The sequence below is a fragment of the Nonomuraea sp. PA05 genome (genome assembly GCF_008086045.1).
Classification (GTDB): domain Bacteria; phylum Actinomycetota; class Actinomycetes; order Streptosporangiales; family Streptosporangiaceae; genus Nonomuraea; species Nonomuraea monospora.
The window spans coordinates 55,581-111,260 of the sequence record NZ_VSEY01000044.1; the positions used below are offsets into that span (position 1 = coordinate 55,581).

The window sequence follows — 55,680 nt, forward strand, 5'->3', positions numbered from 1 at the left end:
CGTCGTCGGCCGGACCAAGAACGGCCAGCCGCCGCCAGCCTGGCTCGACCGGATCAGCGCCAGGGACAGCGCGGGCGTCCTGCTCGTACGCACCTCGCCGACCGCCACCCAGCGGGCCTGGCTGGCCGACCACGGCATCCCCGCCGTGGTCGTCGACCCGCGGCGCAAGCCGCCGCCAGGGCTCTCGGTCGTGGCGGCGTCCAACCGGGACGGCGCCCGCGAGGCCACCGCGCACCTCATCGCCCTCGGCCACACACGCATCGCCATCATGACCGGGCGGCCGGGCGTGCCGTGCGCGATCGACCGGCTGGCCGGCTACCGGGAGGCGATGGCCGCGGCGGGGCTGGCGATCGACCCGCGCTGGGAGGTGTGCGGCTACTTCCAGCGCGACGCCGCGCTCTCCGCCACCCGCGAGCTGCTCGCCGCCGATCGGCCCACTGCCGTCTTCGCCTGCTCGGACGCGATGGCGGTCGGGGTCTACCAGGCGTTGAGCGAGCACGGGCTGCGGGTGCCGGACGACGTGAGCGTGGTCGGGTTCGACGACTCGTGGGCCGCGGCGCACGTCACGCCCGCGCTCACCACCGTCCGCCAGCCGTGGCCGGACCTGGGCTCCGTCGCGCTGACCGCGCTGCTGACGGGCGAGGCGCCGCAGCGCGTGGAGCTGCCGACCACGCTGGTGATGCGCTCCAGCACCGCGGCGGCGTGAGCACGCGTTGTGACACCAGGCGCGCCGGGCGCGTGAGCTTCACGGGCTCACGTAGTGGTGCAGCAGGGCCGGCTCGCCGGCGGCGTTGAGCCAGCCGGCGCGGCTGCTGCCGACCCTGCGCCAGCCGGAACGTTCGTAGAGCCTGATGGCGGCCGGCCCCTCCGACGAGACCTCCAGTTTGAGAGGCAGCGGCGTGGCGGCCCGGACCGTGCCGAGGAGCCGCTCGGCCACGCCTCGCCCCCGGGCGGCGGGCGTGACGAACAGGCGGCTGACCTCCAGGTCCCGGGTGAGTGCCACATGCCCGAGCACCACGCCCGCCTCGACCGCCAGCCAGGCGCCGGTCATGCCGTCCGGGGTCAGCCAGGCACCCGGATCGTCCGGCCAGTGCACGGGGTAGCGGTCGGCGGCCTGGACCTCGGCGAGGGCCTCGACGCAGGCGGCCAGGTCGTCCGTGGTTCTGGTACGGATGTTCACGACCAGCAAGCGTAGAAGGCGGGCCGGACGGTCCCGCCCGCTACCGGACTACTTGCGGCGGTCGTCGCGACGGTCGTCACGGCGATCGTCGCGCACCTGCTTCTTGGGGGCGACGACGGTGAAGGAGGCGGTGGCGGTCTTGTTCGCGACCTTGACGCTGACGGTCTTGCTGCCGGCGCGCGCCTTCGACGGGACGGTCAGCTCCTTGGTGGCGCGACCGCCCGAGAGGGAGACCTTGTAGGTCTTGCCCTCGGGGCTGGTGACGAGGGCGGTGCCGGAGGAGATGCCCTTGGCGTAGATCGTCACCTCGTAGGAAGAACCGGCGCGGACACGGCTCGGGTCGACGGCCACCTTGAGCGAGATCGCCTTGCGCTGCGCGTCCTTGTGCTTGTCGTCCTTGCGCACCTGCTTGGCCGGGGCCGAGTGCGGCGCCTTGGCGGTGGGGGCGGGCTGCGGCCGGGCGCCGTCCGCGAGGGCGGAGCCGGCGAAGGGCAGGGCGATGAGGGCCGCGCTGGCGATGGTCACGGTGAAAGGCTTGGCGAAGCGCACTGGTAATGAATCCAATCCTGGAAGGACCTGGCCGGACCTCTGAATCCAGCCCCGAAGGTCATCCACGTCCAGCACTCTGCCGAGCGAACCTGAGAAAGGCCTGTCACGAGCCTATGAGTTGGATAAGCGCAGGTAGGAAACCCAGTGATGTGCAACACATAGATTCTCTTATGCGATTCTCAGGCTTTTACCGGATTCGCGTTCAGGATCAGCGCCCGCCTTGCGGAATGCGTTCACAGGAATGATCTTCTCAAGATCACGGGAAGATCACGGCGGCCTGTGCGCGAGCTAAACCCGGACAAAAGGGACATGAAGACACGGTCAAGAGGGATACGTTCCTGCCTCATAGACGCACCGAACGCTCAGCGCGTTCCCGCGACGAACAAGGAGAAATCCCTTGAAGATCAAGCACACCCTTGCTCCCATCGGCGGCGGGCTCGCCGCCGCCGCCCTGCTCGGCGCTTCCCTGGCCGGGTCCGCGCAGGCGACGGCCGACCCGCATTGGAAGTCGTCCGAGAGCGTGAGCGCGGCCAACGCCAAGGCGATCGCCCAGTTCTGGTTCGAGAACAACGGCGCCGCGCTGGAGGCCGCCACCTACGTCGAGGAGGACACGACCAAGGTCGACAAGCTCACCTCGACCGGCACCGCCACCACCGACACGAAGGCGGGCTCGGTGGCGCCGACCGGCACCACCACCTCGACCTCCAAGTCGAAGAACGTCAACCTGCCGAAGACCATCGGCAAGGTCTTCTTCGTCGACCAGGACGGCGAGAAGCACTGGTGCTCCGCCACGTCCATCCAGGGCAAGTACGCCAACCTGGTGGCCACGGCCGGCCACTGCGTGTACGACACCGCCAACGACGAGCAGCTCATGGACAACTGGGTCTTCGTGCCCGGCTACTACCAGGGCAAGGCCCCGTGGGGCATCTACGTCGGCAAGCAGGCGTTCGTGCACTACGACTACAGCGTCTACGAGGACTACGACCGTGACTACGGCTTCGTCTCCGTCTACAACGGCGTGACGATCTCGAAGTCCACCGACACCGACTCCAGGAAGCACCACGGCTCGATCGAGGTCGAGGACGCGGGCCGCCTGGGCGACAACGTGGGCGGCCAGGGCATCTCCTGGAACCAGCCGCTCAAGAAGGCGCACTACGTCTTCGGCTACCCGCAGGCCGCGCACCCCGACGGCAACAAGCCGTTCACGGGTGTCACGCCGAAGTGGTGCTACGGCACGACCACGGCCAAGACCGTGGGCTCGGCCGCCAAGAAGATCGAGGAGCACGTCGGCCTGAAGTGCTCCATGACCGCCGGCGCGGACGGCGGCCCGTGGCTGCTCAAGTACAGCAGCGCCAAGCGGACCGGCTACCTCAACGGCGTGACCAGCAGCTTCTACGACCAGGACGAGAACGACCGGGTGGACTACATCAGCTCGCCGTACTTCGACGGCGAGACCTACAGCGTCTACACCGCCGCCTCGGCCGTCTGGTCCGGGAAGCTCGTGTAACAACGAAGGGAAGGGGGATGGGCTCTGGGTAGCTCTGACTGCGTCTTAAAGGGATAGGAAGGGCCCGGCCACGTGCCGGGTCCTTCCGCGCTACCGGCGCGGGCGCGGCTCACAGAGTTTTCACAGGCAACCCTTCATCAAACACTCATGCAGGGACGCCATCGTCACGACCATGCACACGACCAGCGCGAACTTCCAGTCCGAGCCCGTGCGCCGAGCCGACGGCAGCTCGATCAACATCCTCGTCGTCGATGACGAGCCGTCCTTGACGGAGCTCCTGTCCATGGTCATGCGCCAGGAGTCCTGGGACGTCCGCTGCGCGCACAACGGCAGCGAGGCCATCAGGTCGGCGCGCGGCTTCCGGCCCGACGCGATCGTCCTGGACATCATGCTGCCCGACATGGACGGGATCGAGTTGCTGCCCCGGCTGCGCGCCGTGCTGCCCGGCGTGCCGGTCCTGTTCCTGACCGCGAAGGACTCCGTGCAGGACCGGCTGATCGGCCTGCGCGCGGGTGCCGACGACTACGTCACCAAGCCGTTCAGCCTGGAGGAGGTCGTCATCAGGCTGCGCGGCCTGCTGCGCCGCTCGGGGGCCGCGCAGACGCCGCCCGACGCCGGGCTCGTGGTCGGCGACCTCACGCTGGACCAGGAGACGCACGAGGTGCAGCGGGCCGGCAAGCTGATCCGGCTCACGCCGACCGAGTTCGAGCTGCTGCGCTTCCTCATGCACAACCCCGGCCGGGTGCTCAGCAAGGCGCAGATACTCGACCGGGTGTGGGCCTACGACTTCGGCGGCCAGAGCAACGTGGTCGAACTGTACATCTCCTACCTGCGTCGCAAGATCGACGCCCAGCGCAAGCCGATGATCCACACCGTGCGCGGGGTGGGGTACACGCTTCGACCGGCCGGATGACGATGTCGCTCGAGACCAAGCTGGTGGTCTCCTCGATCGCGCTGCTGGCCGTCGTCTCGACCGTCATCGCCACCGTGACGACCCTGTTCTTCAACGCCTTCCTCACCGACCGGCTCGACCTCCAGGTGTACTCCGCCGCCCACCGCTCCACGCGGACCGCGGGGCCGAGCAACCCGCCGCCCGAGGCCAGGGAGGTCACCTTCCTGCTGACGCCGGGGCAGGCCATGGAGACGTTCGGCGCGCGCGTGCGGCAGGGCGTCATCCAGCGGGCCGCCGTGCTCACCGACCCAGGAACCGTGCAGGACGTGCCCGCGCCACCCGCCGTGGCCGCCGTGACCGGCGAGCCCGTGACCGTCAGCCTGGGGCCGCTGGGCGACTACCGGATGGTCGGCGCGCAGACCAGGACCGGGGACACCCTGGTCGTCGGGCTGCCCCTCACCGGCATGCGCACCACGCTGACCAGGCTCATCGTCGTCGAGGCCGCGGTGACGCTGGCGGGCGTGGCGCTGATGGCCATCGCGTGCACGCTGCTCGTCCGCCACGCCGTACGGCCGCTCGGCCGGCTCGCCGCCACCGCCGCCCGCGTGTCCGAGCTGCCCCTGGCCACCGGCGACGCCGTCCGGCTGTCGCGCGTGCCCGAGGTGGACACCGACCCGCGCACCGAGATCGGACAGGTCGGCGGCGCGCTCAACCGGATGCTCGGGCACGTCGAGACGGCCTTCGCGGTGCGGCACGAGAGCGAGACGCGGCTGCGGCAGTTCATCGCGGACGCCAGCCACGAACTGCGCACCCCGCTCGCCTCGATCGTCGGCTACGCGCAACTGACCCAGCGCAGCGGCGAGCCGCACGGCCCGCAGACCGCCCACGCGCTGGGCCGCATCGGCTCCGAGGCGGGCCGGATGACCACGCTGGTGGAGGACCTGCTGCTGCTCGCCAGGCTGGACGCGGGCCGGCCGCTGGACCGGCTGGAGCTGGACCTGTCGCCGATCGTGGTCAACGCCATCAGCGACGCGTACGCCGCCGCGCCCCGGCACCGCTGGCTCGTCAGCCTGCCCGACCAGCCCGCCCTGGTCGTCGGCGACGCCGACCGCTTGCACCAGGTCGTGACGAACCTGCTGGCCAACGCCCGCACCCACACGCCTCCCGGCACCACCGTGACGACGACCGTGCTGATGACGCCCGACCAGGTGAGCGTGCGGGTGGCCGACGACGGGCCCGGCATCCCCGCGCACGTGCTGCCGCACGTCTTCGGCAGGTTCGCGCGGGGCGACGGGTCACGGTCCCGGCTGGCCGGGGGCAGCGGGCTCGGCCTGGCCATCGTGTCGGCGGTCGCGGCGGCGCACGACGGGCGGGTCGAGGTGACCAGCGCGCCGGGCGACACCGTGTTCACACTGCACCTGCCCGCCTCACGCGAGCATGGCTCGTCCGGCGAGAACGGCACCTCACGCGAGCAGGTCCCGTCTGGCGAAGGCGGCGCTGCCGGTGGCCACGAGCCCGGCGGCGACCAGGACGAAACCGGCGGGAGCCACGAAACCCGGCGATAGCGAGGGGTGGCCGTAGCCGAACGGGGTGAGCAGGAACGCCGTCGTGCCGATCGTGCCCGCCTCCCACATCGCCACACACACGGCCGACCCCACCAGGACGGCCCAGGCCAGGGGGACGGCGGCGCGGGGGCGCAGACCGTACGCGGCGATCGCGACCCCCGCGACGGCCCAGGCGGCGGGCACGAAGACCAGCGCCACACCGACCTGGGCGAGCACCACGCCGGAAAGACCCGTGCCGAGCGCGTGGCCCGCGCCCCCGGTCAGGCCGGTCGCGAACGCTTGGCCCGCGCCCGCGCCCCCGGACAGGCCGGTCGCGAACGCTTGGCCCGCGCCCCCGGACAGGCCGGTCGCGAGCACTTGGCCCGCGCCCGTGCCCACGCCGACGGTCAGCAGCATGGCGGCGGGCGCGGCCAGCCCGAGCACCAGGTGCCCGCACAACCACCGCGTCCTGCCGGTGGCGGTGGCCAGCACGGCCGACGCCCTCCCCCGGCTCTCCTCGCCCAGCGGCCGCAGCGCCCCCGTCACGGCCAGACACGCGACGACCATGCAGAACCCGTACGTGAAGATCTCCAGCAGCGTCTCACCCGTGAGCGTCCCGACCTCGAACGAGGCCGACACCCACCCCACCCCCACCGACGCCACCCCGAGCGCGACCGTCCACGACACCGTCTGCCCCCCGTACAGCCGCCACGCCAGCCCGGCCGCGCTGCGCGGAGCGGGCCTCGCGGGCGCCGGTCGCTCGGGCAGCAGCCCCGCCCCGAGATCACGACGACCGCAGACGACGTACGCCACCAGGGTGAGCACGACCGCGACCACCAGCGGCACCAGCAGCACCCACCACCGCTCGTCCCCGTAGGCCCGCGCCACCCGAGGCCACCCCGCGGGCAGGTAGGCCACCACCTCCTCCGGCAGGATCACCCCCGGCACGAGCCCCGCCACCAGGACGCCCACGCCACCGGCCCGCGCGAGCGGCGCACTCTGGCAGAGCTGCGCGGCCAGCAGCCCGCACGCGGCGAACGCCGTCGAGCCCGCCCCGCTCACGAGCCCGAACAGCAGAGACCCGCCGATCGGGTGGCCGAAGGCGAGGCCCAGCACGGCGGCCTGCAGCCCGGCGACGGCGAGGTTCACGGCGGCGATCACGGCCACGACGGCGGTGATGGCGGCGTACCTGCCGACCGCGCCGGCGGCGACCAGTTCCCTGCGCCCCGCGTCCTCCTCGGCGCGGGTGTGCCTGATGGCGAACAGCAGCCCGGCGAGCCCGCCGATGAGCAGGCTCTGCACGCTCGACCGCCAGGCGACCACGGCCTCGATCGAGGTTCCGTGCACGGGGCCGAGCAGCGCGAGCGTGATCGGGTTGGCGTCGGCGGCGGCGATGAAGGCGACCCGCGCCGCCTGCGTGGGCAGCAGGGCGGCCAGGGAGTAGGCGTTGAACGCGGGCACCCCCACGGCCACCGCGATCCACGCCGCGATCAGCAGCCGGTCGCGGCGCAGGATGAGGTGGGTGATCGTCTTCATGAGGTGACGGTCTCGCGGTAGTGCCGCAGGAACAGCTCCTCCAGGGTGGCCGGCCGCGCGGTGAGGTCGAGCAGCCCGTACGCGGTCAGCCGGGTCAGCGCCTCACCGGCCCGCCCGCTGTCCACCCGGAAGCTCACCTCGGTCCCGTGGATCTCCAGCCCGTGCACGCCCTCCAGCCGCTCCGGCGGCCGTTCCAGGCGGGCGGTGATCGAGGTCCAGGTGAGGTGCCGCAGCTCGGCCAGGGTGCCCGACTCGACGACGCGGCCCTGACGGACGATGCTCACCCGGTCGCACAGCGCCTCCACCTCGGCCAGCACGTGGCTGGACAGCAGGATCGCGGTCCCCTCGGCGCGCCGCTCGGCCAGGCAGCGGCGGAACTCGTCCTCCATGAGCGGGTCGAGGCCGGAGGTGGGCTCGTCCAGCAGGAGCAGCTCGGCGCGGGCCGCCAGCGCGGCGATGAGCGCGACCTTCTGCCGGTTGCCCTTGGAGTAGGTGCGGGCCCGCTTGCCCGGGTCCAGGGCGAACCGCTCGATCAGCTCGTCGCGGCGCCGCGTGTCCAGGTGTCCCTGTAGCCGTCCGAGCAGGTCGATGGTCTCGCCGCCGGTCAGCTCGTCCCACAGGGTGACGTCGCCGGGGACGTAGGCCAGGCGGCGGTGCAGGCGTACGGCGTCGTGCCAGGGATGCCCGCCCAGCAGCCGCACCTCGCCGGCGTCGGCGCGCAGCATGCCCAGCAGGACGCGGAGGGTGGTGGTCTTCCCGGCGCCGTTGGGGCCGAGGAAGCCGTGGATCTCTCCGGCGGCGACCGTCAGGTCGAGGCCGTCCAGGGCCCGGGTCCGGCCGTACGACTTCACCAGGCCGGTCACCGAGATGACAGCATCCATGGTTCGCAGGCTACGGAAAACTTGCAGTCCTGTAAATATGCAGTGGATGCAATATTGTGGGACTCATGTCGCTGCGCGAGCGGAAGAAGCAACAGACCCGGCAGGCGCTCATGGACGCCGCGGGGCGGCTGTTCGACGAGCAGGGATACGACGCCACGACCGTCGACCAGATCGCGGCGGCGGCCGGAGTGTCCCCGCGCACGTTCTTCACCTACTTCCGGCACAAGGCGGACGTGCTCCACACCCACAGCGAAGAGCGCGTGGACGCCGGCGTCGCGGCCATCCTCGCCGGGCGGCCGGGCGAGAACCCGGCCGAGCTGCTGGCCAGGGCCTTCGACGAGATGCTGGCGGAGAGCTGGACGCTGGGGCTCACGCCGGGGCTGGTCGGGGAGGCGTACGAGCTGCCGATCTTCTCGCCCCGGGCGTCGCTCGACCGCTCGAACCGGCGGCTGGAACGGCTGGCCGGCGCGCTCGTCAGTGCCTGCGGGATCGAGCGGATGACCGCGTTCGCGATGGTGGGGGCCGTGATCGGCGCGGTGAGCGGGACGGCGGCCGTCTCGATGAGCGAGGGCAGGCCCGACGAGGAGACGCTCGCGCTCACCTCCCGCGCCTGCCGCCAGGCCCTGGCCGGGTTCACCCCCTGACGGCTTCCGGCCGCCGATCGACCCCCATGAGCACGACCCACCTGGTCGCCGTGACCGGTCAGAAGCTGGGCTCGGTGGGCCGCCACCTGCGCGTGCTGCTGGACGCGGGGCTGGTGGAGCGGCGGCGGGCCGGCCGGTCCGTCCTGTACGTGCGGACGGCGGCGGGCGAGGTGCTCGTCGAGGCGTCGCAGACCCGCTAGATCCGATCTAGCGGGCCGTCTAGCGCCTCCTCCATGAGAGGGGGTGACACCATGACGGCCGACGAACCGCTCAACGTCACGGTGATCATCGGCAGCACCCGGGAGGGCCGCGTCTGCGACACGGTCGGCACCTGGATCGCCGAGCGGGCGCGGCTGCGCGACGACCTCGCCGTCGAGGTGCTCGACCTGGCCGCGTACGCCTTCCCGTCCTGCTACCCGGAGCGGGCCACGCCGGCCATGCGGCACTTCACCGCCACGGTCTCCGGCGCGGACGCGTTCGTCGTGGTGACCCCCGAGTACAACCGCAGCTTCCCCGCCTCGCTCAAGCAGGCGATCGACTTCGCCTACGACGAGTGGCAGGCCAAGCCGGTCGGCGTCGTCGCCTACGGCTCAGGCTCGTGCGGCCACCACACCGTCGAGCAGCTCCGCACCGTCTTCACCGCCCTGCACGCCGTGACCATGCGCGACTGGGTGGGGCTCGACCTGCTGAGCGCCGGCATCGGCGAACGCTGCCGCCCCCTCGACACCGACGACCGCCTGCGCGCCGTCGCCGCCATGCTCGACCAGCTCGCCTGGTGGGGCCGCGCGCTGCGCGAGGGGCGGCGCGCCCAGCCTTACGTCTCGTGAAGTGAAGGGATCACTCATGCCAGAACTGGCCATCCAGACCGCAGGCCTGATCAAGGTCTTCGGCGACACGCGCGCCGTGGACGGCCTCGACCTGTCCGTGCCGGCCGGCGCCGTCTACGGCGTGCTCGGGCCCAACGGCGCGGGCAAGACGACCGCCGTCCGCATGCTCGCCACGCTGCTGCGGCCCGACGGCGGCGAGGCGACCGTGTTCGGGCACGACGTGGTGCGCGAGGCCGACGCCGTGCGCTCCCGCGTCAGCCTGACCGGCCAGTACGCCTCCGTGGACGAGGAGATGACCGGCTCCGAGAACCTGATCCTGCTGGCCCGCCTCCTCGGCCACCGCAAACCCGCCGCCCGGCAGCGGGCGGCGGAGCTGCTGGAGGCGTTCGGGCTGACGGAGGCGGCGGGGCGGCAGGTCAAGACGTACTCGGGGGGCATGCGGCGGCGCATCGACATCGCGGCCAGCATCCTTAACACCCCTGACCTGCTCTTCCTCGACGAGCCCACCACCGGCCTGGACCCGCGCAGCCGCAACCAGGTCTGGGACATCGTCCGCATCGTCGTCGCCCACGGCACCACCGTCCTGCTGACCACCCAGTACCTGGAGGAGGCCGACCGGCTCGCGCAGCGCATCGCCGTCATCGACCACGGCAGGGTCATCGCCGAGGGCACGCCCGGCGAGCTGAAGTCGTCGGTCGGCTCCGGCTCGATCCACGTCCGGCTCCGCGACGCCGCCGACCGTCCGGAGGCCTCGCGGTTGCTCACCGAGGAGCTGGACACGCTCGTCTACCTGGAGGCGGATCCGGTGGCGCTGACCGCTCGCGTCAACGGGTCCGGCGACGAGGCCGCGCAGGCGGCCCGCGCGCTGGGCCGGCTCGCCGCCGCAGGCGTCGTCGTCGACGACTTCTCCCTCGGCCAGCCCAGCCTGGACGAGGTCTTCCTCGCCCTCACCGACCACCCCGCCACCACTGAGGAGGCAGCGTGACCACCACCACCGACTACGTTCCCGCCACCGAGACCCTGGCCACGGTCCTGGCGCCCGCCACCCGGCCGCCCCGGCCCAGCGCCTGGTCGGCGTCGATGACGTTCGGCTGGCGGGCCATGCTGAAGATCAAGCACGTGCCCGAGCAGCTCTTCGACGTCACCGCGTTCCCGATCATGATGACGCTGATGTTCACGTACCTCTTCGGCGGCGCACTCGCCGGCTCGCCCACCGAGTACCTGCAGTTCCTGCTGCCGGGCATCATGGTGACGAGCGTCGTGATGATCACCATGTACACCGGCGTGGAGGTCAACAAGGACATCGAGAAGGGCGTCTTCGACCGTTTCCGCACCCTGCCCATCTGGCGCCCGTCCACCATGGTCGGCTACCTGCTCGGCGACGTCCTGCGCTACTTCATGGCCTCCACCGTCATCCTGCTGATCGGGCTGCTGCTCGGCTTCCGCCCCCAGGGCGGCTTCGCCGGGGTGACGCTCGGGATCGCGCTGCTGCTGGTGTTCTCGTTCGCGTTCTCGTGGGTGTGGACGATGTTCGGGCTGCTGATGCGCAACGAGAAGTCCGTGATGGGCGTCAGCATGCTCGTGATGATGCCGCTGACCTTCCTGAGCAACGTGTACGTGGACCCGTCCACCATGCCGGGCTGGCTCCAGGTCTTCGTGAACGCCAGCCCGATCTCGCATCTGGTCAGCTCGGTGCGGTCGTTGATGGGCGGGGCGCCGGACATGGGGGAGATCACCTGGGTGCTGGGGTCGTCCGTGGTGCTGGTGGTGGTGTTCGGGACGTTGACGATGCGGCTGTACAACCGGAAGTGACGAGGTGACTCAGTACTGGGGCTCGGACAGTTCTCCTGCCGCCAGGCGGTCGAGCTGATCGATGGCCCTCTTCAGGGAGGAGTCACCGAAGCTGTAGCTGAGGCCAACGGCGGCGACGACCCACCGCCTGCAATGGGGGCGCCCGTCGTCCATAACACCGATTTTGCCTGCTCTTCCCCGAATTCGCGGACGACTTCACCCCTTCCTTATCGGCCACGCATCGTTATCATTGGGCCACTCAGAGTGGAGGCCGGATGCGGGCGCACGTACGCGAACTGACCCTGGAGATCGGCGTGATCGGAGGGCTGAGCGCGCTCCTGTCCGTCGCCGCCGGCATCTCCGTCAACTTCGCCACCGACGGCCAGCCCGAGCTCAACCCCGCCCACATCCCGCCGGCCGTGCTCTTCTCCTGCCTGGCCTCCGCGGTGCCCCTGATCCGGGCGCGCTGGGCCGCCCGTACGGAGCGCACGACCGACCCGTACACCGCCCAGGACCTCGCCGGATACAAACGGCTGCTCAAGAAGCTGCGCCAGGAGAAGGGCACGCCGTCCTTCGCCGAGCTGGAGCGGCGCGCCGCCGAGCGCGGGCTCGACATCGGGCGGGCCGGCCTGGAGAAGGTCACCAAGCAGGCGCTGCGCTGGCTCGACGACGCCGAGCACGCCGAGCCGATCATCCGCGCCTTCCTCGCCGTCCACCAGGTGCCGGACGACACCGCCGGCACCTGGCTGGCGGCCTACCGGCGGCTGGTCGATCCCGCGCCGCCGCCGGAGCGCAGGCGTCGCGTCAGGCCGGCCGTCCTGGTGGCGGTGCCGGTCGTGTGCGCGACCGTCGCCTCACTGGGATACGTGTCGTACGCGGAAGCCCGCATCCGAGGCTCGCTGTACCGTCCTCACATGGCCGTCCTCTCCCGGCACGCCCCCGGCAGGTACCTGGCCGTGACCAGCTCGGAGAGCTCTCCGCCGCGCGCCAGGCTCGGCCCGTCGACCATCAGCAAGAGCCCCGTCGCGCCCTACCGGTGGGATTTCGTGCCCGCCAAGCACGACGGCTCGTACCACTTCCAGATCCGCAACCGCCAGACCCGGCGCTGCCTGACCCCCGAGGCCCGCACCCTCACCGAGGGCGGCTACATCACCGACGCCGCCTGCGACGGCTCCGCCGAGCAGCTCTGGCGGGTGAGCGATCACGGGGTAAGCAGTGACAGGGCCATCGCGCAGGGCGGCATGTGCGTCGAGCCCAACCTGGGCTCCACCGACGCGGGCGCGCCGCTGGTTCTGCGGTCCTGCGTCCCCGGCAAGACCGCGCAGCGCTGGCTGATCACCGACCGCATGCCCGCCGGGCTCGGCAGCTCGATGGCCAGCGCACAGAACGGCGTCTGCCTGGACGCCGCGGCCGGCATGGCGGACCTGGTCACCTGGGGCTGCCACGGCCGGGCCAACCAGTCCTTCACCTACCGGCGCGACGCCCGGGGCGACTACGAGATGAAGATCATGGACACCTGCCTGGGCGTGTCCGCGCCTCGGCGGCGGCCCGTACGCGAGACCTGCACCGGCGGCCCCGGCCAGCTCTGGCGCCTCACCTACCGCTCGCCGCTCAACGACTGGCTCTACTGGGAGGTCAGGCACGTCGCCAGCGACCTCTGCCTCCAGTTGGAGCCCGACCTGGCCACGCTGTCCATGAACGCCTGCGACCGGTCGAACGTCCAGCAGTGGCGCACCCCCGAGTGGCTGCGGCCGCCGGACACACCTGTCCACCCGGCCGCCGGCCTGCGCAACCCGCACTGAGTGGCGTCAGTTCACGTACGCCCACAGGTCGTAGGTGTAGTAGCCCGGGTAGGTCTGCGGGTAGTGAGTGCTGCACCACCACGTCTGCCAGCGCCCGGTCTGGACGCCCGACTGGCCGAAGGAAATGCAGACGTCATAGGGCAGAGTGCTGTAGACCATCTGCAGCTCGGACGCGGCTTGCGCCGGGGGGCTCGTGGCCAGGACGGGTGCCAGGGCGGTGACCGTGAGCAAGGCTAGGGCGGTGAGTTTGCGTCGCACCAGTTCTCCCCTCGTGAAGGGCCGGATGGCGGTGGGATGCGATCACCGTGCATTGGACGATGGGGGTCAAGGCCGCTGCAATATCGACCTTGTCGTGACTGCGGTGACCAGCGCGGATGCCGCCGAGGGCGTGAAAGGTTCATTTCGGAGCCGGGCTGTCCGTCGGACGTCGGTTCGCGAGTGCCCCCGCTGGTGAGGGCCAGGCACACACTCTCGCGTATGACTGGCCCTCATTTGTGGTAACGACTAGCCTGCTGTTGTCTTGTAGACCGCGAGCACCAGCGAGCTCGCCAGTGCGAGTGTGATCAACAGGACACAGAGGTGGGCGGTGCGGCTCCTACTTCCCAGTGCGGTCCGCACCGTCCGCCCGACTTCTTTCGCGACCAGCTTCCGCCAGTCAGCCTCCTCTTCCGGCATCGAATTGCCCTTTCGATCGGGAACTGCGTGCCACGGTAGAGGTAGATCACCATGCATGCCAGCGTCGACTTTCGGCTGCGAAGTAGAGCCTGCATACTCTTGGATGGCGATTTTTCGCCTTCAGGTGTATAAAGCAGTGCCTCTCCGCACGCCTGGTGTTCAAATTCGACATGTGCAAGGGTGAACCCTTTTTGGTTGATGCGTATGCTGACCACCGGACATGACCGGCGAGAGGATCAGTCGTGATCAAAACAGACGACATCGAGCAGTGCCGTGAACGCGTCTTCGCCGCCCGAAACGCCTCCGACCTGCCCCTGGAGTGCAGGGATGCCCTTGCTGCGGCAAGTGACATGCGGGTGCACTGCCTCGAGATCTATCGGGACGCTTTCCCGATTGCTCTGCGATTTTATAGGTTTGTCGCATTTCAGGAAGTAAAGAAACGCCTCAAAGTTCCATACCTGGATCGAAACGGCAACGACTGCGTGCGGACGGTGAACACGCACGAGACGGTCGAGGTCGTCCTGGCCGACCTGTGGGAAGTTCAGGGGTTTTGCGCAGATATTGCAGAGATGTCCGGAACGTGGGTCTATACAGACGCCGGCGCGGCATCTTCGGCCCTGACCTATTTTCTCATGCTGCACCTGGGGATGAAGCCCGAGAAGACCGCGGACGGCACAAAGGCGAGCGTTCTTGAGTTGTTGGCGGAACTCATCTCCTCAATGGGGGTGACATCGGCCGAAGTAGTTCCAGAAGCCCCGTTGGATGATCTGGAAACGAACGCCGTGAATCGCAAGGCGTTGATCGTACGGACACTCGAGGCGAAAGAGTCCGGCGCCGGCATTGAGACGAGAAAGCAACTCGCGGTGGACCTCTACTTCTCGGGCGAGGAGAACATCCGCCACATCAGCCGGCTCACAGGGCTGGCCCGAGGCACCGTCTACAAGGCATTACAGAGCGCGGGCCTCATCTCCAGACGAGCCGCCCCGGACGCGGAGAACTCCCGCACCAAGCCCTGAGAGCAAGCTGGACCACCGCGTCACAGGCGCCAGGCGATCGGGTCCCGGGGCCGGTAGCGGCAGGTGGAGCCGGTCGAGACGGCGGCGCGCAGGTGGGCGGCCAGCTCGGGGTGGGCGTGGTCGAGCTTGCGTAGCGTGTCGCGGATGCGGGCCGTCACGGTCTTGCGGGCGCGTTCCGCCTCGTCGCCCAGCCGCCGCGTACGCCCGCCCAGCCCGGCCGCGGCACGCAGCTCGGCCAGCAGCGCGGCCCGCTCCCTGTCGAGCTCCGCCGCCCGGTCGTCGTCACCCAGCCCGGCGGCGCGGTCGATCTCCTCGTCCAGCAGGACCAGGCGGCGGCGGTACCGGGACCTGGCCTCCTCGTCGAGCACCTCGTCGCCGCCCATGCGCCGGGCCGCCACGACGATCTCGCCGCCCTCGGGGGCCAGCAGCGTCACGGCGGGCACGTCGTCGCCTGGGCGGCTCAGCAGGATGTGCAGGTCGCGCAGGCCTTTGGCGTCGGGCATGTGCGCCGAACGGCCGGCGAACGCCAGTGCCCAGACCGCGCCGTCACGCCGGAACTCACCAGACGTCTCCGGCGCGGGCGAGGCTTCTTCGTGATCGCCGGACGGTGCCGCCTGCTCGTCTCCGGGCGCCCCCGTCCGTGCCTGCCCGAAAGCCCCCTCGCCCGGCGGCGTGAGGCGTACGTGCTCCAGCGCCTGCCGCATCCCCAGCTCCTCCGCCTCCCGCCACGCTCCCTCCAGCAACGCGTCGGCGGCCCGCGCGTCACCGGGCGCGGCGCGGCCGAGCAGCGCCTCGGCCAGGTGGGCGCGGGCGAGCACGGACCACGGCCGCGCCCGCATGGCATCAGCCGCCTGGTACGCGGCGGTGAGCTCCTCGACGGCCTCCGCCCAGCGCCCCCGCGCGGCGTCCACGCGGCCGAGCCACAGATCGTAGGGGCCGCTGATCTCCCACCCGAACAGGGACACCACCCACTGCCCCCTGAGCGGCGCCAGCCGGGCCCGCGCACTGGCGCACAGCTCAGGGTCCTGGGTGACGGCGGCGAGCTCGGCCTGCAAGCGCAGCCAGATCGGCTGGATCATGCGATCATCCGGCTCCTCGTCGTCGAGCCGTCGCGACGCGGTGCCGACGTCGCCCGACTGCAGCGCCGTCAGCGCCTCCAGCAGCGGCACGCAGGGATGGCCCGAGCCTCTGAGCTCCCGCAGCAGCCGTTCCTGCCCGTCGGTGCTGCCGCGTAAGGCCATCAGCGCCCACCGGTGGTGCTTCAGCATGAACGCGAAGTGCTCGTGCCTGGCCTCCGTGTGGACGGACTCCAGCAGTGACTCGGCCTCGGCGAAGCGGCCTTCGAGGCCGGCGATGATGCTCGCGTCGACGTTCGTGGACATCACGAGATGCGGACGTTCGCTGCGCCTGCCCCGGGCGGCGTAGGCGTGGAATTCGTCGAGGTAGCGGGGATCACCCTGCTCGATCATGGCCACCCAGCGCAGGGCGCTGGCGAAGTGTTCGAGGTCGGGGTCGGCGGTGCGGACGGCCACGGCGATCAGCTCACCCATCAGCGCCACCCGCTCGGCCGCCGTGCCCGGCCCCCAGATGATGTCGTGGTGCGCCCACAGGCTGAACGCCAGCGCGTCGTCGTCACCGCCCTGCCTGGCCCGCGTCGCCAGATGCAGGACCAGCGCCGTGGCGAGCCCTTCGTCGGGCACCGCCGGGCCGCCGGCCAGCCTGCGGTGGGCGTCCCTGAGCAGGTCGAGCGCCTGGTCGCGGCCGTAGTGGCTGTGGAAGACCAGCGCGACGCGGGCGGGCAGCTCTGGGTCGTCGGTGTCGCGGGCGATGGCCGCCGCCTCCTCGAACAGCCGCCTGGCCTCCTCGCGCTCGCCGTCGTGGTGCAGCTCCCTGCCCAGGTCCAGCGCGATCAGGCCGCGCCGGTGCGGGCTCGCGGCGGCGCTCAGCTCGTACGCCCTGCGCAGGTGAGCGATCTGCTCCTCAGCCGCGAGCCGCCCCCTGGCCTCGCGGGCCGCGTCGAGCAGCAGGCCGATCGCGCGCTCCGGGTCGAGCCGGTCGCCGGCGAGGTAGGCATGCCTGGCAAGGTCGCTCGGCGGCAGCCGGCCCGCCAGCGTCGGAGAGCTCTCCACAGCGGCGACCACGGCGGCGTGGCGGCCCCGCGGGTCGTCGAGCGAGTCGTAGAGCGTCTCCCGCACCAGGTCGTGCGCGAACGCGAACACGCCGCCGCCCTTCGTCACCACGAGCTTGGCCACCACGGCCAGCTCCAGCAGCCGATCGACGTGCGCCACCGGAGCCCCGATGGCGGCGGCCAGCACCTGGCGGTGGAACTCCCGCCCCAGCACCGCCGCGGCCGGCAGCAGCTCCGACACCTGGCGCGGCAGCAGGGACAGCCGCCGCAGCAGCGCGTCGCGGATGCCGGGCGCGACGGCGCTGGCCGACCCGCCGCTGCGCCACAAGCGGGAGGTCTGCTCGACGAAGAACGGGTTGCCGCCCGTCCGCAGATGGACCTCCTCCACCAGCTCGGACGGCGGGTCGTGGCCTGCGGTACGGGCCATGAGCGCGGCGACGCCCGGCCGGTCGAGGCCGGTGAGGGTGATCGTGGTGGCCTTGGCCACGAGCGGCGACAGCAGGTCGCGCAGCGGATGGTCGACCGGCTCCACCTCGGCGTCGCGATAGGTGCCGATCAGCAGCAGCCGCTCGAACCAGGTCTGCCGCGCCGCGAACTCCAGCAGGCGTAGCGAGGCCGGGTCGGCGGCGTGCAGGTCGTCGATGACGACGAGGACCGGGCGGCGTTGGGAGATCGCCACCAGGGCGGAGGTTACGGCGTCGAAGAGCTGGAAGGCGTCGGTGGAGCGTTCGGCGGACGCGTCAAAGAGACGGCGGGCGTCGGTGGAGCGTTCGGCGGACGCGTCAAAGAGACGGCGGGCGTCGGTGGAGCGTTCGGCGGACGCGTCAAAGAGACGGCGGGCGTCGGTGGAGCGTTCGGCGGACGCGTCATGGAGTCGGCGGGTGTCGGCGGACGCGTTGGGGTGCTGGCGGCCGTCGGCGGACGCGTCGAGGTGCTGGCGGCCGTCGGCGGACGTGTTGGGGTGCTGACGGGCGTCGGCTGACGCGTCGAGGTGCTGGCGGGCGTCGGCGGATGCGCGGGTCTCGCCCAGCAGGGTCGCCAGGCCGCCGCCCGCCGCTTCCTCGGCCGCCGCCCACTCCTCCGGCTCGGCCGCGCGCCGCACCGCCCTGATGACTTGCACCCACGGCCAGTAACCCGGGGCGCCGCCGGAATCCCAGCACGCGCCGCCCACCACCAGCACGCCGCACCGCCTGGCCTCGCCTGCCGCGCTGGTGACGAGCGTGGTCTTGCCGATGCCCGCCTCGCCGGTGACCAGCACCAGGCCGCCGTGGCTGTCGATGAGCCGGGTGAGCTCGGCACGCAGCAGCGCGGCGGGATGTTCCCGGCCGATCAGGTCGTGAGCCGCGGCTTCGGTAGACATGACGCTTGCACGCTATCCGCCCGGGCCGACACTTTCCCAGCGCGGCGGGAGAGCATCGGCCGGAGCGCCGCGGGCCCGTGGCGGGAAGGGGGCCGCCCGGGTGGATGCGATCGCGGCGAGAAGGGGCCGCCGCATGGGCGGAGGCAGACGTCAGCGGGGCTTGATGCGCAGCTTCCATTTCGTGATCTGCTCGGCGGCCCGCTGCCGGTCCACCTTGGCCTCCATCCGCCCCTGCGAGGCGAGCCGCCGATCGCTGGCGCTGGCCGTCCGGTCGCGGGCGCTGGCGTTCCGGTCGTTCGCGCTGGAGCGCCGGTCGGCGGCGTCGCCGCGCTGGTCCAGCGCGTTCTGGCGCTCCGCCTTCAGCCGGTCGGAGCGCATCGCGACCAGTTCGACGCGCAGGGCGGCACGGTCCATCCGGTTGCGTTCCCGGTCGGCGGCCGCCAGCGTTCTGGCCTCGGACAGCAGCCGCCACTCCTCGCGGACGGCGGGTGCCGCGTCGCGGAGCGCGGCCTGGCGGAGTGCGGCGGCCTCGTCGCGGTCCTCGGCGGCACGATCGCGGCATTCCGCCGCCCACAGCAGGTCGTGCAGGCGGCGGTCGCGCAGGTCTTCGACTTCCCGCAACTGCTCCAGGTGCCGTTGGCGCAGGTGGGCTGCCTCGTCGCGGGCGTCAGCCAGGTCGTCGCGGTGCCGCGCGGCCTGGTCCCGCTCCTCGGCGGCGCGGTCGCGCGCCCTGCCCGCGGCGTCCCTCCGCTCGGCGCTGGTGTCGAGCGTGCCGATCTCCCGCGTCACGGACGGCTCGGCCTCCGGCGTTCCGGCCCGCTCGTCGTGCGCGTGAGATCGGTCCTCCGGCGTTCCAGCCTGCTCGTCGTGCGCGCGGGATCGGCCGTTCCGGCTGTCGGGCCGCTCTTCGTGCGTGTCGGGCCGCTCGTCCCAGGGCTGCTCGTCCCGGTCGTCGGGCCGCTCGTCCCAGGACTGCTCGTCCCGGTCGTCGGGCCGCTCGTCCCAGGGCTGCTCGTCCCGGTCGTCGGGCCGCTCGTCCCAGGGCTGCTCGCCCCGCGCGTCGGGCTGTTCGCCCTCCCCCGCGTCAGGCTGCTGCTCGCCATCCCACGTCTCAGGCTGCTCGTCCCGCTGAACGTCCTCGCCCGCCATCGCCGTCTCCACTGCTGACCGTCTCTAACCTCCAGTGTGCTCCTAACCTGCGGGCGACGGCTGACACTTCCTGGTTACGGAGCTACCAGGTCACCTCCAGGGAGCTGAGCCCGTACACGACGGAGGACGAGCGGAATCGCGGTTCGGTGTCCGTGACGCGCAGGTTCGGGAAGCGACTGAGCAGGGCGGGGAAGGCGATCCGCAGCTCCATGCGGGCCAGCGGAGCGCCCAGGCAATGGTGGACGCCGTGGCCGAAGGCGAGGTGGCCGGGTGCGCCGCGGTTGAGGTCGAAGGCGTCCGCGTCCGGCAGGAACGACGGGTCGCGGTTGGCGGCGGGCAGGGTGACGAGCACCTGGTCGCCCTGCTGGATCCGCTGGCCGCCCACCTCGGTGTCGACGGTCGCGACCTTGGTGGTGCCCGAGTTGACGATGCTGAGCCAGCGCAGCAGCTCCTCCACGGTGGCGTCGATCCGCTCCGGCTCCTTGCGCAGCAGGTCGAGCTGCTCGGGGTGGCGCAGGAGGGCGAGCGTGCCGAGGGAGAGCATGTTGGAGGTGGTCTCGTGCCCGGCGAACAGCAGCAGGCCGCCGATCCCGACCAGCTCGTCGGTGGACAGGTCGTCGCCGTGCTCGCGCACGAGCATGCCGAGGAGTTCCTCGCCCGGGTCGGCCTGGATGCGGGCGATCAGGCCCTCCATGTACGCGCGCTGCTCGAACTGCAGCATCATGCGCTGCTCGCCCGGCAGGGTCATGTCGAGCATCCTGGCGGTGCGCTGCTGGAAGCCCTCGCGGTCCTCGTACGGGACCCCGAGCAGCTCGCAGATCACCAGCGACGGGATCGGCAGCGCGAACGTCGGCACCAGGTCGGCGGGTGCGCCCGTGGCCTCCAGCGCGTCCAGGTGCTCCTCGACGATGCGGCGGATCCTGGGCTCCAGCCGGTTGATCCGGCGGATCGTGAACTCCGGCGTGAGCATCCTGCGCAGCCGCGTGTGCTCGGGCGGGTCCACGCCCAGCAGGTTGCCCGCGCGTACCTTGGCGAGCTGCTCCTCCGTCATGGGCGGCGCGCCGGGCAGCCGGGCGATGTTCTGCTGGGCGATCCTGAACCGCTCGGCGTCGCCGAGCACTTCGCGGACGTCGGCGTGGCGCGTGACCAGCCAGGCCTCCGTGCCGAACGCCGTCGTGACCCGTTTGACCCGATCCTCGTCCCGCGCGGCCGCCAGCTCCGGTGCCGGATGGAACTCCACCCGCCGCATGTGCAACGGCATCGTCGAGGTCTCGCTCATATGCAGCCCCTGGGTGATCGTCAATTTTCTGTAGCACGGTACTGATGCTTGCGACCGTTCACTAGTTGCGATTTTCAATCGTTGTGAGCTCGTACCACGGCCATGACCGCAGGCGTGTGCGGGCTTCCTTGACGCGGGCGCGACAGGCCGAGGACTATTTCTGCGTTCATCTGGACGAATAGGACTTCCATGGATCTGGTAAGGCAAGTTCCCGACTCCGTGCCCGTGCTGATCGCCGGAGGCGGGCCCGTCGGCCTGGCGACCGCCGTGGAGCTGGCCCACCACGGCGTGCGCTGCCTGGTGGTGGAACCGCGGGAGACGGTGTCGTGGCTGCGGCCACGCGCGAAGACCACCTCGGCCCGCTCGATGGAGCTGCTGCGCAGGTGGGGGCTGGCGGAGACGGTCCGCTCACGGGCGCCGCTGGCGGTGTCGTGGTCGGACGAGGCGGTGTTCGTCACCGGGCTGCTGGGCCGCGAGATCACTCGCATCGGCGGCTGCTTCGGCCTCGACCTGGTCGGCTCCGACCTGGCGGCCGAGCCCGGCCAGCAGGTGCCGCAGCCGCTGGTGGAGGAGGTGCTGCGGGAGGCCGTCGGCGACGCGCTGCTGACCGGCTGGCAGGTGGCCGGCCTGCAGGAGGACTCCGACGGGGTCACCGTGCGCATCACGTCCGGCGACCAGGAGCGCGAGGTACGCGCCCAGTACGTCGTCGGCTGCGACGGCCCGCGCAGCGTGACCAGGGCCGCCATCGGCTCCCGCTACGAGGGCCGCCAGGACGCGCGCCCCAACTTCAACATCGTCTTCCGCGCCCCCGGCCTGGCAGAACGCATGCCGCACGGGCCCGCCGTGCACTACTGGGTGCTGAACCCGGCCCAGCCCGGCATGCTCGGCCGCCTCGACCTGAAGGACACCTGGTGGTGCATCGCCCAGGGCGTACGGGCGGAGGACGCCGACCCCGTGCGCCTGGTGCGCAACCTCGCGGGCGAGGACATCGAGGTGGAGGTCCTCGCCACCGACCCCTGGACGGCGCGGATGCTGCTGGCGGACCGGTACGCGAGCGACCGCGTCTTCCTGGCGGGCGACGCGGCCCACCAGAACCCGCCCTACGGAGGTCACGGTTTCAACACGGGCATAGGCGACGCGGTCAACATCGGCTGGAAGCTGGCCGCCGTGCTGCTCGGGTGGGCTCCGGCGGGGCTGCTGCGCACGTACGAGAGCGAGCGCAGGCCCATCGCCGCCGACACCATCGAGGCCGCCGCGAGCAACATGGCGACGCTCGCGCCCGAGCTGGCGGATCCGGCGCTGATGGGGGCCGAGGAGGAGTTCGAGAAGGTGCGGCCGGCGGTGGCCGAGGCGGTGCTGCGGACCAAGGACAGCGAGTTCCACAGCCTGGACCTGGTGCTGGGGTACACCTACGCCGGGTCCTCGATCGTCTCGTCAGGGGCCGGGGAGCGGCTGCCGCACCGGTGGCTGGCTCCTGGGGAGTCCCTGTACGACCGGCTGGGCCCCGGGTTCAGCCTGGTCGGGGATCAGCGGTCGCCCGGGGCCGCCGTGGTGGTGGCGGAGGCTCGGGAGCTGGGGGTGCCGTTGCGGGTGGTCGATCTGCCCGGGGAGCCGCCGGCGCTGGTCCGGCCCGATCAGCATGTGGCCTGGAGGGGCGGGGATCCGTCGGGGGCTCTGCGGATGGCCCTCGGTCACGGGCGCTGACGTCGGCGGAGCCATGGGGCTGTGCTGCTCACGGGCGCTGACGTCGTAGGGGCCGTAGGGCTGTGCTGGTCACAGCCCTACGGCTGAGCTACGGGGGCAGGCTGAGGGGTGGACGCGGTCCGGCGTGGGAGCAGGAAGCAGGCCAGCAGCGCCACCCCGAACAGCACCGCCCCGATGACCAGACTCGTCCGCGTGGCGGCGGCGAAGTCGCCGTCGGCGGCCAGCCGCCCGAAGAACGCCGTCCCCACGGTCGCGGGCCCGGCGGCCATGCCGAGCTGCACGACGGTGTTCACGGTCCCGGACGCGGCCCCGGCGTCGCCCGCCCCTGCCCCGGCCAGCGTGATCAGCATCAACGACGACGCCCCGAGCCCCAGCCCGGCCCCGTACAGCAGCACAGGGATGACGAGCTGCCAGGGCGTGAGGCCGGCGCCGAAGTGCGTCACGGCGAAGCTCATCGTGACGGCCCCGGCCAGCAGCAGCACCAGCCCGGCCATCGGCAGCCCGCGGCCCAGCCGGGGCGCCAGCGGCATGCCGACACCGTTCCCGGCGACGATCCCGACGGTCGCGGGCAGCATGGTCAGGGCCGTCTTGAGCGGCGAGTAGCCCAGCCCCTCCTGCAGATGCAGCGTCAGGACGAAGAACGCGCCCATCCCGCAGTAGAAGATCAGCATGACGAGCAGCCCGGCCGACATGCCCCGGTCACGGAACATGCCGATCCTGATCAGCGGCTCGCGCCCGTCCCGCTCCCGTCCGCGCTGCATCGCCACGAACCAGCCGAGCAGCGGCACGGCGGCGGCCATCAGCAGGAACGCCCAGACGGGCCAGCCCAGCTCCCGCCCCTGCACCAGCGGGTAGAGAACGGCGAGCAGGGCGGCGGCGAGCACCAGCACGCCCGGCACGTCGGTGCCGCCGCGTCCGGTGCGGACGCGTCCGGTGCGGTGGGGCGCCGGCATGACGAGGGCGGCGCCGACGACGGCGGCCAGCGCGATCGGCACGTTGATGAAGAAGATGGTCCGCCAGTGCCAGCCGAACAGGTCGGCCTGGGTGAGCAGCCCGCCCAGCAGCGGCCCGGCCAGCCCGCCGATGGGGAACGTCATCCCGTACAGCCCCATCGCCTTGCCCTGCTCGGACGCGGGGAACTCCGCGTGGACGAACGCCAGCACCTGCGGCACCATCAGCCCGGCGAACGCGCCCTGCGCGACCCGGGCGAGCAGCAGCACCGTGACGTCCGGCGCGAGCCCGGCGGCCAGCGAGGCGAGGCCGAACCCGGCCGTGCCCAGCACGAACAGTGCCCGGTGGCCGAACCGGTCGCCGAGCCTGCCGCCGGTGATCAGGGTGAGGGCGAAGGCCAGCGTGTAGCCGGTGGCGGTCCACTGCAGCGCGGACGGCGGTGCGTCGAGGTCGCGCTGGATGGCGGGCAGCGCGATGTTGACGATCTGGTTGTCGACCATGTCCATGAACACGGCCGTCAGCAGCAGGCCGAGCGCGGCCCAGCGGAGTCGGTAGGGCTCCGGTTCCGTTGACATGTCATCTCCTCGATTTGCCTTCTAGCGAGCAGTGTCATACGCAACCATGATTTAGTCAACCATCTACATAATTAACTCCAGCGGCCGGATGGCAGAATGCTGTTCATGACGACAGAGGACAAGGCGGCGAAGGCCCGGCGGCGGGCGCCGGCCCCGCACGAGCGGCAGCGCGACCCCGAGCGCACGAAGGCCCGCATCCTCGAGGCCGCCATCGAGGAGTTCTCCGCCAAGGGCGTCGCCGGCGCCCGGGTGTCCGAGATCGCCGCCCGGGCCGGCGTGAACCAGCAGCTCATCGCGTACTACTTCAACGGCAAGGAAGGGCTCTACCACGAGGTCGGCCGGCGCTGGCGGGCCCGCGAGGCCGAGGCGATCTCGGAGGACATGAGCTTCCCCGAGATGATCAAGCATTACGTCCGGATGGGCGCCGACCCCAGGCTCGGCGGGCGCCTGCTCGCCTGGGAGGGCCTCGCCTACACCGGTGAGGACAGCGAGGAGGACCGCGAGCGCGACGAGCGGCTGCGGCAGGAGGTGGAGCAGATCCGCGAGCGGCAGCGCGCGGGCGAGCTGGACGACCGCATCGACGCGGCCGCGCTGATTCTCATCGGGATGAGCGCGGGGAACGCGCTCGCGGTGTACCCGCAGCTCGCCCGGGGGCTGTTCGGGGCCGACGGCGGCTCGGCCGAGGTCGTCGAGCACTACGCGGAGCAGGTCGCCTATCTCGTCGGGCTGCTCGGCCGCCATTCGGGCGAGGCCTCGCCGGGTCTACGCTGAACGCATGCGGATTGTGGTGATTGGCGGCAGCGGGCACATCGGCACTTACCTCATCCCGCGCCTCATCGGCGCCGGGCACGAGGTCGTGAACGTGAGCAGGGGCAAGCGGGAGCCGTACACACCCCACGGGGCCTGGCAGCGGGTCACCACGGTCACCGCCGACCGCAAGGCCGAGGAGGCGGACGGCACGTTCGGGCGGCGGATCGCCGAGCTGGGCGGCGACGTGGTCATCGACCTCATCTGCTTCAAGGAGGACAGCGCCCGGGCGCTCGCCGACGCGCTCGCCGGGCGGGTGCGGCACTTCCTGCACTGCGGCACGATCTGGGTGCACGGCCCGAGCGCGCAGGTGCCGACGACGGAGGCCGCCAGACGCACGCCGTTCGGCGAGTACGGCGTCCAGAAGGCCGCCATCGAGGCGCATCTGCTCGATCGCGCCCACCGCGAGGGCTTCCCCGTCACGATCATCCATCCCGGGCACATCACCGGCCCTGGCTGGGTGCCGGTGAATCCGGCGGGGAACGTCAACCCGGAGGTGTTCCAGCAGCTCGCCGAGGGCAGCGAGGTCACGCTGCCCAACCTCGGCATGGAGACCGTGCAGCACGTGCACGCCGACGACGTCGCGCGGCTGTTCATGGACGCCCTGGCCAGCCCTTCGGCGGCCGTCGGGGAGAGCTTCCACTCCGTGGCCGTCACCGCCCTGACGCTGCGCGGGTTCGCGGAGGCGGTGGCGGGCTGGTTCGGGCGGGAGGCGCGGCTGGCGTTCCTGCCGTGGGAGGAGTGGCGGGGCACGGTCTCGGAGTCCGACGCCGACCTCACCTACGACCACATCCTGCACAGCCCGCACTGCAGCATGGAGAAGGCGGAGCGGCTGCTCGGGCACCGCCCCCGCCACACCTCGCTGGAGGCCGTCGCGGAGGCGGTCGACTGGCTGGTGCGGGCGGGGACCATCAAACCGTAGGCTCGGGCCCCCGCCGCCCTCACGTCAGCCGCCCAGCGGGCCGAACTCCTTGCGGGTGTCGATGACGTCCCCGAACAGCTCCCACCGCTGCCCCTTGAACGTCATGAGCTGCATCGACTCGATGGGGAAGCCGTCTCCCTGCGCGGTGTCCAGCGTCACCCCGGGCAGCAGCATGTCCACCTTGACCCCCTTGAGGTTGCGGACGGAGTCGCGCAGCCCCTCGCGGGTCGGGCAGGCCGCCGCCTCCATGGCCTTGTGGAAGCTGCTCGCCGCCGCCCAGCCGAAGGTGTGGTAGGGCACGTTGGCGTCGGCGCCTGGCGCGTACTGCTGCATCTTCTGCTTGTAGAGCTGCATCTCGGCGTCGTTCGCCCACGTCGGGTCGTTCGGGTCCTTGTAGTACGTGGCCGACACGACGCCCTGCACGTTCTCGAACCCGACGGGCTTGAGCACCGTGATGGAGGCGGCGACATTGTTGACGATGTGCAGCGGGTTCCACTTGGTGTTCTTGGCGTCGGCGGCCAGCGCCTGCGAGCCGAACTTCGGGGTTGTGATGTTGAGGAAGACGTCGGCCTTGGACTCGGCGAGGTTGCGCATCTGCGGGTCGATGCTCGGGTCGGTGACCTCGTAGCTCTGCTCGGCCACGACCTGCACCTTCGCGCCTTCGAGCGCCCGCTTGAACCCGCCGAACAGGTCCTTGCCGAAGTCGTCGTTCTGGTAGAGGACGGCGACCTTGGCGTCGGGCTTCTCCTTCTTCAGGTAGGCCGCGTAGACGCGCGCCTCGGAGATGTAGTTGGGCTGCCAGCCGATCGTCCACGGGTGGGCGGTGTCGGTGCCCCAGATGGACGCGCCGGTGGCGACGAACACCTGCGGGACCTTGCGCTGGTTGGTGTAGTCCCAGGTCGCGGCGGTGGAGGGGGTGCCGAGCGTCTGGAACAGGGCGAAGACCTGCTCCTGCTCGACGAGCCTGCGGGCCTCCTCGACGGCCTTGGGCGGCGAGTAGCCGTCGTCGCGGACGACGAACTCCACCTTGCGCCCGCCGATGCCGCCCTTCTCGGCGTTGACGTAGTCGAAGTAGGCCTTGATGCCCTTGGGGATGTCCCCGTAGGCGGAGGCGGGGCCGGACAGCGGGTAGATGCCGCCCAGCTTGATGGTCTTGTCGGTGATGCCGGTGGTCTGTTGCCCCGCGCACTGGCCGCCGGCCGCCGCGGTGCCTCCCGTGGCTCCACCTGTCGCCGCCTCGCGCCCCCCGCAGGCGGCGGTGGCGAGCAGGAGCAGCGCCGCGCAGCCGATCGCAGAAACTCGCATCCCTCTTACTCCTTCCGGGGAATCTTCTTGATCAAGCGCCCGGCCAGACCGGCCAGCCCCGTCGGGGCCACGTACATCACCGCGATGATCAGCAGGCCGAAGATGACGCCGGGCGCCGCGTCGTTGACGTCCTGCGCGATGCCCGGCACGAACTGCACGAACAGCGCGCCGAGCACGGGTCCTGCCAGCGAGCCGAGCCCGCCGACGACCAGGCCGGCCAGCAGGGTGATCGACAGGTTGACGGTGAACGAGTCAGGAGAGACGAACCCGATCACCCACGTGTAGACACAGCCGGCCGCCCCGGCGAGCATGGCGCTCCAGGCGAACGCGAGCGTCTTGTAGAACGACAGCCGCACCCCCATGACCTCGGCCGCCGTCTCGTTGTCCCTGACGGCGTGCAGGGCACGGCCCACCCGGGACCGCAGCAGCGCGGCGACCAGCAGGAACGAGGCGACGGCGACGGCCAGCGTGAGGAAGTACAGCCACTGGTCCTCGGCCAGGCCGCTCCACGCGGGCGGCGCCGGCTTGGGCAGAGTCAGGCCCATGGAGCCGCCCGTCAGCCCCTCGAACCGCTTCAGCAGCGGCCCCAGGAAGATCGCGATGGCCAGCGTGACGAGCGCCAGGTACAGGCCGCGCAGCCGCATGGCGGGCACGCCCAGCGCGAGGCCGAGCAGGAGCGCCACCGCCGCCGCGACGGGCAGGGTCAGCGGGTACGGCAGCGCCCACCGGTCCATGAGGATGGCGGCCGTGTACGCGCCGACGGCGAAGAAGGCGCCGTGGCCGAGGGAGATCTGGCCCGCGTGCCCGACGAGGAGGCTGAGCCCGAGCAGCGCCACCGCGTACACCAGCACCATCGTGAGCTGGAAGACGTGGAAGGGGACGAGCTGGAAGGGCGCGTAGACGGCGGCGGCGAGCAGCAGGGCGAGCCCCGCCCAGCGCCGGTCGAACCTCCTGCGCCGCTTCACGGGCGCCGGCTTCACCTCGACCTTGCTGTCCAGGCTCATGCGCGTTCCACCGCCGCCCGTCCGAAGAGCCCCTGGGGCCGTACCAGCAGCACACCGAGGATGATCACCAGCGGCACCCCCACCTTGAGGTCGGACCCGATGAAGCCGACGTAGGCGCCGGCGAGCGTCTCGGCGACGCCCACGATCAGCCCGCCGACGACGGCCCCTGCCGGGCTGTCGAAGCCGCCGAGCGTGGCGGCGGCGAAGGCGTAGATGAGGACGCCGCCCATCATGTTCGGCTCCAGGAACAGCAGCGGCGCCACGAGCACCCCTGACACGGCGCCCACGGTGGCGGCCAGCCCCCAGCCGAGCGCGAGCGTGCGGCCGACGCGGATGCCGACAAGCCTGGCGGAGGCGGGGTTGGTGGCCACCGCCCGCATGCCCAGGCCGATCCTGGTGTACTGGAAGAGCACGTACAGCAGCCCCATGACCAGCGCCACCACGCCCAGCACGCCGAGCGTGGAGAAGCCGACGCTGATCCCGGCCGCCTCCAGCGCGCCGCCGGGGAACGGGTTCGGGAAGTCCTTGATGAGGAACGTCCAGATCCAGCCGGCGGCGGCGTTGACGAAGATGAACAGCCCGACGGTGACGATCACGATGGTCAGCTCGGGCGCGCCCTCGACGGGCCGGATGATGACCCGTTCGATGAGCATCCCGCCCGCGAACGACACGACCAGCGTCACCACCAGCGCCAGCCAGAACGGCATGCCGGAGGCCACGCACTGCCAGGCGATGTAGGTGGAGAACATGGCCAGCTCGCCCTGGGCGAAGTTGACGATCCCGGTGAACTGGTAGATCAGCACCAAAGCCAGCGCCAGGCTGGCGTAGATGGCGCCCGCGCCGAGCCCCTCGACGACCTGCTGCAGGAATCCGGCCATCGCGTTACACCCGGTACCCGAGGTAGGACTGCGCGACCTGCTCGTCGGCCCGGATCTCCTCGGCCGTGCCCGACAGCACGATCCGCCCGGTCTCCAGGACGTGCGCCTGCTGGGCGACGCCCAGGGCGAGATGGGCGTTCTGCTCGACGACGACCACGGTGGTCCGCTCCTCTTCGTTGATGGTCTGGACGATGCGGAACAGCTCCCGCGTGACGAGCGGGGCCAGGCCCAGCGACGGCTCGTCGAGCAGCAGCAGGCGGGGCCGCAGCATGAGGGCCCTGCCGAGGGCGAGCATCTGCTGCTCGCCGCCGCTGAGGCTGCCGGCGGCCTGCTTGAGCCGCTTCTTCAGCACAGGGAAGTACTGGTGGACGCGTTCGAGGTCCTCCTCGACGGACGGGCCGCGCCGCACGTACGCGCCGAGCCGGAGGTTCTCCTCGACGGTCAGCGGCATGAACGTGCCGCGTCCCTCGGGCACGTGGGCGACGCCGAGCCGGGCGACGGCGTCGGGCGAGCGGCCGGTCAGCGCGACGCCGCCGAGCGTGATCGTGCCGCGGGTCCTGACCATGCCGGACAGGGCGCGCAGCAGCGTGGTCTTGCCCGCGCCGTTGGGGCCGAGGATCGCGCAGACCTCGCCCTCCTTCACGGTGAAGCGCACGCCGTGCAGCACCTGCGCGTCGCCGTAGCCGGCGACCAGGTCTTCCACCACCAGGTCCGCGCTCATGCCGCCGTCCCCAGGTAGGCCTCGATCACGGCGGGGTCGCGCTGGACCTCCTCGGGCGGGCCTTCGGCGATCTTGCGGCCGAAGTCGAGGCAGACGATGCGCTCGCAGATGCCCATGACGAACCCCATGTGGTGCTCGACCACGATGACCGTCAGCCCGAACTCGGCGCGGATCGACTCCAGCGTGCCCGCGAACTCCTCCACCTCGGCCGCGTTCAGCCCGTTCACCGGCTCGTCGAGGAGCAGCATGCGCGGGCGGGCGACGAGCGCCCGGGCCAGCTCGACCCGCTTCAGCGTGCCGAACGGCAGCCCCGTCGCGGGGTGCTCGGCCACCTGGGTCAGCCCGAGCCGTTCGAGCACGTCGTCGGCGTCGGCGCGCAGCGCGCGCTCCTCGCGGACGACGCCCGGCAGCCGCAGGCCGGCGGAGAAGAAGCCGGCGCGGCCCCTGTGGTGCGCGCCGACCAGCACGTTGTCGCGTACGGACAGGCGGGGGAACAGGCCCAGGTTCTGGAAGGTCCTGGCGATCCCTAGCCCGACGATGGCGTGCGGCGCCACGCCGAGCAGGTCCCTGCCCTCGTACGTGATCGTCCCGGACTGCGGTGTGTAGCGCCGGGTCAGGCAGTTGAACAGGGTGGTCTTGCCGGCGCCGTTCGGCCCGATGAGCCCCACCATCTCGCCGCCCGCCACCCCGAAACCCACGCCGTCCAGCGCGGTGATGCCGCCGAAGCGAACGGTAAGATCGTGTACCTCCAGCATCCGGCCTCCTGGAGAACAATGTTCTGAAGTTGGCCTCAGCGTAGGATCCGCTCGTCAAGGGCCGCATTGGGCACGGTGACCCAAGATGTTTCTGGCGAGTTGTCCTCTGAGCACAGGCTGGGTCTCATCCCGGTTACAACCCGTTGACCGTGCGGCGATGGCCATGGATCATCCCGGCATGTCCACTGGTTCGAGCACCGTGGAATCCGCCGTACGCGCGGAACGCACACGCATCCTGTCCGGGTTGCTCGGCGACCTGCGGGAGCTGGCAGACGTCGCGGTCGCGACGATGCGGGAGGAGATCCCCGCCTACGACGCCCTGGGCCCCGACTTCCACGCCGACGTGCGCGACCAGGTGGTCAAGCACTACCGGGCCAAGCTGGGCGTGCTCCTGGAGGACCGCACGGTGACGTTCGAGGACATCTCCTTCACCCGGCGCGCCGCCATGCGCCGCGCCAGGGCGGGGGTGGCGCTGGCCGACTACATCAACGCCTTCCGCGTCGGGCAGCAGGTGTTCTGGGACGCCGTGGTCGAGCGGGCCGGGCACGGCTACGCCGGGCGCGAGGCCGCCCTGTCGCTGGCCACCCCGCTCATGCGGTACTGCGACTTCGCCAGCACGCACGCCGCCAACGCGTACATGGAGTTCCAGCAGTACGCGGCGGCGGAGGCGGTGCGCGAGACCCGCGACCTGCTGGAGACGCTGCTGGCCGGGTGCGCGCCGACGCGCGGCAGGGAGGTGGCCGCGGCGCAGGCGCACAGCCTCGGCCAGGACGCGCGCACGCCGCTGCTCGTCGTGACGGCGGTGCTCGCCGGGCCGTCCGCCCACCCCGAGGACGCGCTGCACTCCGCGTGCGCCGCCATCGCCAGGGTCGCCGGGAACGGCACCCGCACCCTGTCCGTCGTGCGCCGCTCGGAGATCGTCGCCATCCCCGTGCTCGGCCCTGGCGCAGGCCCCGAGGAGCTGTGCGACCGGCTGCAGGGCGTGGTGGAGAGCCTGGCCGTCGAGGGCGTCAGGCTGGCCATGGGCGTCAGCACCGTCGCGACGGGCGCCGCGCAGATCCCGCAGGCCTACCAGGAGGCCAGGGCCGTGCTGGACTTCGTGCCCGAGGAGGGCGGCGTGGCGGCGCTGCCCAGGATCACGCCCTTCCAGTACCTGGCGCTCAAGGCCGACGAGACCGCCCGCAACCTGGTGGACCCGCGCATCACGTCCCTGCTGTCCGAGGACCGGGCGCGCGGCGGCGTGCTGACGGCCACGATCAGGGCGTTCGCCGCCGCGGACCTCAACCTGCGCACGGCCGCCGAACGCCTCCAGATCCACCCGAACACCGCGCAGTACCGGATGCGCAGGATCCAGGAGCGCACCGGGCGCAGTCTGCGCTCCATCAACGATCTCGTGGAGCTGCTCGTCGCCATCGCGTTGCACGATGCGCTCCCCACCAATGCCGGGCGGGAAAGACTGGCTGCCGCGACCAATGAGGGGCGTGGGAGATCGGACGTACGGTCTTTCCATGAACCTCGCTGACCGGCTCCACACCGCCGCTGCCCGGCTCGGCGGCAGGGCGGTTCTCACGCTGGACGAGGCGCAGCTCACCTACGGCACCCTCGACGAGCTGAGCGCCCGTCTGGCGGGCCTGCTGCGGTGCCGCGGGATCGGCCCCGGCGACCGGGTCGCGATCATGTTGCCGAACGTGCCGGAGTTCGGCGTCGTCTACTACGGGGTGCTGCGGACCGGGGCCGTGGTGGTGCCGCTCGACCCGCTGCTGAAGCGGCGGGAGATCGCCGCGTACCTGGGCGACTGCGGAGCCAGGCTGCTGATCGCCTGGCACGCGTTCGCCGAGACGGCGGAGGCGGGCTCGGCCGGCACCGACTGCTTCTTCGTGGTGCCCGGCGAGTTCAGGCGGCTGCTGCGGGGCGTGGCGGCCGAACGCGAGATCGCCGACATGGAGGCCGACGACACCGCGGTCATCCACTACACCTCCGGCACCACCGGCCGGCCCAAGGGCATCGAGCTCACCCACGCGAACCTGGGCGGCAACGCCGCCACCGTGGCCCGCATGCACGCGCTCGGCGTGGACGACGTGGTGCTGGGCGCGCTGCCGCTCTACCACACCTTCGGCCAGACCTGCTCGCTCAACGCGACCGTGCACGCCGGCGCGCGGCTGACCCTGCTGGGCCGCTTCGACCCCGGACGGACGCTGGAGGTGATCAGGCGCGACGGGGTGACGGTCTTCCAGGGCGTGCCGACCATGTTCATCGCGCTGCTCGACCACCCCGGCGCCTCCGACATGTCGATGCTGCGGGTCTGCGCCTCCGGCGGGGCGGCGCTGCCGCTGGACGTGCTGCGGGCCTACGAGGCCAGGTTCGGCTGCGAGATCGTCGAGGGGTACGGGCTCAGCGAGACCTCCCCCGTCGCCGCGACCAACCGGGGCGGCTCGCACCGCAGGGCGGGCTCGATCGGCTGGCCCATCAGGGGCGTGGAGATGAAGGTCGTCGGCGACGACGGCCGCGAGCTGCCCGCCGGCGAGATCGGCGAGCTCGTGGTGCGCGGCCCCAACGTCATGAAGGGGTACTGGAACGACCCGGTGGCCACCGCCGAGGTCATCCGCGACGGCTGGTTCCACACCGGCGACCTCGGACGGGTGGACGACGACGGCTACTTCTTCCTCGTGGACCGCCGCCGCGACGTGATCATCCGCGGCGGCTACACCATCTACCCGCGCGAGGTGGAGGAGGTGCTCTACGAGCACCCGGCGGTGCGGCAGGCGGCCGTGATCGGGGTGCCGCACCCCGAACTCGGCGAGGAGATCGAGGCCGTGGTGGCCGTGCGCGCGCCGGTGACGTGCGAGGAATTGCGCGACTTCGTCCGGGAGCGGGTGGCGGCCTACAAGTACCCCCGTCACGTGTCGTTCGTGGACGAGCTGCCGATGAGCCCCACCGGCAAGATCCTCAAGCGGGCCCTGCCCCGGCGTGGTCTTCATCTCACATAGTGGCACAATTCGTCTTACAACTTAAGACCTGCTCTAGAGTCGCACAGCATGACACCTTGGGAGATGGCCGCAGTGCTCGCGGCCGGGGTGGCGGGCGGGGCCATCAACACCGTCGTCGGGTCCGGGTCGCTGATCACGTTCCCCACGCTGCTCGCGGTGGGCCTGCCGCCGATCACCGCCAACGTCTCCAACAACATCGGCCTGGTGCCCGGCGGGCTGTCCGGCGTCGCGGGCTACCGTGAGGAGCTGAAGGGCCAGCGCGACCGGCTGCTCAGGCTGGCCCCGGCGTCGGTGGCGGGCGCGCTGGCGGGCGGGCTGCTGCTGCTCAACCTGCCGGAGAGCACGTTCACGGCGGTGGTGGTCGTGCTCATCGCGATGTCCTGCACCCTGGTCGTGATCCAGCCCCGGCTCAGCCGCGCGCTGGCCGACCGGCCCAAGCGCGCGCACGGCGGCCCGTGGTTGTGGCTGGGCGCGCTGGCGGCGGGCGCGTACGGCGGCTACTTCGGCGCGGGGCAGGGCATCCTGCTCATCGGCTTGATGGGCATCCTCATCGACGAGGAGCTACAGCGCGTCAACGCGGCCAAGAACGTGCTCGTCGTGCTGGTCAACGGCACCGCCGCGATTCTGTACGCGCTCGTCGCCGACGTGGACTGGGCGGCGGTGCTGCTGGTGGCGACGGGCTCGCTGGCGGGCGGCTTCCTCGGCGCCCGGCTGGGCCGCAGGCTGCCCGCCCCGGTCCTGCGCGGCGTGATCGTGTGCATTGGCCTGGTGGCGATTGTGAAGCTCCTCACCGACTGACGGTATTGCGTCATAAATGAAAATCGTTACCATTGTCGGACATGCGCCTAGATCGTCGTGCCTTCCTGTCCGCAGCCGCCGCCATGGCCCTGGCCGGCTGCGCGGCCCAGCCCACCGGCGGAGCCGCCCCCTCGCAGCCCACCAGGGGCGGCAGGCTGCGGGCCGTGTTCGCCGGCGGCGGCGCGCAGGAAAGCCTGGACCCGCACCTGGCCAACCTCTTCCTGGAGGCGTCGCGGTCCAAGGCCATGTTCGACAAACTCGCCGACTACGGCACCGACGTGTCGATCGTGCCCCGCCTGGCCTCCCGCTGGGAGCCCGACGCCGAGCTCAGCACGTGGCGGATCACGCTGCGCGAGGCCGCCTTCCACGACGGCAAGCCGGTACGCGCCGCCGACGTCCTGCACAGCTACGCCCGCATCGCCGACGCCAAGCGCGCCTTCCGCGCCAAGGCGAACCTCGCCCTCATCGACCTCGCCAACAGCCGCGCCGTGGACGACCGCACGGTCGAGTTCCGGCTGAAGCGGCCCTACGCGGAGTTCCCCAACGTGCTGGCCGCCTTCGGCGCCTACATCGTGCCCGAGGGCGCCGACGAGTTCAGCACGCCTGTCGGGTCCGGGCCGTTCACGTTCGGCTCGTTCCAGCCCGGCCGCTCGCTGCTGCTCAAGCGCAACCCCTCCTACTGGGACGGCGCCCCGTACGTGGACGAGCTCGAATACCTGATCGCGGGCGAGGAGTCCGCCCGGGTCAACGCCGTGCTCGGCGGCCAGGCCGACTACGCCCACGACCTCACCCCCGCCACCGCCCGCACCCACGAGGCCGCCGGCCGGATGTCGATCGTGCGGCTCGGCAACAGCGGCATGCAGGCGTTCGCGATGAAGGTCGACCGGCCGCCCTTCGACGACCCGCAGCTCCGCCAGGCCATGTTCCTGCTGGCCGACCGGTCGCAGATGATCGACAGCGTGCTCGGCGGGGCCGGGCAGGTGGGCAACGACCTGTTCGGCAAGGACTACCTCTACTACGCCGCCGGCATCCCGCAGCGCACCCCCGACCTGGAGCAGGCCAAGTGGCTGGTCGACAAGGCCGGCGCCAAGGGGCTGAAGATCCAGCTCGACACGTCGGCGGCGGCCAGCGGCTTCCTGGAGGCCGCCGGCGTCTTCGCCGACCAGGCCCGGCAGGCGGGGCTCGACGTCACCGCGAAGGTCGGCAACAAGGACACGTACTGGGCCGACGTGCTGAACAAGGGCACCATCTGCTGCTACCGCTCCGGCGCCATGCCCATCGAGACGCACATCTCGCAGCGCCTGCTCACCAACTCCACCACCAACGCCACCAAGTGGGCCCGGCCCGAGTTCGACGCCCTCTACGACCAGGCGGTGGCCACCCCGGACGAGGCCAAACGGCGCGAGATCTACCAGGACATGCAGCGCACCCTGCACGCCGAGGGCGGCTTCCTCATCTGGGGGTTCGCCGACTGGCTGCTCGGCACCTCCCCCAGGCTGCGCGGCGTCGCCAACGCGCCCGCCAACACGCTCGACTGGGCCCGCTTCGACAAGGTGTGGCTGGGTTGAGCACGCCCCAGCACCACCTGCGCGGCGCGGGCCGCGTTCGCCGTGGGGTGGGTTTCACGTGAATCTGGCTCGTTACGCGGTGCGGCGGGTGCTGCTCGGGGCGGTGCAGGTGGTGGCGGTGGCCTCGCTGGTCTTCGTGCTGACCGAGGCGCTGCCCGGTGACGCCGCCGTCGTGCTGGCCGGGGACATCCCGGACGAGGAGCGCATCGCGCAGCTCCGCGCCGCTCTGGAGCTGGACCGGCCGGCCGTCGAGCGGTGGGCGGGCTGGCTGGCCGGGCTGGCGCGCGGCGACCTGGGCGTCTCCCTGGTGTCCGGACGGCCCGTCGCCGACGTGCTCGCCGACGGCCTGCCGCCCACGCTCGCCCTGGCCGGGCTCACGCTGCTGCTGCTCGTCCCCATCGCCGTCACGGCCGGGGTGGTCGCGGCCGTACGGCAGGGCGGCCCGCTCGACCGGGCGCTCACGACCGTGACCGTCGGCCTGTACTCGATCCCCGAGTTCGCGCTCGGCGTGGTGCTCGTCGCCGTCTTCGCGGTGCGGCTCGGCTGGTTCCCGCCGACGGCCGTCGGCGCGCCGCCGAACCTGCTGGAGCAGCCCGCCCTGCTGGTGCTGCCGCTGGTGGTGCTGCTGGCCAGGCCGGTCTGCTCCATCAGCCGCCTGGTACGGGCCGGGATGGTGAACGCGCTGGAGTCCGGCTACGTGGCCCACGCCCGGCGGCTGGGCCTGTCGCCCTGGCGGGTCCGGCTGGCGCACGCGCTGCCGAACGCCCTGGCCCCCGGCGTCCAGCAGCTCGCCAGGACGACGGACTGGCTGCTCGGCGGCGTGATCGTGGTCGAGTCCGTGTTCGTGATCCCCGGGCTCGGCACCTTGTTGAACGATTCGGTGGCCGCCAGGGACATCCCGGTGATCCAGGCGTTGTGCGTGGTGTTCGCCACCACCACCGTGGTGGTGAACCTGGCCGCCGACCTGGGGGCGTACCGGCTGGCTCCGGGGAGTGCACGGTGAGGAGACGTCGTGGGTTCGCGGTCGTGCTGCTCGCCGTGCCGCTGGTGCTCGCACTGGCCGGGCCATGGCTGGCCGGGACGCCCGAGCCGCGCGGGGTGTCCTTCACCGCCGGCGGGCTGCTCGGCACCGACTTCGTCGGGCGGGACGTGTGGGAGCAGGTGCTGCTCGGCGGGCGTTCGGTGGTCGTCGTCGCGGTGCTGGCGACGCTGCTCGCCTACGCGGCCGGGGTGCCGCTGGGCCTGCTGGCGGGCATGGCGGCGGCGCTGGCCGGGCGGCGGTGGGTGGACGAGGTGCTGATGCGGCCGCTGGACCTGCTGCTGGCGGTGCCGTCTCTGCTGCTGCTCGTCATGCTGGCCGCGCTGCTCTCACCCGGGCCCGCCGCGCTGGTGGGGATCGTGGCGCTGATCGGGCTGCCGGAGGTCGTCCGCATCTCCCGCGCGGCGGCGCTCCAGGCGGCCGGCGGCACCGCGATGGAGGCGCTGCGGCTGCAAGGGGAGACGTGGTGGCGGCGGGCCATCGGGTACGCGGGCCGGTCGATGGTGCCCACCCTGGTGGCCGACGTGGGGGTGCGCCTGGTGGGGGCGCTGTACCTGGTGGCGTCGGCCAGCTTCCTCGGCGTCGGGCTCGCGCCGGACGCCAGCGACTGGGCGGTGATGGTGGACCGCAACCGCACCGGCATGTTCCTCCAGCCGTGGGCGGTCGTGGTGCCCGCGCTGCTCATCGTGGCCCTGTCGGTGGGGCTCAACCTGACCTTCGACCGGGCGGCGGTGCGCAGGTGATACTCAAGGTCTCCGGGCTGCGGGCCGAGGCCGGCGGGCGGGCGCTGGTGGACGGGGTGTCGCTGGAGCTGGCGGCGGGCGAGACGCTCGCGCTGGTCGGCGCCTCGGGCAGCGGCAAGACGACCACGGGGCTGGCGCTGATCGGCGAGCACGCCGACGGGGTGCGGGTCACGGGTGAGGTGTGGCGGGCCGCGGGCGGGGTGGCGTACGTGCCGCAGCACCCGTCCAGCGTGCTGAACCCGGTGCGGCGGGTGGGCGGCGTCCTGCGCGAGATCGCCCGTGGTTCTGACGCGCGGGTGCGGGAGGCGGCACGGCGGGCGCGGTTGCCGGTCGAGCTGCTGCGCCGCTACCCGCACCAGCTCTCGGGCGGCCAGCAGCAGCGCGTCGTGCTGGCCCAGGCGCTGCTCCTCGACCCGGTCCTGATCGTCGCCGACGAGCCCACGACCGGCCAGGACGGGCTGATCCGCGCCGAGGTCATCGAGGAGTTCCGCGCGCTGCGCGCCCAGGGCATCGCGCTGGTGCTGCTCAGCCACGACCTGGCCATGGTCCGCGCCCTGGCCGACCGGGTGGCGGTGATGCACGCGGGCCGCGTCGTCGAGTCGGGCCCGGCCGCCACCGTCCTGGACGCGCCCCGCCACGACTACACCCGCCGCCTCCTCGCCACCCACCTGCCCCCACGCCCCCGCACCCCGGCCCCCGGCGCCGCGCCCCTCGTCGAGGTGCGCGACCTGGTGGCCGGGCACCGCCGCGCCCCCGTGCTCAGAGGGGTGAGCCTGAGCGCCGCGGAAGGAGAGTGCGTCGCCGTCCTGGGCAGGTCGGGCAGCGGCAAGACCACGCTGGCCCGCTGCGTCGCCGGTCTGCACCGCCCCGCCTCAGGCACGGTGACGCTGAACGGCCGCCCGCTCCCCCGCCACCTGCCCGCCAGGGCCCGCGACGTCCAGTACGTCTTCCAGGACGCCAGGGCCTCCTTCGACCCGTACCGCGGCGTGTCGGCCCAGGTCGCGCGCACCGCCGTCCGGCTGCGCGGCGCCACCCCGCAGGAGGCGGCGGCGAAGGCGCGGGCGATGCTGGAGCGCGTCGGCCTGGACGAGCCCACGGCGGCCCGCCGCCCCGCCGCGCTGTCCGGCGGCGAGCTCCAGCGGGCGGCGCTCGCCCGCGCCCTGCTCGCCGAGCCGAAGGTGCTCATCTGCGACGAGATCACCTCAGGTCTGGACGCGCTCGTGCAGGCGTCCATCCTCGACCTGCTCGACGAGCTGCGCCGCGACCTCGGCCTCACCCTGCTGTTGATCAGCCACGACATGGACGTGGTGGCCAGACTCGCCGACCGCGTCCTGGAACTGGAGACGACATGAACGCCTACACGGTCGGGCCCGCCGAGCCGCGCCACCTGGAGGGGGCGCGGCGGGTCATGCTGGACACGTTCTACCGGGAGTTCGGGTACGGCTACCGTCCCGAGTGGCACTGGGACGTGGTCGATCTGGAGGGCACGTACCTGCGGCCGGAGCGGCACACGCTCGTGGTGGCGCTGCACGGGGAGGAGGTGGTGGGGACGACGGCCGTGCGGGCGGGCGGCCCGAAGAGCCCGCCGCATCCGGAGTGGCTGGGGAGGCTTTATCCGGACCGCAGCACGGCGCAGCTCTTCCGGGTGTACGTGGACGCGGCGCATCGCAGGCGGGGGCTGGCCCGCGAGATGGTCGCGCAGGCCCGCCGGTTCGTCGCCGAGGCTGGTTATCAAGCGCTGTACCTGCACACGGACACCCGGGTGGAGGGGGCGGAGAAGTTCTGGAGTTCGGTGGCGGAGCCGGTATTCGACGCCAGGGACGGCGATCCTGAGCGTTTTCAGACCGTGCATTACGAGATCGGGTTGTCGTGACGGTTCACCGCCCGCCTAACCCGCCAGCCCCAGGAGGAACGCCACAGGCACGAACGCGACCGTCAGCCCCACCGCCCACCACTTCGGCGCGGGCCCGTCCCTGAGCACCTCGACCCCGAGCGGCACCAGTGCGACGACCAGCCCCGCCAGCGCCACCAGCGAGACCGGATCGGTGCTGCCCTTCAGCACCCCCAGCGGCAGCAGGGCCGCCAGCCCCAGTGCCACGCTGCGCACCAGGCCGAGCGCCCTGGACAGGTAGGCGCCGACGGCCAGCACGATCCAGCCGCCCATGATGCACACGTTGGTGGCCTTGAACACGTGGAACGCCCCGTATGTGCCCTCCACCGCCCGCTGCGCCGCCTCCAGCCCCAGCACGTCCACGAGCTGGAACGCCAGATGGCTGACGCCGACGTGGAACACCCGTCCGAACAGCCCGAGCACGACCAGCGTGACCCCCCAGCGCGCCCATCCGGCACGCCCGATCCGCCGCCCCAGGGCGGTGACGGCGGGCCACAACAGCACGACCCCGGCCGCGTACAGGCCGTAGGACCAGGCCATCCGGCCGGGGGAGGCGGAGTGGGCGGCGAGCTGGCCGGGGAAGAAGTCGTCCGCGCCGGCGCGGGTCAGCACGCCGGCGGTGAGCAGCAGCGGCCCGAGCACCAGCCCGGCGCCCTCGACCCAGCGGCCGGGGATCTCGTTCGTCATACCGGCCATCCAAGCCGCGGCCGGGCCTGAGCACATGGGCGCTGGGGCGAGAGCCTCAGGTAGTGCCCGCACTACCGCTGGCCGGCCGTGCTCTCCCTGACGATGAGCCGGTGCGGTATGACGATCTCGGGGGCCGGCCCGATCTCTCCCCGGATCGTCTCCAGCAGCGTGTCCACGGCCCGGCGGGCGATCTCGCCCTTGTCGGGGGCGATGGTGGTGAGGCTGGGCGTGCTGTACTGGCCCTCCTCGATGTCGTCGAGGCCGACCACGGCCACGTCGTCGGGGACGCGGCGGCCCGCCCTGGTGAGCGCTCTGATGGCGCCGAGGGCGAGCAGGTCGTTGTAGCAGAACACGGCGTCGGGCGGTTCGGGCAGGGCGAGGAGCCGTTCCATGGCCTCGGCGCCCAGCCGCCGGTGGAAGTGCGACGTGGGCACGATCAGCTCGTCGTCCACGCGGAGCCCGGCGCGGGCGTGCGCCTGCCGGTAGCCGGCGGTGCGGAGCTGGGCGGTCTCGCCGGTCGCGTACGGCTGGTCGCCGATGGCGGCCACGCGGCGGCGGCCCAGCTCCAGGAGGTGCGCGGTGGCGTCGCGGGCGGCGGCGACGTTGTCGATGGCCACGTGCGGAAAGCTGCCGTTGAAGATGTGCTCGCCGAGCAGCACGATGGGGACCCGGTTGCCGCGGGCGCGCAGCTCCTCGGCGGAGACGGACAGCGGGCTGAGCAGCAGGCCGTCGAACATCGTGGCGCGTGAGTCGCGGCCGAGCAGCTCGCGTTCGCGATCGCCGTCGCCGTCGGTCTGGTCGATCATCACCACGTAGCCGTGGGCGCGGGCGGCCTTGATCACCTCGCGGGCCAGCTCGGCGAAGTACGGCACGTCCAGCTCGGGCACCACGAAGGCGATCATCCCCGTGCGCCCCTGTTTGAGGTTGCGGGCGATGAGGTTGGGGCGGTAGTCGAGCTCGTCGAGTGCCACCTGCACGCGGGCCCGCAGCTCGTCGGAGACGGGCGCGTAACCGTTGACGACGTTGGACACCGTACGGATGGACACGTTCGCCAGTTTCGCGACATCGCGCAGGGTTGTACCGGCCATGCGTCTCCTATACCTCCGGCTGCCGTTCTTGGGAAGATCCTAAACCTGCTCTTGCATCGTTGCAGACGATTATGCATGATGTCTGCATCGTTGCAGAGCCCTCACAACGCCCTTTCCTGTCCGGCTAGGAGTCGAAGATGACTACATCCCCCATCGGCCGTCGCGGCTTTCTCAAGGGAGCGCTCGGCGTCGGCGCGCTCGCCGCCACCGGCTCGCTGGCCGCCGCGTGCGCGGCTCCTGGCGGCACGGGCGCACAGCCGAGCAAGCTGGCCGCCCCGACCGCGTCCGGGTCCGCGGCCAAGGGCGAGATCACGATCTGGAACCGGTCGGGGGACCTGTTCAAGGTGTTCGACGCCGCGATCGCCAAGTTCCGCGAGGCCTACCCGAACGTCAAGGTGAACCACCAGGCGGTGGACATCGACGCCAAGCTGGCCAACACCCTGATCAGCGGCACCGACGTGCCCGACGGCAGCTTCTGGGACGACGCCAAGATCGGCGGGCAGGCCGAGCACCTCTTCGACCTGACCGACCTGATCGCGCCGTACAAGGACCAGACCTCGGCGTACAAGCTGTCGGTCAACACCGTGGACGGCAAGATCTACGGCGTCCCGTGGGACCTGGACCCCGGCCTGCTCTGGTACCGCGAGGACATCCTGGAGAGGGCGGGCATCGACCCGGCGAGCCTGGCCACGTACGACGACCTGCTCACCGCCTCCAGGACGATCAAGGAGAAGGACCCCAAGACGAAGCCCATCCACCTGGAGAAGACGCCGTTCCTCAGCCAGCTCTGGCTGGAGATGCTGGCCAACCAGCAGGGCACCAGCCTCACCGACGCGCAGGGCAAGCTGCGGCTCGACTCCGAGGAGTACCGGCGGATCTTCACCTGGATCCAGACCGCGGTCAAGGACGGCCTGGTCACCCACGCCCCGTACCTGGAGCAGGCCGACATCGCCGCGCTCGACGGCGGCCAGCAGGTGTTCGTGCCGTGGGCGATCTGGTGGTCGTTCGCGCCGCAGCAGCTGCTGAAGAACACCAAGGGCAAGTGGCGGGCGGCGCCGCTGCCCGCCTGGACGCCGGGCGGCGCGCGCAGCGGCGCGATGGGCGGCAGCAGCTTCATCATCCCCGCCAAGGCCAAGAACCCGGAGCTGGCCTGGCTGCTGTACGAGTTCCTCTGCTACAAGGAGCCCGGCTACACCGCCGTGTACGGCCCCAACGACGTCTACCCCGGCGGCCTGTCCACCTCCATCCCCAGCTACACGCCCGCCGCCGACCCGGCCAAGCCGCTGTTCAAGCCGATCGACGCGCTCGGCGGCCAGGACCTGTGGAAGGTCGCCGTGGAGGCCGGCGCGAGCATCCCGGCCGCCGCGCCGATCCCGGTGTGGTGGGCGCAGTCGGTCGACTACCTCGGCGACAACATGCAACGCCTGATGGAAGGCAAGATGTCCCCCGACCAAGTGATCAGCGAGTCGGCCGAGAAGATCCAGAAGAACCTGATCGACCGCTCATGAGGCTGCGCTCCATCCGGCTCACGCCGTACCTGTTCATCGCCCCGTTCTTCGTCGTCTTCGGCGCGTTCGGGCTCTACCCGCTCATCTATGCGCTGCAGCTCAGCTTCATGCACTGGCGGGGCGGCTCCCAGGCCCGCTGGGTCGGCTTCGACAACTACCTGTTCCTGCTGACCAACTCCGACTTCTGGGCCTCGCTGGGCAACAGCGCCGTCATGTGGCTGCTCATCGTGCCGCTCCAGATCATCGCCGGGCTGGGCGGCGCGGTGCTGCTGGCCAACGCCAAGCTGAGGCTGCGCGGGTTCTTCCGGGTGGCGTTCATCGCGCCGTTCGTGACCCCGATCGTGGCTATGGCGCAGGTCTGGATCGTGGTGTTCGACCAGGACTACGGCCTGGTCAACTACCTGCTCAACCTGGTGGGCCTGCCCGACGTGGCCTGGCTGACCTCCACGGCGTGGTCGAAGCCGACGCTGGCGCTGCTGTTCCTGTGGAAGACCACCGGGTTCGCGATCATCATCCTGCTCGCGGGCCTCCAGGCGGTGCCCGGCGGCGTGTACGAGGCCGCCTCGCTCGACGGCGCCTCCCGCTGGCGCCAGTTCTGGTCGATCACCGTGCCGCTGGTCCGCCGCAGCATGGCGTTCCTGGTGGTCATCCAGACGCTGGCGGTCTTCCAGATGTTCGCCGAGCCGCACGTGGTCACCGAGGGCGGCCCGTACGGCTCCACCACCACCGCGGGCCTGTACCTGTACGAGCACATCACCGCCTCCGACCTGGGCACCGGCGCCGCGAACTCGTTCCTGCTGGTCCTGCTGGTCTTCGGCCTGTCGCTGGTCTCGGTGCGGATGCTGCGCCCGAAAGACGAGGTGTCATGAGCCAGAACAGACCGGGAATCGCGCAGTACCTGCTGCTGACGCTGCTCGCGATCGTGTTCCTCTACCCGATCTGGTGGGCGGTCAGCTCCTCGCTCAAGCCGGCGGCCGAGATCATCGCCAGCCCGCTGGCGATCGGCGAGCTGACGCTGGACAACTACCGGGCGATGTTCGCCGACGTGCCGATCGGCACCGGGTTCCTGAACACGGCGCTGGTGCTGCTGGTCAAGGGCGGGATGACGATGGTCTTCTGCCCGCTGGCCGGTTACGCCTTCGCCAAGTACGACTTCCCGTTCAAGAACGTGCTCTTCGGCGTCGTGCTGCTGACGCTGATGCTGCCGACCCTGGTACTGATCATCCCGCTGCTGCTGGAGATGAGCGCGCTCGGCTGGGTGAACACCTACCAGGCGCTGATCCTGCCGGGCAGCATCGACGCGTTCAGCATCTTCTGGATGCGGCAGACCATCGCCGCCATCCCGGACGAGCTGATCGACGCCGGGCGGGTGGACGGGGCCGGCGAGTTCGGCATCTTCTACAAGGTCGTGCTGCCGGTCATCCGGCCGGGCCTGGCCGCGCTGGCCGTGCTGACCACCATGAACATCTACAACGACTTCGTCTGGCCGGTCGTGGCCGTCAACGACACCGAGCACCAGACCCTCCAGGTGGTGCTGTCCACGCTGGCCCAGAACATCACCGGCAACCGCATCGGCGCCGACTTCGCCACCGTGTGGGGCGAGCTGCTGGCCGCCGGGAGCATCGCCATGCTGCCGCTGCTGGTGATCTTCGTCCTGCTGCAGCGCCACTTCATCAACGGCATCCTCGCGGGCAGCGTCAAGGGCTGACCCGGATCATGAAAGAGAGCATCATGGAGTACCCCCGCCCCCACTTCGACCGGTCACACTCCTGGTCGAGCCTGAACGGCGACTGGGACTTCCGGGCCGACACCGAGCAGGACTACGACCGGACCATCACGGTGCCCTTCGCCTGGGAGACCCCCGCGTCGGGCATCGAGGCCCACTGGCTGCCGGTCGCCTGGTACCGCCGCACGTTCACCGTCCCCGCCGGGTGGGCGGGGCAGCGGGTCGTGCTCCAGTTCGGCGCCGTGCACCACGAGGCCACGGTCTGGGTGAACGACGTCGAGGTGGTCAGCCACCGGGGCGGCTACACGCCGTTCGAGGCCGACGTCACCGACGCGCTCCGCTCCGGGAACGACCAGGAGGTCGTGGTACGGGTCTCGGCGCCGCTGGACAAGCGCGAGATCGCGCACGGCAAGCAGCGCAGCATCCCGCGCGACGACTTCGACGGCGTCTGCTTCACCCCGTCGTCGGGCATCTGGCAGAGCGTCTGGCTGGAGGCCAGGCCCGCGACGCACCTGGCCGGGCTGAAGCTGCGCCCGTCGGAGGGACTGGACGCCATCGAGGTCGAGGCGCGGGTCGGCGGGACCGCCGAGGCCACGCTCGCGCTGCGCCTGCGCGGCACGGACGTGACCGTCGAGGTGCCGGTCGTGAACGGCCTGGCCGAGACCGTGATCCCGGTGCCCGGCCCGCGCCTGTGGTCCCCGGACGACCCGCACCTCTACCACGTGGACGCCACCCTCACCTCGGCCGACGGCACCGACACCGTCGCCGCCTACACCGGGCTGCGCCGCATCGAGGTGATCGGCGAGGACCTGTACCTCAACGGCGCCCGCCTGTTCGTGCGCGGCGTGCTCGACCAGGGCTACTGGCCGCTGACCGGCATCACCCCGCCCGACGACGCCGCGCTGCGCCGCGACATCGAGCTGGCCGCCAAGGCCGGCTACAACCTGGTGCGCAAGCACCTCAAGCTGGAGGACCCGCGCTTCGCGCACCACGCCGACGTGCTCGGCATGCTGGTGTGGGCCGAGCCGGCCGCGACCGGCCGCTTCTCCGCCGACTCGGTGGCGGCGTTCGAGGAGCAGGTCGCGCCCATGGTCGAACGTGACGGCAACTCCCCCGCGATCATCATCTGGGGCCTCTACAACGAGGAGTGGGGCCTCGACTGGGACATCCCCGGCGACCCGGCCAAGCAGCGGGCGACGGCGCAGGCGTACGACCTGCTCAAGGCGCTCGACCCGAGCAGGCCCGCCGTCGACAACTCCGGCTGGACGCACGTCAAGACCGACCTGCTCGACTGGCACTACTACGACGAGTCCGCCGCCTCCTGGGGGAAGACGGTCGCCGCCCTCATGAACGGCGAGCAGGACGACTTCCCCGTCAAGCTCGGCCCCGACTTCGTGGTGCGCAAGAAGCTCGCCGGCAGCCCCGGCCAGCCGCTGCGCGGCCTGCCCAACCTCAACAGCGAGTACGGCACCGGCTTCACCTCCGTCGAGCGCGGCTGGCAGCTCCGCTGGCAGACCCAGGAGCTGCGCCGCCACGACCGGGTGGCCGGTTACGTCTACACCGAGCTGTACGACATCGAGCACGAGTCGGCCGGCCTGCTCGACTTCGAGCGCCGCGCCAAGGACCTGGGCGGCGTCGACCCGGCCGACGCGAACGCCACCACCACGCTCGTCCTCGACGTCGTGCCCGTCGCGCCCGGCCGCGACGTGCTGAGCGAGACGGGCGAGGTGAGCGTGCCCGTCCGCGTCTCGCACCACGGCGCCGAACCGGTCAACGGCCACCTGCACACCGCCTGGACCCCGGTGCTCGGCGCGACGCCCGCCGCCCTCGGGGCGGAGGGGCCGTGGATCGAGGCCAAGCCGTTCCTGCTCAGCGGCGCCGCCGAGGTGCGCGCCGAGCTTCCTGCGGGCTGGACGAGCGGGCGGCTGCACCTCGCCCTGGTCAGCGACGGCGCCGTGGTGGCCCGCTCCGCCGTGGACATCGACACCCACACCGACTTCGTCATCGGAGACAACCGCTAAGGAGATCACGCACGTGCGATTCACACCCCCCGCGCGGATCATGACCGCGTTAGCCCTGATCGCCACCTGCCTCGCAGCACTGGCCGGCCCCGCCTCGGCGGCCCCCGCCGGCCAGGTGCTCTACTCCCCCAACCTGACCACGTTCCCCCAGGGTGACGCCAGCTACCCGAGAGCGGTCAGGCTCGACTTCGACGGCTCCGCGAACGAGACGATGCTGGCCACGTTCGCCAGGCGCGGCCACAACGCGCCCGCCTCGTTCCCCATCTACCGCAGCACCGACGGCGGCCGCACCTGGTCGGCCGGCCCGATCTCCACCATCACCTCGCACACCCCCGGCTGGGGCATCGGGGCGCCGGTCCTGTACGAGGTGCCGCGCACCGCCAACGGCCTCAACCAGGGCGACCTCCTGGCGGCCGGGACCGCCTGGGTGGACGGCGACTACACGACGCAGAAGGTGGAGGTGTTCAAGAGCACCGACCACGGCGTGACGTGGACGTACCTGTCGAACTGCACGCAGACCAGCGGCCTGCCCGACACGATCGGGCACGGCATCTGGGAGCCGTGGTTCCTGCTCGCCCCGAACAACACCCTCGCGTGCTTCATCTCCGACGAGCGGCCCGCGAACAGCGCCACCAACAACCAGGTCATCGGCCACTACACCTCCACCAACGGCGGCCAGACGTGGAGCGCCACGATGACCCTGGACGTGGCCTTCCCGAATGACAACCTGGCCAGGCCCGGCATGTCGATCGTGACGGGGCTGCCGAACGGCACGTTCATGATGGCGTACGAGCTGTGCAGGGACGCCACGGACGCCGACCACGCCTGCGAGGTCTACACCAAGACCAGCTCCGACGGCCTCAACTGGGGCACGGGGGCGGGCACCCTGGTGCGCACCTCCGACCAGCGGGAGCTGCTGCACACCCCGTACGTCACCTGGCTGCCCGGCGGCGGCCCCAACGGCACGCTGGTGATGTCCGGCCAGCGCGTCGTGGCCGGCCCGACCGGCAACAAGACCGTGCTGGGCGAGTCCGGCCAGGTGCTGTTCATCAACCGCGCCAACGGCCTGGGCGCGTGGACCGAGATCGAGGCCCCCGTCCTCACCTCCCCCACCGGCGGCTACAACTCCGGTGAGCCGTCCTGCCCCGGCTACAGCTCGCCCATCGTGCCCTCGGCGAACGGCACGGACTTCCTCTACCTGACCGCCACGCACCTGACGGGCAACCAGTGCGCGGTGCGGTACGGCATCGGCACGGTGCCCGGCGTGGTCGGCCAGATCACCGGCCCCGGCGGCAAGTGCCTGGACGTGGACACCAACACCAACACCAACGGCAACGCCGCCCAGCTCTACGACTGCGGCGTCGCCACCGGCCAGCGCTGGTCCACCCACCCCGACGGCAGCCTGCGCGCCTTCGGCAAGTGCCTGGACGTGGACGCGCAGGGCACCGCCAACCACACCAAGGTGCAGCTCTGGCAGTGCAACAACAGCGGGGCCCAGAAGTGGCAGCACCGGGCCGACGGCTCGCTGTACAACCCGCAGTCTGGCCGCTGCCTGGACGCCCCGCAGGGCGCCACGGCCAACGGCACCAAGCTGGAGATCTACGACTGCAACGGCCTGTGGCCGCAGACCTGGACCCTGCCTGTGTAACCGCCCGTTCGAGCGCCCGTCCCCCCACCGAACACCGCGGGGGCGGGCGCTCGTCAAATGAACTGCTGAGCCATCTGGTCGAGCGTCTCCGTCATGACCTCACGCAGCGTACGGGCCTCCCGCTCCTCGGCCCACAGGTGCGAGGCCACCCGCAAGGCCACCAGGAAGGCCGCGGCCAGCACTCGGGGCGACACCGTGGTGTGCCGGTCGCCGACCGCCTCCACGAGGTCTCGTTCCAGGGCGGCGTGGTTGGCGAGCTGCCGGGCCAGCAGCGAGGGGTGGCGCTTGGCCAGGCGGGTGCGCAACGCCCACTCACGCTCCGGCTCCTCCGTCTCCCGCTGCAGCTCCTCGATGGACGCCCGCAACGCCTGCCAGGCCGTCAGCCCGGCGTCCTGAGCGCTCACCCGCTCCACCAGGTCGCGGATGCGCTGCTCCTCCCCGTACAGGAGCGCGTCCTCCTTGCCGGAGAAGTAGTTGGAGAACGTCCGCCGCGAGATGTTGGCGGCGTCGGCGATGGCCTCGACGGTGACGGCGTCGAGGCCGTGCTCGACCACGAGCCGCAGGGCCGCCTCGTGCACGGCCTGACGGGTCTCGGCCTTCTTGCGTTCCCGCAGCCCCACCGTGGTGTCCATGATGGGAGCCAGCCTACCTGCGGCAGGCGTGCGGGCCCCGGCTGCGGTCAGGGCCCGCACAAGATCATTATCGCTCATCAAGATCACGTATGGTCCGTTGTGAGCATTGTGTACACTCCTGTATACAGACGTGTGACCCACCCTAGGAGCACCATGGCCGCAATGCCCGAGCGTAAGAGCCGCCGCACCGCGGAGTTCATGGCTGACGTCGTGCACGAGCGGCTGCGCGACGCCATCCTGGCCGCCGAGTTCCGGCCCAACCACCGGCTGGTTGAGGAGGAGCTGGCCGACTGGCTCCAGGTGAGCCGCACCCCGGTGCGCGAGGCGCTGCTGCGGCTGCGCCAGGAGGGGCTGGTCGTCCAGCGCAAGGGCTGGTTCGTGCGCGACCACGCGCCGGAGGAGATCCTGGAGATCATCGAGGCGCGGGCCGGCATCGAGGCGCACGCCGCCTACCTCGCGGCCGAGCGGCTCGACGGGGAGCGGCTGGCGCGGCTGGAGCAGCTCATCGAGCAGATGGAGGCGCCGGGCATCTCGCGGCCGAAGCTCAACGAGCTGAACAACGAGTTCCACGAGATCATCACCGACGGGGCGGGCAACTCGCTGGTCGTGCAGTTCTACCGGCGCACCAAGGTCAACTACTGGAACTTCAACCAGCCCGTGGTCTTCACCCCGGCCGACGACGAGGTGGTCAACACCCAGCACCGCGAGCTGGTCGCGGCCATCGCGGCCAAGGACGCCGAGACGGCCGCGCGGGTGGCGCGCGCTCACGTCAACAACACCACCCGCATCATCGTGACCGCGCTCGGGCTCGGCTGACCAGCGCCGGGCCGAAGCCGAAGGTCAGCAGGCCGAGCAGGATCACGGCCAGCGCCAGCCACTGCCCGGCGCCCATCGCCTCGTCCAGCACCAGCACGCTGAGCAACAGCCCGACGAACGGCTGCAGGTAGGTGTTGACCGAGGCCGCCGTCGAGCCCCACCGCAGGATGAACCGGAAATAGAGCAGGTATCCGGCGGCCGAGGCGAGCAGACCCAGCTCCACCACGGCCAGCACGGGCAGGAGTGCCGGGCGCGCGAGTGAGAAGTTGCCCGTCAGGACGGTGGCCGGCCCGAGGTAGAGGGTGGCGGCGGTGAGCTGGCCGCAGGCGATGACGGCCGGGTCCAGGTGCGGGAGGTGCGCGCGGGTGTAGACGTTGCCGGCCGCGAAGATCGCCGAGCTGGCGACGACCGCGAGCGGCCAGAGCCCATAGGCCATGGAACCGGCCGCGGGACCAGCCTCGGGGCCGGCCGACAGCGCCGTCATGCCGAGGAAGGCGACGGCGATCCCGGCCAGCCGGGGGAGGCTGAACGGCTCCGCCCGCGTGACCAGGCTCGCGATCAGGAACACGAACATCGGCGTGGTCGCCGACAGCACGACCGCCGTGGAGGAGGTGACGTGCTCCTGCGCCACCGTCAGCAGGGTGAACGGCAGCGCGATGTTGAACGCCCCGAGCAGCGCCAGATGCCCGAGCAGCCGCCGGTCGCGCGGCACGGCCAGCCCGCGCACCCGTACGACGACGGCCAGCACCACGGCGGCCAGCGCCATCCGGCCGAGCACGATCATGTACGGGTTGAACGACCTGAGGGCGATCGCGGTGAAGAAGAAGCTGGCTCCCCAGATCGACGTCATCACCGCGTAGAGCCCGTAGTCCCTGGCCGTGCCGCGGACGGTCATGCAGGGGCGTCGTTCCTGCTGGTCATCCTGGCCAGGAAGGCCCTGGTCCGCTCGTGCGCGGGCGCGTTAAGCACCTGCCCGGCCGGCCCCTCCTCGACGATCGTGCCGTCCACCATGAAGACGATCCGGTCGGCGATGTCCTCCACCAGCGGGATGTCGTGGGTGGCCATCAGCATCGTGCACTCCTGCCTGGCCAGGTCCCTGATGACGCCCGCGACCTCGACGCGCAGTTCGGGGTCGAGCGCGCTGGTCGGCTCGTCCAGCAGGATCATGCTCGGGTCCATGGCCAGCGCCCTGGCGATGGCCACCCGCTGCTGCTGGCCGCCGGAGAGCTGGCGCGGGTAGTGGTGCTCGCGCCCGGCCAGCCCCATCCGGCCGAGCAGCTCGGCGGCCCGCCGCTCCGCCGTCGCCCGGCCGGCGCCCAGCACCTGGCGCGGCCCGTAGGCCACGTTCTGGACGGCGGTCATGTGCCTGAACAGGTTGAAGTGCTGGAAGACCATGCCGATGCGGGCCCGCTGCCTGCTCGCCTCACGGTCGCCGAGCGGCTGCAGGTGGTCGCCCACCCTGCGGTAGCCGATCAGCTCGCCGTCCACCTCGACGCTGCCGGAGTCGATCAGCTCCAGGTTGTTCACGCAGCGCAGGAACGTGGACTTGCCCGCCCCCGAAGGCCCGATGAGCGCCACGATCTCGCCGTCGCGGACCTCCACGGACACGTCCTTGAGCACCCGGGTGGCCCCGTACGACTTGAACACGTGCCGCGAGCGCATCTTGACCGGTGCCTGTGTCATGGCGTCACCTCGCAGGGAACTTGCGCTCGAGGACGTGCTGCAGCACCGTGATCAGCGCGGTGAGCAGCAGGTACCAGAAGGCCGCGACGAGCAGCAGTTCGAGATACTTGAAGTTGGTGTAGTAGACGCGGCTGACCGAGAGCAGGATCTCCGAGTACCCGATCGCGTACGCCAGCGACGTGTTCTTGATCATCAAGATGTACTGGTTGCCCACGGCGGGCATCACGATCCGGAACGCCTGCGCCAGCACGATCTGCCGGGTGATCTTTCCGCTGGGCACCCCGAGCGCGCGGGCCGCGTCGCGCTGCCCCTGGTCCACGCCCTGGATGCCGCTGCGGATGACCTCCGCCATGTACGCGCTCTCGGCCAGCGTCAGCGCGAACAGCCCCGCCAGGAACGGCGTGAAGAACGCGCTGGCCGCCTGGTCCTCGATCAGCACGATGTCCGTGAACGGGATCGACAGGCTCACCCGGCCGATCACCCGCGGCACCGCGAAGAACCAGATCAGCAGTTGCACCAGCATCGGCGTGCCGCGGAAGACGAACACGAAGCCTGCCGCCGCGGCCCGCAGCACCGCGTTGTCGCTGATCCGCAGCAGCGCCACGCCCGTGCCGAGCACGATGGCCAGCGCCGTGCTGAGCGTGGCCAGGGAGAGCGTCCCCCAGACCGCCTCCAGGATGGCCGGCCCGAACAGGTAGCGCCCGACCGTGCTCAGGTCGAACACGCCCGAGCGCAGGAACGGCAGCGCGACCAGGGGGATGACGACGATGACGGCGCAGGCCTGGAGGATCTGCCCCCAGGGCCTGGGCCGGCGTACGGGGAGGTAGACCTGCTGGTCAGGGCTTGGCATCGAGCTGCCCGTTGTACGCGGGCCGCTTCAGCCCGCCGACCGTCAGGTTCCAGTTGCCGAGGATCTTGTCGTACGTGCCGTCCTTGATCATCGCGTCGAGCGCGGTGTAGACGGCGTCGCGCAGCTCCGGGTTCTTCCCCTTCATGAAGGTGAAGTTGATCAGGTAGTCGACCAGGTGGTAGTCGGTGGTGGCGAACTGGCCGGGGTTCTCCTTGACGATGTACTGCGCCTGGGCCAGGTCCGGCGCGTACGCGGAGATGCGCTCCGACAGCAGGCCCTGGAGGCCGAGCGGCGTCGAGGTGTAGTGCTCGACCTCGATCTTCCCGGCCGGGCAGGAGGCGTTCTCCTTCTCCACGGCCTTCTCCAGCGTGGTCGAGCCCTCCAGCATGCCGAGCTTCTGGCCGCACATGGCCTGGCCTGTCGCGTACTTGCCGGCGTCCGCCTTGCGGACCAGGAAGGTCGCGCCGGACTGGTAGTAGCCGACCATGTCGACCTGCTGGAGCCGCTCGGGGTTCGGGCTCATGCCGCCCGAGCCCATGTCGAACTGGCCCGCCTGCAGCCCGGCGATGATCGCCGAGTAGTCGACCTGCACCCACTGGGTGGTCAGGCCGAGCCGCTTGGCGATCTCGTCGACGATCTCCACGCCGAAGCCCCGCAGATCCTGCGAGCCCTCCGCGCGGAACTCCCCTGGGATGTACGACTGCTGCGAGCCGATCATGAGGACGCCCTGCTGCACGGTGGGCACCTTGGCGCCCTGCTCGCTCGCCCGCGGCTGCCCGCCGCCGTTGGAACAGGCGGCCAGCACCAGGACGGCGGCGGCGGCCACGGCCGGGAAGAACCTCATCCTTGTCTCCCTGCGTGAGGTGGTCGGGGGGTGGGAACCGCTAGCGGGAGTCGGCGGAGCGACCGGGCTTGCCGGCCGGCGCGGGACGGTCGAAGTCGGGGCAGTCGGCGGCCTCGTCGAAGGTCCGCCGCACCTCGGCCTGGTAGTCGGCGGGGAAGCTCTGCTCGGCCAGGCCCTGGGGGACGCGCTCCCAGTAGAAGCGCGGCGGCCGCATCCGGATGCCCGGCCGGCTGAGCACGTAGGTGAAGCAGTCGTAGTGCTCGCCGTCGTCACCCCGCACGGTGAGGAACACGATGTCGAAGTCGTCGAACTCGTCCTTCAGATGCGCGTCGTCGACCTCGAACACGATGCCCTGGGCGGCCTTGCCGTACGTGCCGGTGTCCGCCAGGTGGCACCAGCCCCGGTCGGTGCGCTCGCCCGCCGCGCGGAACTGGATCTGCCGGTTGACCGCCTTGGCCTTGGTCACCGCAACGGCCTCGGGGAGGTATTTCCGCAGCTCGGACTCCAGCAGGTAGGTGCAGTAACCGAAGTAGTACATGGCGCTCTCCAGGGGAAACGAGGCTGTATGTGTTACCGTACGCCAATCTGTATACAGCCATTCCTCGCTTTCCGTCCAGACAGGAGAACTCGTGATTCCGCTCTTCAGGCAGCTTCACCACGTGTGCGTCGTCGTCGCGGACCTGGACCGGGCCGTGGCCTACTACGAGAGCGTGGGCATCGGACCGTGGTTCGACTACCCGAAGGGCGGAGCCTACGTCGAGTACGACGTTCCCAACGCCGAGGCCTCCGCCGCGATGCGTTACAAGTGCGCCGACCTGGACAACGTGCAACTCCAGCTCTGCCAGCCGTCCGAGCTGGACTCGCCGCAGCGGCGCTTCCTGGACTCGGTTGGGGAGGGCGTCTATCACCTCGGCTTCGAGACCCCCGATCTGGCGCGGGCCGAGGAGCAGGGGCGGGAGGCGGGGCTGGGGATCGTCGCGCGGGGGCGGCGGGCCGACGGGTCGGGGTTCTGCTACTTCGACACGCGCTCCGGCGCCGGGGTGACGCTGGAGGTCCGTAAGACCCAGGCCTGACCAATCAACCAATGGACGAATCAGTGAGAAGCCAGCACACTCGCGAGGTGTATGGAGAGAACCTGCCACTGTTACGGAGACCCCGATGGCAAGCCTGGCTTCTCCTGCGCTGGTCGGGCGGGACGCCCCGCTGCGATTACTCATCGGCGCCATCACCTGCCCGCCCGCCGTCATCCAGGTGCAGGGCGAGGCGGGGATCGGCAAGACCAGCCTCGTCCGAGCCGCCCTCGCGGAGTCTGACAGGACCGTGCTGATCGGTCACTGTCACCAGATCCGCGAGCCGTTCCCCTACGGGCCGGTGTTCGACGCGCTGCGCCACGTCGCGGCGGCCCTGCCCGGCCGCGACCGGCTCAGCCCCGTCACCGGCGCGCTGCGCGGCTACCTGCCCGAACTCGCGGGACACCTGCCGCCCGCGCCCTCCCCGCCGCCCATGGACGACCCGCGCGCCGAGCGGCACCACCTCTTCCGTGCCGTGCACGCGCTGCTCAGCGCGGCCGGGCCGGTGGTGCTGGTCGTCGAGGACCTGCACTGGGCCGACGACGGCACCCGCGACCTGCTGCGCTTCCTCACCGACCAGCCGCCCGACGGGCTGGCGCTGGTGGTGACGTTCCGGCGGGAGGAGCTGCCGGTGGCGGGGCTGCCGTTCGGGCACGCCTACCGCCGGGCGCCCGGCGTGCGCAGCGAGGTGATCTCGCTGACGCCGCTGGACGTGGAGGGCGTGCGCAGGCTCGCCGGAGCGCTGCTCGCCTCCAACCCCGGCGGCGCGCACCCCGGCGTCACGTTCGCCGCCAAGCTGCACGAGCGGACGGCAGGGGTGCCGTTCGTGATCGAGGAGGTGGTGCGGTCGCTGCTCGACGACGAGGGCCGCCTGCCCGAGCCCGAGGCGCTCGACCGGATGGGCGTGCCTGTGCTCCTGCGCGAGGCCATGGCCGAACGCCTGACCGGGCTGTCGCCCGCCGCGCTGCGCGCCGTCCGCGCCGCCGCCGTCCTGCGCCTGCCCGCGGACGAACCCCTCATCAACACGGTCTCCGGCGAGCAGGGGCTGAGCGAGGCGTTGGAGGCAGGGGTGCTGCGCGAGCACCCCGAAGGCCTGTACGGCTTCCGGCACGCCCTGGCCCAGCAGGCCGTCTACGACGCCATCCCCGGCCCGGACCGCAGAATCACCCACCGCCGCGCCATGGCCGCGCTGGCCACGCTCGACCCGCCGCCCCTCGTCCAGCTCGCCCACCACGCCCGCCACGCCGGCGAGGTCGCCGCGTGGCAGCGGCACGGCAGCGCCGCGGCCGACCACGCCGCCGCCATCGGCGACATCCCCCTGGCCGTCGAGCTGCTCGAAGGGCTGCTCGCCGACCCCAAACTGCCCAGACAGGCGCGCGGCCCGCTGGCGCTGCGGCTCAGCCGCGTCGCCGCCATCGGCCTGTCGCACCGCCGCGTCGTCCGCATCCTGCGCCACCTGCTGTCCGACGACTTCCTGTCCCGGCAGGTGCGCGGCGAGGCCCGGCTCAACCTCGGCGTGCTGCTGTCCAACCAGGCGGGCGCGATCACCGCGGGCCGCCAGGAGATCCTCGCCGCGCTCCCCGACCTGGCCGACAGCCCCTGCCTGGCCGCCCGCGGCCTGGCGCTGCTCGCGATGCCCGTGTGGGGCGGCGAGCCACTGGCCATCCACGAGGAGTGGATGGCGCAGGCCGAGAAGCTG

52 protein-coding genes (2 of these 52 running past the window's edge) are annotated in these 55,680 nt (G+C 71.4%); 30 read left to right on the forward strand and 22 right to left on the reverse strand.

The window, feature by feature from the left end; genetic code table 11:
* A protein-coding gene (locus tag FXF51_RS47870) for a LacI family DNA-binding transcriptional regulator (RefSeq protein WP_148441487.1) crosses the window boundary here: on the forward strand, window positions 1–706 show its 3' portion. The gene continues 302 nt to the left of window position 1, outside the view; 706 of the gene's 1,008 nt are visible here — the last part of the coding sequence; its start codon lies off the left edge, out of view; it ends in the stop codon at window positions 704–706.
* A gap of 39 nt (window positions 707–745) precedes the next feature.
* On the opposite strand, the gene FXF51_RS47875 is transcribed toward FXF51_RS47870, so the two are convergent.
* The gene (locus tag FXF51_RS47875; protein ID WP_222871797.1) at window positions 746–1,180 is read right to left on the reverse strand and encodes a GNAT family N-acetyltransferase; all 435 of its coding nucleotides are present in this window, start codon (window positions 1,178–1,180) and stop codon (window positions 746–748) included.
* 48 nt (window positions 1,181–1,228) lie between these two features.
* The gene (locus FXF51_RS47880) at window positions 1,229–1,705 is read right to left on the reverse strand and encodes a hypothetical protein (protein ID WP_148441488.1); all 477 of its coding nucleotides are present in this window, start codon (window positions 1,703–1,705) and stop codon (window positions 1,229–1,231) included.
* A 421-nt stretch (window positions 1,706–2,126) separates the two neighbouring features.
* Between FXF51_RS47880 and FXF51_RS47885 the strand changes: the two genes are divergently transcribed.
* The 3 genes from FXF51_RS47885 to FXF51_RS47895 all read left to right on the forward strand — a co-directional run bounded on the left by FXF51_RS47885 (window position 2,127) and on the right by FXF51_RS47895 (window position 5,693).
* Window positions 2,127–3,236 (forward strand): trypsin-like serine peptidase, encoded by a 1,110-nt coding sequence (locus tag FXF51_RS47885; protein ID WP_262380328.1) that lies wholly within the window; start codon window positions 2,127–2,129, stop codon window positions 3,234–3,236.
* A 172-nt stretch (window positions 3,237–3,408) separates the two neighbouring features.
* Window positions 3,409–4,149 carry a response regulator transcription factor gene (locus FXF51_RS47890; protein WP_148441489.1) on the forward strand — a complete coding sequence of 247 codons (741 nt, stop codon included), beginning with the start codon at window positions 3,409–3,411 and terminating at the stop codon, window positions 4,147–4,149.
* Window positions 4,146–5,693: a sensor histidine kinase gene (locus FXF51_RS47895; protein WP_148441490.1), complete on the forward strand. Its 1,548-nt coding sequence runs from the start codon at window positions 4,146–4,148 to the stop codon at window positions 5,691–5,693. The genes FXF51_RS47890 and FXF51_RS47895 overlap by 4 nt, the downstream gene beginning before the upstream one ends.
* Here the strand turns inward: FXF51_RS47895 and FXF51_RS47900 are convergent.
* The gene (locus FXF51_RS47900) at window positions 5,592–7,208 is read right to left on the reverse strand and encodes a hypothetical protein (protein ID WP_148441491.1); all 1,617 of its coding nucleotides are present in this window, start codon (window positions 7,206–7,208) and stop codon (window positions 5,592–5,594) included. The genes FXF51_RS47895 and FXF51_RS47900 overlap by 102 nt on opposite strands.
* On the reverse strand, window positions 7,205–8,089 hold the full coding sequence (locus FXF51_RS47905) for an ABC transporter ATP-binding protein (RefSeq protein WP_148441492.1): 885 nt from the start codon (window positions 8,087–8,089) through the stop codon (window positions 7,205–7,207). The genes FXF51_RS47900 and FXF51_RS47905 overlap by 4 nt, the downstream gene beginning before the upstream one ends.
* 65 nt (window positions 8,090–8,154) lie before the next feature.
* On the opposite strand from FXF51_RS47905, the gene FXF51_RS47910 reads away from it, so the two are divergent.
* The 6 genes from FXF51_RS47910 (at window position 8,155) to FXF51_RS47935 (ending at window position 13,153) form a co-directional block, all read left to right on the forward strand.
* Complete coding sequence (locus tag FXF51_RS47910; RefSeq protein ID WP_148441493.1) at window positions 8,155–8,733, forward strand: TetR/AcrR family transcriptional regulator; 579 nt, start codon at window positions 8,155–8,157, stop codon at window positions 8,731–8,733.
* 26 nt (window positions 8,734–8,759) lie between these two features.
* Complete coding sequence (locus FXF51_RS47915) at window positions 8,760–8,933, forward strand: ArsR/SmtB family transcription factor (protein WP_222871798.1); 174 nt, start codon at window positions 8,760–8,762, stop codon at window positions 8,931–8,933.
* Between the two features lie 51 nt (window positions 8,934–8,984).
* Window positions 8,985–9,560 (forward strand): NADPH-dependent FMN reductase, encoded by a 576-nt coding sequence (locus tag FXF51_RS47920; RefSeq protein ID WP_148441494.1) that lies wholly within the window; start codon window positions 8,985–8,987, stop codon window positions 9,558–9,560.
* 16 nt (window positions 9,561–9,576) lie between these two features.
* Window positions 9,577–10,545: an ATP-binding cassette domain-containing protein gene (locus FXF51_RS47925; protein ID WP_148441495.1), complete on the forward strand. Its 969-nt coding sequence runs from the start codon at window positions 9,577–9,579 to the stop codon at window positions 10,543–10,545.
* Window positions 10,542–11,372, forward strand: a complete 831-nt coding sequence (locus tag FXF51_RS47930; RefSeq protein ID WP_262380329.1) for an ABC transporter permease — start codon at window positions 10,542–10,544, stop codon at window positions 11,370–11,372. The genes FXF51_RS47925 and FXF51_RS47930 overlap by 4 nt, the downstream gene beginning before the upstream one ends.
* A 254-nt stretch (window positions 11,373–11,626) precedes the next feature.
* A complete protein-coding gene (locus FXF51_RS47935; RefSeq protein WP_148441496.1) occupies window positions 11,627–13,153 on the forward strand; it encodes an RICIN domain-containing protein in 1,527 nt (508 codons plus the stop codon).
* Between the two features lie 6 nt (window positions 13,154–13,159).
* Here FXF51_RS47935 and FXF51_RS47940 read toward each other — a convergent pair whose 3' ends face one another.
* Complete coding sequence (locus FXF51_RS47940; protein WP_148441497.1) at window positions 13,160–13,411, reverse strand: hypothetical protein; 252 nt, start codon at window positions 13,409–13,411, stop codon at window positions 13,160–13,162.
* 659 nt (window positions 13,412–14,070) lie between these two features.
* Here FXF51_RS47940 and FXF51_RS47945 point away from each other — a divergent pair.
* Complete coding sequence (locus FXF51_RS47945) at window positions 14,071–14,844, forward strand: hypothetical protein (RefSeq protein WP_148441498.1); 774 nt, start codon at window positions 14,071–14,073, stop codon at window positions 14,842–14,844.
* A 20-nt stretch (window positions 14,845–14,864) separates the two neighbouring features.
* Here FXF51_RS47945 and FXF51_RS47950 read toward each other — a convergent pair whose 3' ends face one another.
* From FXF51_RS47950 to FXF51_RS47960, 3 genes are all read right to left on the reverse strand, one after another.
* Window positions 14,865–18,332, reverse strand: a complete 3,468-nt coding sequence (locus FXF51_RS47950) for an ATP-binding protein (RefSeq protein ID WP_148441499.1) — start codon at window positions 18,330–18,332, stop codon at window positions 14,865–14,867.
* Window positions 18,333–18,482: 150 nt separating this feature from the next.
* The gene (locus FXF51_RS47955) at window positions 18,483–19,481 is read right to left on the reverse strand and encodes a hypothetical protein (RefSeq protein ID WP_148441500.1); all 999 of its coding nucleotides are present in this window, start codon (window positions 19,479–19,481) and stop codon (window positions 18,483–18,485) included.
* 82 nt (window positions 19,482–19,563) lie between these two features.
* Complete coding sequence (locus tag FXF51_RS47960; RefSeq protein WP_148441501.1) at window positions 19,564–20,760, reverse strand: cytochrome P450; 1,197 nt, start codon at window positions 20,758–20,760, stop codon at window positions 19,564–19,566.
* A 189-nt stretch (window positions 20,761–20,949) separates the two neighbouring features.
* Here FXF51_RS47960 and FXF51_RS47965 point away from each other — a divergent pair, with 189 nt between their 5' ends.
* Window positions 20,950–22,464 carry an FAD-dependent monooxygenase gene (locus tag FXF51_RS47965; RefSeq protein WP_148441502.1) on the forward strand — a complete coding sequence of 505 codons (1,515 nt, stop codon included), beginning with the start codon at window positions 20,950–20,952 and terminating at the stop codon, window positions 22,462–22,464.
* A gap of 77 nt (window positions 22,465–22,541) precedes the next feature.
* Here the strand turns inward: FXF51_RS47965 and FXF51_RS47970 are convergent, their stop codons facing one another.
* Window positions 22,542–23,990 (reverse strand): MFS transporter, encoded by a 1,449-nt coding sequence (locus FXF51_RS47970; protein ID WP_148441503.1) that lies wholly within the window; start codon window positions 23,988–23,990, stop codon window positions 22,542–22,544.
* 105 nt (window positions 23,991–24,095) lie between these two features.
* Between FXF51_RS47970 and FXF51_RS47975 the strand changes: the two genes are divergently transcribed.
* The gene (locus tag FXF51_RS47975) at window positions 24,096–24,761 is read left to right on the forward strand and encodes a TetR/AcrR family transcriptional regulator (protein ID WP_148441504.1); all 666 of its coding nucleotides are present in this window, start codon (window positions 24,096–24,098) and stop codon (window positions 24,759–24,761) included.
* A 4-nt stretch (window positions 24,762–24,765) separates the two neighbouring features.
* A complete protein-coding gene (locus FXF51_RS47980) occupies window positions 24,766–25,719 on the forward strand; it encodes an NAD-dependent epimerase/dehydratase family protein (RefSeq protein ID WP_148441505.1) in 954 nt (317 codons plus the stop codon).
* Between the two features lie 24 nt (window positions 25,720–25,743).
* Here the strand turns inward: FXF51_RS47980 and FXF51_RS47985 are convergent, their stop codons facing one another.
* From FXF51_RS47985 to FXF51_RS48005, 5 genes are read right to left on the reverse strand one after another with little or no spacing between them, the layout of a single operon-like run.
* A complete protein-coding gene (locus tag FXF51_RS47985; RefSeq protein ID WP_148441506.1) occupies window positions 25,744–27,024 on the reverse strand; it encodes an ABC transporter substrate-binding protein in 1,281 nt (426 codons plus the stop codon).
* 5 nt (window positions 27,025–27,029) lie between these two features.
* Entirely contained in the window at window positions 27,030–28,028 is a 999-nt protein-coding gene (locus FXF51_RS47990) for a branched-chain amino acid ABC transporter permease (RefSeq protein WP_148441507.1), read from the reverse strand.
* Window positions 28,025–28,906 (reverse strand): branched-chain amino acid ABC transporter permease, encoded by an 882-nt coding sequence (locus FXF51_RS47995; protein ID WP_148441508.1) that lies wholly within the window; start codon window positions 28,904–28,906, stop codon window positions 28,025–28,027. The genes FXF51_RS47990 and FXF51_RS47995 overlap by 4 nt, the downstream gene beginning before the upstream one ends.
* Window positions 28,907–28,910: 4 nt before the next feature.
* Window positions 28,911–29,627, reverse strand: coding sequence for an ABC transporter ATP-binding protein (locus tag FXF51_RS48000; RefSeq protein ID WP_148441509.1), 717 nt, complete (start codon window positions 29,625–29,627; stop codon window positions 28,911–28,913).
* Entirely contained in the window at window positions 29,624–30,382 is a 759-nt protein-coding gene (locus FXF51_RS48005; RefSeq protein ID WP_148441510.1) for an ABC transporter ATP-binding protein, read from the reverse strand. Before FXF51_RS48005 ends, FXF51_RS48000 begins: the two co-directional genes overlap by 4 nt.
* Before the next feature lie 178 nt (window positions 30,383–30,560).
* Between FXF51_RS48005 and FXF51_RS48010 the strand changes: the two genes are divergently transcribed.
* From FXF51_RS48010 to FXF51_RS48045, 8 genes are read left to right on the forward strand one after another with little or no spacing between them, the layout of a single operon-like run.
* Window positions 30,561–31,904 (forward strand): PucR family transcriptional regulator, encoded by a 1,344-nt coding sequence (locus tag FXF51_RS48010; protein ID WP_148441511.1) that lies wholly within the window; start codon window positions 30,561–30,563, stop codon window positions 31,902–31,904.
* Window positions 31,891–33,369 carry a long-chain-fatty-acid--CoA ligase gene (locus FXF51_RS48015; protein WP_148441512.1) on the forward strand — a complete coding sequence of 493 codons (1,479 nt, stop codon included), beginning with the start codon at window positions 31,891–31,893 and terminating at the stop codon, window positions 33,367–33,369. The genes FXF51_RS48010 and FXF51_RS48015 overlap by 14 nt, the downstream gene beginning before the upstream one ends.
* Before the next feature lie 48 nt (window positions 33,370–33,417).
* Window positions 33,418–34,167, forward strand: a complete 750-nt coding sequence (locus FXF51_RS48020; protein WP_148441513.1) for a sulfite exporter TauE/SafE family protein — start codon at window positions 33,418–33,420, stop codon at window positions 34,165–34,167.
* 41 nt (window positions 34,168–34,208) lie between these two features.
* Window positions 34,209–35,735, forward strand: a complete 1,527-nt coding sequence (locus FXF51_RS48025; RefSeq protein ID WP_148441514.1) for an ABC transporter substrate-binding protein — start codon at window positions 34,209–34,211, stop codon at window positions 35,733–35,735.
* A gap of 58 nt (window positions 35,736–35,793) precedes the next feature.
* Window positions 35,794–36,738 carry an ABC transporter permease gene (locus FXF51_RS48030; protein ID WP_148441515.1) on the forward strand — a complete coding sequence of 315 codons (945 nt, stop codon included), beginning with the start codon at window positions 35,794–35,796 and terminating at the stop codon, window positions 36,736–36,738.
* Window positions 36,735–37,517, forward strand: coding sequence for an ABC transporter permease subunit (locus FXF51_RS48035; RefSeq protein ID WP_148441516.1), 783 nt, complete (start codon window positions 36,735–36,737; stop codon window positions 37,515–37,517). Before FXF51_RS48030 ends, FXF51_RS48035 begins: the two co-directional genes overlap by 4 nt.
* Window positions 37,514–38,869 carry an ABC transporter ATP-binding protein gene (locus FXF51_RS48040; protein ID WP_148441517.1) on the forward strand — a complete coding sequence of 452 codons (1,356 nt, stop codon included), beginning with the start codon at window positions 37,514–37,516 and terminating at the stop codon, window positions 38,867–38,869. Before FXF51_RS48035 ends, FXF51_RS48040 begins: the two co-directional genes overlap by 4 nt.
* Window positions 38,866–39,390 carry a GNAT family N-acetyltransferase gene (locus tag FXF51_RS48045; RefSeq protein WP_148441518.1) on the forward strand — a complete coding sequence of 175 codons (525 nt, stop codon included), beginning with the start codon at window positions 38,866–38,868 and terminating at the stop codon, window positions 39,388–39,390. Before FXF51_RS48040 ends, FXF51_RS48045 begins: the two co-directional genes overlap by 4 nt.
* A gap of 15 nt (window positions 39,391–39,405) precedes the next feature.
* Here the strand turns inward: FXF51_RS48045 and FXF51_RS48050 are convergent, their stop codons facing one another.
* Window positions 39,406–40,095 (reverse strand): hypothetical protein, encoded by a 690-nt coding sequence (locus FXF51_RS48050; protein ID WP_262380332.1) that lies wholly within the window; start codon window positions 40,093–40,095, stop codon window positions 39,406–39,408.
* Window positions 40,096–40,166: 71 nt separating this feature from the next.
* Window positions 40,167–41,183 carry a LacI family DNA-binding transcriptional regulator gene (locus FXF51_RS48055; RefSeq protein WP_148441520.1) on the reverse strand — a complete coding sequence of 339 codons (1,017 nt, stop codon included), beginning with the start codon at window positions 41,181–41,183 and terminating at the stop codon, window positions 40,167–40,169.
* Between the two features lie 137 nt (window positions 41,184–41,320).
* Here FXF51_RS48055 and FXF51_RS48060 point away from each other — a divergent pair, with 137 nt between their 5' ends.
* From FXF51_RS48060 to FXF51_RS48080, 5 genes are read left to right on the forward strand one after another with little or no spacing between them, the layout of a single operon-like run.
* Window positions 41,321–42,691, forward strand: coding sequence for an ABC transporter substrate-binding protein (locus FXF51_RS48060; protein WP_148441521.1), 1,371 nt, complete (start codon window positions 41,321–41,323; stop codon window positions 42,689–42,691).
* Window positions 42,688–43,560 (forward strand): carbohydrate ABC transporter permease, encoded by an 873-nt coding sequence (locus FXF51_RS48065; RefSeq protein ID WP_187414979.1) that lies wholly within the window; start codon window positions 42,688–42,690, stop codon window positions 43,558–43,560. Before FXF51_RS48060 ends, FXF51_RS48065 begins: the two co-directional genes overlap by 4 nt.
* Window positions 43,557–44,399 carry a carbohydrate ABC transporter permease gene (locus FXF51_RS48070; RefSeq protein WP_148441523.1) on the forward strand — a complete coding sequence of 281 codons (843 nt, stop codon included), beginning with the start codon at window positions 43,557–43,559 and terminating at the stop codon, window positions 44,397–44,399. Before FXF51_RS48065 ends, FXF51_RS48070 begins: the two co-directional genes overlap by 4 nt.
* Window positions 44,400–44,422: 23 nt before the next feature.
* On the forward strand, window positions 44,423–46,438 hold the full coding sequence (locus FXF51_RS48075) for a glycoside hydrolase family 2 protein (RefSeq protein ID WP_222871800.1): 2,016 nt from the start codon (window positions 44,423–44,425) through the stop codon (window positions 46,436–46,438).
* Window positions 46,439–46,451: 13 nt separating this feature from the next.
* Window positions 46,452–48,086 carry a ricin-type beta-trefoil lectin domain protein gene (locus FXF51_RS48080; protein WP_222871801.1) on the forward strand — a complete coding sequence of 545 codons (1,635 nt, stop codon included), beginning with the start codon at window positions 46,452–46,454 and terminating at the stop codon, window positions 48,084–48,086.
* Window positions 48,087–48,139: 53 nt separating this feature from the next.
* Here the strand turns inward: FXF51_RS48080 and FXF51_RS48085 are convergent, their stop codons facing one another.
* Entirely contained in the window at window positions 48,140–48,718 is a 579-nt protein-coding gene (locus FXF51_RS48085) for a TetR/AcrR family transcriptional regulator (RefSeq protein WP_148441525.1), read from the reverse strand.
* Between the two features lie 162 nt (window positions 48,719–48,880).
* Here FXF51_RS48085 and FXF51_RS48090 point away from each other — a divergent pair, with 162 nt between their 5' ends.
* The gene (locus FXF51_RS48090) at window positions 48,881–49,534 is read left to right on the forward strand and encodes a GntR family transcriptional regulator (RefSeq protein ID WP_187414980.1); all 654 of its coding nucleotides are present in this window, start codon (window positions 48,881–48,883) and stop codon (window positions 49,532–49,534) included.
* Here the strand turns inward: FXF51_RS48090 and FXF51_RS48095 are convergent.
* Genes FXF51_RS48095 through FXF51_RS48115 form a run of 5 tightly spaced genes read right to left on the reverse strand, consistent with a single transcriptional unit; the run spans window position 49,506 to window position 53,449 of the window.
* Window positions 49,506–50,429 (reverse strand): DMT family transporter, encoded by a 924-nt coding sequence (locus FXF51_RS48095; protein WP_148441527.1) that lies wholly within the window; start codon window positions 50,427–50,429, stop codon window positions 49,506–49,508. The two genes, FXF51_RS48090 and FXF51_RS48095, sit on opposite strands and share 29 nt — an antisense overlap.
* On the reverse strand, window positions 50,426–51,217 hold the full coding sequence (locus tag FXF51_RS48100; RefSeq protein WP_148441528.1) for an amino acid ABC transporter ATP-binding protein: 792 nt from the start codon (window positions 51,215–51,217) through the stop codon (window positions 50,426–50,428). The genes FXF51_RS48095 and FXF51_RS48100 overlap by 4 nt, the downstream gene beginning before the upstream one ends.
* 4 nt (window positions 51,218–51,221) lie before the next feature.
* The gene (locus FXF51_RS48105) at window positions 51,222–52,067 is read right to left on the reverse strand and encodes an amino acid ABC transporter permease (RefSeq protein ID WP_148441529.1); all 846 of its coding nucleotides are present in this window, start codon (window positions 52,065–52,067) and stop codon (window positions 51,222–51,224) included.
* A complete protein-coding gene (locus FXF51_RS48110; RefSeq protein WP_148441530.1) occupies window positions 52,054–52,911 on the reverse strand; it encodes a transporter substrate-binding domain-containing protein in 858 nt (285 codons plus the stop codon). Before FXF51_RS48110 ends, FXF51_RS48105 begins: the two co-directional genes overlap by 14 nt.
* Before the next feature lie 40 nt (window positions 52,912–52,951).
* Complete coding sequence (locus tag FXF51_RS48115; protein WP_148441531.1) at window positions 52,952–53,449, reverse strand: gamma-glutamylcyclotransferase; 498 nt, start codon at window positions 53,447–53,449, stop codon at window positions 52,952–52,954.
* Window positions 53,450–53,540: 91 nt separating this feature from the next.
* Here FXF51_RS48115 and FXF51_RS48120 point away from each other — a divergent pair, with 91 nt between their 5' ends.
* Entirely contained in the window at window positions 53,541–53,984 is a 444-nt protein-coding gene (locus FXF51_RS48120; protein ID WP_222871802.1) for a VOC family protein, read from the forward strand.
* Window positions 53,985–54,069: 85 nt separating this feature from the next.
* A protein-coding gene (locus FXF51_RS48125) for an ATP-binding protein (RefSeq protein WP_148441533.1) crosses the window boundary here: on the forward strand, window positions 54,070–55,680 show its 5' portion. Its footprint extends 1,272 nt past the window's final position; the window shows 1,611 of its 2,883 coding nt (coding positions 1–1,611); its start codon is at window positions 54,070–54,072; the stop codon falls past the right edge of the window.

Excerpts from the sequence above, each read along its gene's own strand:
- FXF51_RS47935 (WP_148441496.1), top strand. The coding sequence starts at position 11,627 with ATGCGGGCGCACGTACGCGAACTGACCCTGGAGATCGGCGTGATCGGA.
- FXF51_RS48010 (WP_148441511.1), top strand. The coding sequence starts at position 30,561 with ATGTCCACTGGTTCGAGCACCGTGGAATCCGCCGTACGCGCGGAACGC.
- FXF51_RS47910 (WP_148441493.1), top strand. The coding sequence starts at position 8,155 with ATGTCGCTGCGCGAGCGGAAGAAGCAACAGACCCGGCAGGCGCTCATG.
- FXF51_RS48025 (WP_148441514.1), top strand. The coding sequence starts at position 34,209 with ATGCGCCTAGATCGTCGTGCCTTCCTGTCCGCAGCCGCCGCCATGGCC.
- FXF51_RS47975 (WP_148441504.1), top strand. The coding sequence starts at position 24,096 with ATGACGACAGAGGACAAGGCGGCGAAGGCCCGGCGGCGGGCGCCGGCC.
- FXF51_RS47970 (WP_148441503.1), bottom strand. The coding sequence starts at position 23,990 with ATGTCAACGGAACCGGAGCCCTACCGACTCCGCTGGGCCGCGCTCGGC.
- FXF51_RS48100 (WP_148441528.1), bottom strand. The coding sequence starts at position 51,217 with ATGACACAGGCACCGGTCAAGATGCGCTCGCGGCACGTGTTCAAGTCG.
- FXF51_RS47890 (WP_148441489.1), top strand. The coding sequence starts at position 3,409 with ATGCACACGACCAGCGCGAACTTCCAGTCCGAGCCCGTGCGCCGAGCC.
- FXF51_RS47900 (WP_148441491.1), bottom strand. The coding sequence starts at position 7,208 with ATGAAGACGATCACCCACCTCATCCTGCGCCGCGACCGGCTGCTGATC.
- FXF51_RS47955 (WP_148441500.1), bottom strand. The coding sequence starts at position 19,481 with ATGGCGGGCGAGGACGTTCAGCGGGACGAGCAGCCTGAGACGTGGGAT.
- FXF51_RS47915 (WP_222871798.1), top strand. The coding sequence starts at position 8,760 with ATGAGCACGACCCACCTGGTCGCCGTGACCGGTCAGAAGCTGGGCTCG.
- FXF51_RS48075 (WP_222871800.1), top strand. The coding sequence starts at position 44,423 with ATGGAGTACCCCCGCCCCCACTTCGACCGGTCACACTCCTGGTCGAGC.
- FXF51_RS48020 (WP_148441513.1), top strand. The coding sequence starts at position 33,418 with ATGACACCTTGGGAGATGGCCGCAGTGCTCGCGGCCGGGGTGGCGGGC.
- FXF51_RS48070 (WP_148441523.1), top strand. The coding sequence starts at position 43,557 with ATGAGCCAGAACAGACCGGGAATCGCGCAGTACCTGCTGCTGACGCTG.
- FXF51_RS47920 (WP_148441494.1), top strand. The coding sequence starts at position 8,985 with ATGACGGCCGACGAACCGCTCAACGTCACGGTGATCATCGGCAGCACC.
- FXF51_RS47965 (WP_148441502.1), top strand. The coding sequence starts at position 20,950 with ATGGATCTGGTAAGGCAAGTTCCCGACTCCGTGCCCGTGCTGATCGCC.
- FXF51_RS48085 (WP_148441525.1), bottom strand. The coding sequence starts at position 48,718 with ATGGACACCACGGTGGGGCTGCGGGAACGCAAGAAGGCCGAGACCCGT.
- FXF51_RS48005 (WP_148441510.1), bottom strand. The coding sequence starts at position 30,382 with ATGCTGGAGGTACACGATCTTACCGTTCGCTTCGGCGGCATCACCGCG.
- FXF51_RS48065 (WP_187414979.1), top strand. The coding sequence starts at position 42,688 with ATGAGGCTGCGCTCCATCCGGCTCACGCCGTACCTGTTCATCGCCCCG.
- FXF51_RS47995 (WP_148441508.1), bottom strand. The coding sequence starts at position 28,906 with ATGGCCGGATTCCTGCAGCAGGTCGTCGAGGGGCTCGGCGCGGGCGCC.
- FXF51_RS48050 (WP_262380332.1), bottom strand. The coding sequence starts at position 40,095 with ATGACGAACGAGATCCCCGGCCGCTGGGTCGAGGGCGCCGGGCTGGTG.
- FXF51_RS47950 (WP_148441499.1), bottom strand. The coding sequence starts at position 18,332 with ATGTCTACCGAAGCCGCGGCTCACGACCTGATCGGCCGGGAACATCCC.
- FXF51_RS47985 (WP_148441506.1), bottom strand. The coding sequence starts at position 27,024 with ATGCGAGTTTCTGCGATCGGCTGCGCGGCGCTGCTCCTGCTCGCCACC.
- FXF51_RS47905 (WP_148441492.1), bottom strand. The coding sequence starts at position 8,089 with ATGGATGCTGTCATCTCGGTGACCGGCCTGGTGAAGTCGTACGGCCGG.
- FXF51_RS48015 (WP_148441512.1), top strand. The coding sequence starts at position 31,891 with ATGAACCTCGCTGACCGGCTCCACACCGCCGCTGCCCGGCTCGGCGGC.
- FXF51_RS47925 (WP_148441495.1), top strand. The coding sequence starts at position 9,577 with ATGCCAGAACTGGCCATCCAGACCGCAGGCCTGATCAAGGTCTTCGGC.
- FXF51_RS48110 (WP_148441530.1), bottom strand. The coding sequence starts at position 52,911 with ATGAGGTTCTTCCCGGCCGTGGCCGCCGCCGCCGTCCTGGTGCTGGCC.
- FXF51_RS48045 (WP_148441518.1), top strand. The coding sequence starts at position 38,866 with ATGAACGCCTACACGGTCGGGCCCGCCGAGCCGCGCCACCTGGAGGGG.
- FXF51_RS48060 (WP_148441521.1), top strand. The coding sequence starts at position 41,321 with ATGACTACATCCCCCATCGGCCGTCGCGGCTTTCTCAAGGGAGCGCTC.
- FXF51_RS47990 (WP_148441507.1), bottom strand. The coding sequence starts at position 28,028 with ATGAGCCTGGACAGCAAGGTCGAGGTGAAGCCGGCGCCCGTGAAGCGG.
- FXF51_RS48095 (WP_148441527.1), bottom strand. The coding sequence starts at position 50,429 with ATGACCGTCCGCGGCACGGCCAGGGACTACGGGCTCTACGCGGTGATG.
- FXF51_RS48055 (WP_148441520.1), bottom strand. The coding sequence starts at position 41,183 with ATGGCCGGTACAACCCTGCGCGATGTCGCGAAACTGGCGAACGTGTCC.
- FXF51_RS48090 (WP_187414980.1), top strand. The coding sequence starts at position 48,881 with ATGCCCGAGCGTAAGAGCCGCCGCACCGCGGAGTTCATGGCTGACGTC.
- FXF51_RS48000 (WP_148441509.1), bottom strand. The coding sequence starts at position 29,627 with ATGAGCGCGGACCTGGTGGTGGAAGACCTGGTCGCCGGCTACGGCGAC.
- FXF51_RS48105 (WP_148441529.1), bottom strand. The coding sequence starts at position 52,067 with ATGCCAAGCCCTGACCAGCAGGTCTACCTCCCCGTACGCCGGCCCAGG.
- FXF51_RS47960 (WP_148441501.1), bottom strand. The coding sequence starts at position 20,760 with ATGAGCGAGACCTCGACGATGCCGTTGCACATGCGGCGGGTGGAGTTC.
- FXF51_RS48115 (WP_148441531.1), bottom strand. The coding sequence starts at position 53,449 with ATGTACTACTTCGGTTACTGCACCTACCTGCTGGAGTCCGAGCTGCGG.
- FXF51_RS47895 (WP_148441490.1), top strand. The coding sequence starts at position 4,146 with ATGACGATGTCGCTCGAGACCAAGCTGGTGGTCTCCTCGATCGCGCTG.
- FXF51_RS47980 (WP_148441505.1), top strand. The coding sequence starts at position 24,766 with ATGCGGATTGTGGTGATTGGCGGCAGCGGGCACATCGGCACTTACCTC.